61 protein-coding genes and 1 pseudogene (1 of these 62 running past the window's edge) are annotated in these 56,624 nt (G+C 43.5%); 39 read left to right on the top strand and 23 right to left on the bottom strand.

What is annotated here, in order from left to right:
- Positions 1-6,528, bottom strand: partial view of an SNF2-related protein gene (locus tag L3V37_RS17895; protein ID WP_237306706.1) — the 5' portion only. Its footprint begins 192 nt before the window's first position; the window shows 6,528 of its 6,720 coding nt (coding positions 1-6,528); the start codon lies at positions 6,526-6,528; its stop codon lies beyond the left edge, outside the window.
- A 381-nt stretch (positions 6,529-6,909) separates the two neighbouring features.
- On the opposite strand from L3V37_RS17895, the gene L3V37_RS17890 reads away from it, so the two are divergent.
- Both L3V37_RS17890 and L3V37_RS17885 read left to right on the top strand, forming a co-directional pair.
- Complete coding sequence (locus L3V37_RS17890) at positions 6,910-8,583, top strand: portal protein (RefSeq protein WP_237306705.1); 1,674 nt, start codon at positions 6,910-6,912, stop codon at positions 8,581-8,583.
- Between the two features lie 13 nt (positions 8,584-8,596).
- Positions 8,597-9,550 carry a hypothetical protein gene (locus tag L3V37_RS17885; RefSeq protein ID WP_237306704.1) on the top strand — a complete coding sequence of 318 codons (954 nt, stop codon included), beginning with the start codon at positions 8,597-8,599 and terminating at the stop codon, positions 9,548-9,550.
- A 90-nt stretch (positions 9,551-9,640) separates the two neighbouring features.
- On the opposite strand, the gene L3V37_RS17880 is transcribed toward L3V37_RS17885, so the two are convergent.
- Positions 9,641-9,994 (bottom strand): hypothetical protein, encoded by a 354-nt coding sequence (locus L3V37_RS17880; RefSeq protein WP_237306703.1) that lies wholly within the window; start codon positions 9,992-9,994, stop codon positions 9,641-9,643.
- Positions 9,995-10,543: 549 nt separating this feature from the next.
- On the opposite strand from L3V37_RS17880, the gene L3V37_RS17875 reads away from it, so the two are divergent.
- Complete coding sequence (locus tag L3V37_RS17875) at positions 10,544-11,461, top strand: hypothetical protein (protein ID WP_237306702.1); 918 nt, start codon at positions 10,544-10,546, stop codon at positions 11,459-11,461.
- An 89-nt stretch (positions 11,462-11,550) separates the two neighbouring features.
- Positions 11,551-12,627: a replication initiation protein gene (locus L3V37_RS17870; RefSeq protein WP_054577229.1), complete on the top strand. Its 1,077-nt coding sequence runs from the start codon at positions 11,551-11,553 to the stop codon at positions 12,625-12,627.
- A 1,791-nt stretch (positions 12,628-14,418) separates the two neighbouring features.
- Here L3V37_RS17870 and L3V37_RS17865 read toward each other — a convergent pair.
- Positions 14,419-14,652: a hypothetical protein gene (locus tag L3V37_RS17865; protein WP_237306701.1), complete on the bottom strand. Its 234-nt coding sequence runs from the start codon at positions 14,650-14,652 to the stop codon at positions 14,419-14,421.
- A 138-nt stretch (positions 14,653-14,790) separates the two neighbouring features.
- Here L3V37_RS17865 and L3V37_RS17860 point away from each other — a divergent pair, with 138 nt between their 5' ends.
- The 14 genes from L3V37_RS17860 (at position 14,791) to L3V37_RS17795 (ending at position 20,809) form a co-directional block, all read left to right on the top strand.
- On the top strand, positions 14,791-15,222 hold the full coding sequence (locus tag L3V37_RS17860) for a hypothetical protein (RefSeq protein WP_237306700.1): 432 nt from the start codon (positions 14,791-14,793) through the stop codon (positions 15,220-15,222).
- Complete coding sequence (locus L3V37_RS17855; protein WP_017634072.1) at positions 15,197-15,499, top strand: helix-turn-helix domain-containing protein; 303 nt, start codon at positions 15,197-15,199, stop codon at positions 15,497-15,499. The genes L3V37_RS17860 and L3V37_RS17855 overlap by 26 nt, the downstream gene beginning before the upstream one ends.
- Before the next feature lie 3 nt (positions 15,500-15,502).
- Positions 15,503-15,994 carry a single-stranded DNA-binding protein gene (locus L3V37_RS17850; RefSeq protein ID WP_237306699.1) on the top strand — a complete coding sequence of 164 codons (492 nt, stop codon included), beginning with the start codon at positions 15,503-15,505 and terminating at the stop codon, positions 15,992-15,994.
- A 4-nt stretch (positions 15,995-15,998) separates the two neighbouring features.
- Positions 15,999-16,298, top strand: a complete 300-nt coding sequence (locus L3V37_RS17845; protein WP_170890848.1) for a hypothetical protein — start codon at positions 15,999-16,001, stop codon at positions 16,296-16,298.
- Positions 16,299-16,519: 221 nt separating this feature from the next.
- Positions 16,520-16,768 (top strand): hypothetical protein, encoded by a 249-nt coding sequence (locus L3V37_RS17840; protein WP_212755496.1) that lies wholly within the window; start codon positions 16,520-16,522, stop codon positions 16,766-16,768.
- 2 nt (positions 16,769-16,770) lie between these two features.
- Entirely contained in the window at positions 16,771-17,499 is a 729-nt protein-coding gene (locus L3V37_RS17835; RefSeq protein WP_237306698.1) for a VRR-NUC domain-containing protein, read from the top strand.
- 26 nt (positions 17,500-17,525) lie between these two features.
- On the top strand, positions 17,526-18,224 hold the full coding sequence (locus tag L3V37_RS17830) for a hypothetical protein (protein ID WP_017634077.1): 699 nt from the start codon (positions 17,526-17,528) through the stop codon (positions 18,222-18,224).
- Between the two features lie 119 nt (positions 18,225-18,343).
- The gene (locus tag L3V37_RS17825; RefSeq protein WP_017634078.1) at positions 18,344-18,613 is read left to right on the top strand and encodes a hypothetical protein; all 270 of its coding nucleotides are present in this window, start codon (positions 18,344-18,346) and stop codon (positions 18,611-18,613) included.
- Positions 18,592-18,915, top strand: a complete 324-nt coding sequence (locus tag L3V37_RS17820) for an HU family DNA-binding protein (RefSeq protein ID WP_052484255.1) — start codon at positions 18,592-18,594, stop codon at positions 18,913-18,915. The genes L3V37_RS17825 and L3V37_RS17820 overlap by 22 nt, the downstream gene beginning before the upstream one ends.
- Positions 18,915-19,211 (top strand): HU family DNA-binding protein, encoded by a 297-nt coding sequence (locus tag L3V37_RS17815; RefSeq protein ID WP_237306697.1) that lies wholly within the window; start codon positions 18,915-18,917, stop codon positions 19,209-19,211. The genes L3V37_RS17820 and L3V37_RS17815 overlap by 1 nt, the downstream gene beginning before the upstream one ends.
- On the top strand, positions 19,204-19,446 hold the full coding sequence (locus L3V37_RS17810; protein WP_237306696.1) for a hypothetical protein: 243 nt from the start codon (positions 19,204-19,206) through the stop codon (positions 19,444-19,446). The genes L3V37_RS17815 and L3V37_RS17810 overlap by 8 nt, the downstream gene beginning before the upstream one ends.
- The gene (locus L3V37_RS17805; protein WP_025558929.1) at positions 19,424-20,062 is read left to right on the top strand and encodes a DNA N-6-adenine-methyltransferase; all 639 of its coding nucleotides are present in this window, start codon (positions 19,424-19,426) and stop codon (positions 20,060-20,062) included. The genes L3V37_RS17810 and L3V37_RS17805 overlap by 23 nt, the downstream gene beginning before the upstream one ends.
- Before the next feature lie 14 nt (positions 20,063-20,076).
- Complete coding sequence (locus tag L3V37_RS17800; RefSeq protein WP_169628922.1) at positions 20,077-20,562, top strand: hypothetical protein; 486 nt, start codon at positions 20,077-20,079, stop codon at positions 20,560-20,562.
- Positions 20,555-20,809 (top strand): hypothetical protein, encoded by a 255-nt coding sequence (locus L3V37_RS17795; protein ID WP_237306695.1) that lies wholly within the window; start codon positions 20,555-20,557, stop codon positions 20,807-20,809. The genes L3V37_RS17800 and L3V37_RS17795 overlap by 8 nt, the downstream gene beginning before the upstream one ends.
- Positions 20,810-21,036: 227 nt before the next feature.
- Here the strand turns inward: L3V37_RS17795 and L3V37_RS17790 are convergent, their stop codons facing one another.
- Entirely contained in the window at positions 21,037-21,378 is a 342-nt protein-coding gene (locus tag L3V37_RS17790; RefSeq protein WP_237306694.1) for a hypothetical protein, read from the bottom strand.
- Between the two features lie 98 nt (positions 21,379-21,476).
- On the opposite strand from L3V37_RS17790, the gene L3V37_RS17785 reads away from it, so the two are divergent.
- Positions 21,477-21,836 carry a hypothetical protein gene (locus L3V37_RS17785; protein WP_237306693.1) on the top strand — a complete coding sequence of 120 codons (360 nt, stop codon included), beginning with the start codon at positions 21,477-21,479 and terminating at the stop codon, positions 21,834-21,836.
- A 296-nt stretch (positions 21,837-22,132) separates the two neighbouring features.
- On the opposite strand, the gene L3V37_RS17780 is transcribed toward L3V37_RS17785, so the two are convergent.
- Together L3V37_RS17780 and L3V37_RS17775 are read right to left on the bottom strand one after the other, a co-directional pair.
- Positions 22,133-22,804 (bottom strand): metal-dependent hydrolase, encoded by a 672-nt coding sequence (locus tag L3V37_RS17780; RefSeq protein WP_237306692.1) that lies wholly within the window; start codon positions 22,802-22,804, stop codon positions 22,133-22,135.
- The gene (locus tag L3V37_RS17775; RefSeq protein WP_213868149.1) at positions 22,801-23,196 is read right to left on the bottom strand and encodes a hypothetical protein; all 396 of its coding nucleotides are present in this window, start codon (positions 23,194-23,196) and stop codon (positions 22,801-22,803) included. Before L3V37_RS17775 ends, L3V37_RS17780 begins: the two co-directional genes overlap by 4 nt.
- Before the next feature lie 309 nt (positions 23,197-23,505).
- Here L3V37_RS17775 and L3V37_RS17770 point away from each other — a divergent pair, with 309 nt between their 5' ends.
- Positions 23,506-24,900, top strand: a complete 1,395-nt coding sequence (locus L3V37_RS17770; protein WP_237306691.1) for a hypothetical protein — start codon at positions 23,506-23,508, stop codon at positions 24,898-24,900.
- Positions 24,893-26,389, top strand: coding sequence for a terminase (locus L3V37_RS17765; RefSeq protein ID WP_237306690.1), 1,497 nt, complete (start codon positions 24,893-24,895; stop codon positions 26,387-26,389). The genes L3V37_RS17770 and L3V37_RS17765 overlap by 8 nt, the downstream gene beginning before the upstream one ends.
- A 108-nt stretch (positions 26,390-26,497) precedes the next feature.
- Here the strand turns inward: L3V37_RS17765 and L3V37_RS17760 are convergent, their stop codons facing one another.
- Positions 26,498-27,385, bottom strand: coding sequence for a hypothetical protein (locus L3V37_RS17760; RefSeq protein ID WP_237306689.1), 888 nt, complete (start codon positions 27,383-27,385; stop codon positions 26,498-26,500).
- A 1,044-nt stretch (positions 27,386-28,429) separates the two neighbouring features.
- Between L3V37_RS17760 and L3V37_RS17755 the strand changes: the two genes are divergently transcribed.
- The 3 genes from L3V37_RS17755 to L3V37_RS17745 all read left to right on the top strand — a co-directional run bounded on the left by L3V37_RS17755 (position 28,430) and on the right by L3V37_RS17745 (position 30,349).
- Positions 28,430-28,888, top strand: coding sequence for a hypothetical protein (locus tag L3V37_RS17755; RefSeq protein ID WP_053307331.1), 459 nt, complete (start codon positions 28,430-28,432; stop codon positions 28,886-28,888).
- Positions 28,888-29,517 carry a tyrosine-type recombinase/integrase gene (locus tag L3V37_RS17750; protein WP_053307330.1) on the top strand — a complete coding sequence of 210 codons (630 nt, stop codon included), beginning with the start codon at positions 28,888-28,890 and terminating at the stop codon, positions 29,515-29,517. The genes L3V37_RS17755 and L3V37_RS17750 overlap by 1 nt, the downstream gene beginning before the upstream one ends.
- A 310-nt stretch (positions 29,518-29,827) precedes the next feature.
- Positions 29,828-30,349: a hypothetical protein gene (locus L3V37_RS17745; RefSeq protein ID WP_017634092.1), complete on the top strand. Its 522-nt coding sequence runs from the start codon at positions 29,828-29,830 to the stop codon at positions 30,347-30,349.
- Between the two features lie 234 nt (positions 30,350-30,583).
- Here L3V37_RS17745 and L3V37_RS17740 read toward each other — a convergent pair whose 3' ends face one another.
- Positions 30,584-31,966 carry an HlyD family type I secretion periplasmic adaptor subunit gene (locus L3V37_RS17740; protein ID WP_171343334.1) on the bottom strand — a complete coding sequence of 461 codons (1,383 nt, stop codon included), beginning with the start codon at positions 31,964-31,966 and terminating at the stop codon, positions 30,584-30,586.
- Positions 31,967-32,430: 464 nt separating this feature from the next.
- Here L3V37_RS17740 and L3V37_RS17735 point away from each other — a divergent pair, with 464 nt between their 5' ends.
- Positions 32,431-32,640, top strand: a complete 210-nt coding sequence (locus L3V37_RS17735) for a cold-shock protein (protein ID WP_017634094.1) — start codon at positions 32,431-32,433, stop codon at positions 32,638-32,640.
- Between the two features lie 206 nt (positions 32,641-32,846).
- Entirely contained in the window at positions 32,847-32,996 is a 150-nt protein-coding gene (locus tag L3V37_RS17730) for a hypothetical protein (protein WP_017634095.1), read from the top strand.
- A gap of 604 nt (positions 32,997-33,600) precedes the next feature.
- On the opposite strand, the gene L3V37_RS17725 is transcribed toward L3V37_RS17730, so the two are convergent.
- The 3 genes and pseudogenes from L3V37_RS17725 to L3V37_RS17715 all read right to left on the bottom strand — a co-directional run bounded on the left by L3V37_RS17725 (position 33,601) and on the right by L3V37_RS17715 (position 35,190).
- Positions 33,601-33,918, bottom strand: coding sequence for a DNA-binding protein (locus L3V37_RS17725; RefSeq protein WP_053307329.1), 318 nt, complete (start codon positions 33,916-33,918; stop codon positions 33,601-33,603).
- 75 nt (positions 33,919-33,993) lie between these two features.
- The gene (locus L3V37_RS17720; protein WP_017634097.1) at positions 33,994-34,563 is read right to left on the bottom strand and encodes an AlpA family transcriptional regulator; all 570 of its coding nucleotides are present in this window, start codon (positions 34,561-34,563) and stop codon (positions 33,994-33,996) included.
- 412 nt (positions 34,564-34,975) lie between these two features.
- Positions 34,976-35,190: pseudogene (locus tag L3V37_RS17715) on the bottom strand (Txe/YoeB family addiction module toxin).
- Between the two features lie 520 nt (positions 35,191-35,710).
- Here L3V37_RS17715 and L3V37_RS17710 point away from each other — a divergent pair.
- Positions 35,711-37,399 carry a hypothetical protein gene (locus tag L3V37_RS17710; RefSeq protein ID WP_213867179.1) on the top strand — a complete coding sequence of 563 codons (1,689 nt, stop codon included), beginning with the start codon at positions 35,711-35,713 and terminating at the stop codon, positions 37,397-37,399.
- A 12-nt stretch (positions 37,400-37,411) separates the two neighbouring features.
- Entirely contained in the window at positions 37,412-38,977 is a 1,566-nt protein-coding gene (locus L3V37_RS17705; protein ID WP_213867178.1) for a hypothetical protein, read from the top strand.
- A 540-nt stretch (positions 38,978-39,517) separates the two neighbouring features.
- On the opposite strand, the gene L3V37_RS17700 is transcribed toward L3V37_RS17705, so the two are convergent.
- Positions 39,518-39,886, bottom strand: coding sequence for a hypothetical protein (locus L3V37_RS17700; protein WP_213867177.1), 369 nt, complete (start codon positions 39,884-39,886; stop codon positions 39,518-39,520).
- A gap of 540 nt (positions 39,887-40,426) precedes the next feature.
- Between L3V37_RS17700 and L3V37_RS17695 the strand changes: the two genes are divergently transcribed.
- The 6 genes from L3V37_RS17695 (at position 40,427) to L3V37_RS17670 (ending at position 44,554) form a co-directional block, all read left to right on the top strand.
- Positions 40,427-40,624 (top strand): hypothetical protein, encoded by a 198-nt coding sequence (locus L3V37_RS17695; RefSeq protein WP_237306688.1) that lies wholly within the window; start codon positions 40,427-40,429, stop codon positions 40,622-40,624.
- A 231-nt stretch (positions 40,625-40,855) separates the two neighbouring features.
- A complete protein-coding gene (locus L3V37_RS17690) occupies positions 40,856-41,389 on the top strand; it encodes a PadR family transcriptional regulator (RefSeq protein ID WP_017634104.1) in 534 nt (177 codons plus the stop codon).
- Positions 41,390-41,941: 552 nt separating this feature from the next.
- Entirely contained in the window at positions 41,942-42,574 is a 633-nt protein-coding gene (locus tag L3V37_RS17685; RefSeq protein WP_171343411.1) for a hypothetical protein, read from the top strand.
- On the top strand, positions 42,567-42,890 hold the full coding sequence (locus tag L3V37_RS17680) for a baseplate protein (RefSeq protein WP_171343412.1): 324 nt from the start codon (positions 42,567-42,569) through the stop codon (positions 42,888-42,890). Before L3V37_RS17685 ends, L3V37_RS17680 begins: the two co-directional genes overlap by 8 nt.
- A 3-nt stretch (positions 42,891-42,893) precedes the next feature.
- The gene (locus tag L3V37_RS17675; RefSeq protein ID WP_171343413.1) at positions 42,894-44,045 is read left to right on the top strand and encodes a phage tail protein; all 1,152 of its coding nucleotides are present in this window, start codon (positions 42,894-42,896) and stop codon (positions 44,043-44,045) included.
- Positions 44,042-44,554 carry a hypothetical protein gene (locus tag L3V37_RS17670; protein WP_017634110.1) on the top strand — a complete coding sequence of 171 codons (513 nt, stop codon included), beginning with the start codon at positions 44,042-44,044 and terminating at the stop codon, positions 44,552-44,554. Before L3V37_RS17675 ends, L3V37_RS17670 begins: the two co-directional genes overlap by 4 nt.
- Positions 44,555-44,634: 80 nt before the next feature.
- Here L3V37_RS17670 and L3V37_RS17665 read toward each other — a convergent pair whose 3' ends face one another.
- Entirely contained in the window at positions 44,635-46,134 is a 1,500-nt protein-coding gene (locus L3V37_RS17665) for a bifunctional diguanylate cyclase/phosphodiesterase (protein WP_017634111.1), read from the bottom strand.
- A 410-nt stretch (positions 46,135-46,544) separates the two neighbouring features.
- Between L3V37_RS17665 and L3V37_RS17660 the strand changes: the two genes are divergently transcribed.
- Positions 46,545-48,107, top strand: coding sequence for a sensor domain-containing diguanylate cyclase (locus L3V37_RS17660; protein ID WP_025998574.1), 1,563 nt, complete (start codon positions 46,545-46,547; stop codon positions 48,105-48,107).
- A gap of 461 nt (positions 48,108-48,568) precedes the next feature.
- Here L3V37_RS17660 and L3V37_RS17655 read toward each other — a convergent pair whose 3' ends face one another.
- From L3V37_RS17655 to L3V37_RS17630, 5 genes are all read right to left on the bottom strand, one after another.
- Complete coding sequence (locus L3V37_RS17655; RefSeq protein WP_031812801.1) at positions 48,569-48,865, bottom strand: YkgJ family cysteine cluster protein; 297 nt, start codon at positions 48,863-48,865, stop codon at positions 48,569-48,571.
- Positions 48,866-49,090: 225 nt separating this feature from the next.
- Entirely contained in the window at positions 49,091-49,543 is a 453-nt protein-coding gene (locus L3V37_RS17650; RefSeq protein WP_054579183.1) for a GIY-YIG nuclease family protein, read from the bottom strand.
- Positions 49,544-49,657: 114 nt separating this feature from the next.
- On the bottom strand, positions 49,658-50,092 hold the full coding sequence (locus L3V37_RS17645; protein WP_017634115.1) for a hypothetical protein: 435 nt from the start codon (positions 50,090-50,092) through the stop codon (positions 49,658-49,660).
- Positions 50,093-50,311: 219 nt separating this feature from the next.
- The gene (locus L3V37_RS17635) at positions 50,312-50,614 is read right to left on the bottom strand and encodes a type II toxin-antitoxin system RelE/ParE family toxin (RefSeq protein ID WP_182033403.1); all 303 of its coding nucleotides are present in this window, start codon (positions 50,612-50,614) and stop codon (positions 50,312-50,314) included.
- Positions 50,602-50,859: a type II toxin-antitoxin system Phd/YefM family antitoxin gene (locus tag L3V37_RS17630; RefSeq protein WP_017634117.1), complete on the bottom strand. Its 258-nt coding sequence runs from the start codon at positions 50,857-50,859 to the stop codon at positions 50,602-50,604. Before L3V37_RS17630 ends, L3V37_RS17635 begins: the two co-directional genes overlap by 13 nt.
- Before the next feature lie 245 nt (positions 50,860-51,104).
- Here L3V37_RS17630 and L3V37_RS17620 point away from each other — a divergent pair, with 245 nt between their 5' ends.
- Together L3V37_RS17620 and L3V37_RS17615 are read left to right on the top strand one after the other, a co-directional pair.
- Positions 51,105-51,389 (top strand): type II toxin-antitoxin system RelB/DinJ family antitoxin, encoded by a 285-nt coding sequence (locus L3V37_RS17620; RefSeq protein ID WP_136976191.1) that lies wholly within the window; start codon positions 51,105-51,107, stop codon positions 51,387-51,389.
- A gap of 4 nt (positions 51,390-51,393) precedes the next feature.
- Positions 51,394-51,663 carry a type II toxin-antitoxin system RelE/ParE family toxin gene (locus tag L3V37_RS17615; protein ID WP_193837865.1) on the top strand — a complete coding sequence of 90 codons (270 nt, stop codon included), beginning with the start codon at positions 51,394-51,396 and terminating at the stop codon, positions 51,661-51,663.
- Positions 51,664-51,821: 158 nt separating this feature from the next.
- On the opposite strand, the gene L3V37_RS17610 is transcribed toward L3V37_RS17615, so the two are convergent.
- From L3V37_RS17610 to L3V37_RS17600, 3 genes are all read right to left on the bottom strand, one after another.
- Complete coding sequence (locus tag L3V37_RS17610) at positions 51,822-52,091, bottom strand: Txe/YoeB family addiction module toxin (RefSeq protein WP_005464459.1); 270 nt, start codon at positions 52,089-52,091, stop codon at positions 51,822-51,824.
- Positions 52,084-52,338, bottom strand: a complete 255-nt coding sequence (locus tag L3V37_RS17605) for a type II toxin-antitoxin system Phd/YefM family antitoxin (RefSeq protein ID WP_017634119.1) — start codon at positions 52,336-52,338, stop codon at positions 52,084-52,086. Before L3V37_RS17605 ends, L3V37_RS17610 begins: the two co-directional genes overlap by 8 nt.
- Positions 52,339-52,530: 192 nt before the next feature.
- Positions 52,531-52,926, bottom strand: a complete 396-nt coding sequence (locus tag L3V37_RS17600) for a DUF3465 domain-containing protein (protein ID WP_017634120.1) — start codon at positions 52,924-52,926, stop codon at positions 52,531-52,533.
- Positions 52,927-53,082: 156 nt separating this feature from the next.
- Here L3V37_RS17600 and L3V37_RS17595 point away from each other — a divergent pair, with 156 nt between their 5' ends.
- Both L3V37_RS17595 and L3V37_RS24235 read left to right on the top strand, forming a co-directional pair.
- The gene (locus L3V37_RS17595; RefSeq protein WP_346014764.1) at positions 53,083-53,901 is read left to right on the top strand and encodes an IS4 family transposase; all 819 of its coding nucleotides are present in this window, start codon (positions 53,083-53,085) and stop codon (positions 53,899-53,901) included.
- Complete coding sequence (locus tag L3V37_RS24235) at positions 53,783-54,274, top strand: transposase (RefSeq protein WP_346014765.1); 492 nt, start codon at positions 53,783-53,785, stop codon at positions 54,272-54,274. Before L3V37_RS17595 ends, L3V37_RS24235 begins: the two co-directional genes overlap by 119 nt.
- Before the next feature lie 127 nt (positions 54,275-54,401).
- On the opposite strand, the gene L3V37_RS17585 is transcribed toward L3V37_RS24235, so the two are convergent.
- Both L3V37_RS17585 and L3V37_RS17575 read right to left on the bottom strand, forming a co-directional pair.
- The gene (locus L3V37_RS17585) at positions 54,402-55,328 is read right to left on the bottom strand and encodes a hypothetical protein (protein WP_213892761.1); all 927 of its coding nucleotides are present in this window, start codon (positions 55,326-55,328) and stop codon (positions 54,402-54,404) included.
- A gap of 164 nt (positions 55,329-55,492) precedes the next feature.
- On the bottom strand, positions 55,493-56,407 hold the full coding sequence (locus tag L3V37_RS17575; RefSeq protein WP_213892759.1) for a hypothetical protein: 915 nt from the start codon (positions 56,405-56,407) through the stop codon (positions 55,493-55,495).
- Between the last annotated feature and the right edge of the window lie 217 nt (positions 56,408-56,624).

Below are 56,624 nucleotides of genomic sequence, written 5' to 3'. Positions count from 1 at the left end.
ATTGTTGTCCATCAAACCAATGCGCTCGTATGGCTCTACAACAATCTCTTTTCGGTTGCGACCGCGCTTAGGCTTCCAGCTAATTGGTGAAGTCACCATTTTAACGTCGATGCCAATGCCTGACATTAGTTCGCTAAACTTCTCGATGCTCTCTACGTTAATGGCAGAGATATTATCGATTTTCACTTTCTGCGTTTCGGCCACTTTAACCTCGGCCTTTTCCGGCTTATCCGCATTTAGGTACTTCTCGATAAATTCCTCACGCTGTGCGCTGCGGTAAGTGAATAGCGAACCATACGCACCTTTCATGCGATTCAATGACCAGTCATCCGAGAAGATTAGGCCATCACCGGATAGGAACTCACGTTCGCCAATAGCGTGTAGGTCGGCACATACCTTAAGCATGGTTTCTTGTGAGTTTTCGCCGTAAATCGCATCGACCTTTTTCAGTAGGTGAGTATCGGTCGTTGGTTTGTATTGCGTCATCCAGTACGCGATCTGTGATAGACGTTTCGCACGGTCAGGGTCGTTAGCCACCAGCTTAGTGAAGTCAGCGAATAGCTTATCTTCCAACTCTGTGCGGTATTCGCTCGAACGTTCGGTCAGAATATCGGTGTAACGAGTGTACTCACGAGCCGATAGGCGGCGCGCTTCGTGTGCGTTGGTGTAACCTGTCCATTTCAAATTGCTTAGATGGTTATCTAGCTCTTTAAGGAAAGTGATAGACGTTTTGTAAGTCGTCTCTGCTTTCAGTAACGCTTCTTGATAAAGCTCAGGGTATTTTTCCTCAAATGCTTTGATCTCAAGTGTCACCAGTTCAACAACTTCCTGTTCGCTCACTTGGTTGCCGTTTTCCATCGCCTGTTTGTCCCAATCGCTACCGATAAAGAAACTTAGAATGTCGTGTTCCAACATCACGCGACCTTTATCTTCCAATTGCTTGGTCACTTGGTCGAGTAGGGCTTTCGCGGTCGCTTTATCGCTCGCATCTGGATAAATCAGCGTTTGGTCTGGTTCAACATCCAATCCCCAAGGCGTAGAGAATGAGCCGTCAGCATTACGCACCAAACAACGGCGGCTATTTCCGTAGGCTTTCATTTTCTTCTCTGCGACCAGCTCAAAGAACGTCTCACGGTCAAACGTATGAGCGACTTCACTTAGTGGTACACCTTGGAGCGCTTTTGCTTCTAGTGCTGCTCTATCCTGATTCACTGGCGCAATTTCAATGATGCGCTCAACAGGTAGATCGACGTAGTTGCGTGACGCAGGTTCGCCGTCCATTTCAGTAATAAAGCCATCCACCGTGCCAGATTTACGGTCGAAGTTGGTGATCATGATTGTTGCTTTTGAATCGTACTCGGCGCTCCAAGAACGGCTCTTAACTTCGGCTTTGTAGGTGTAGCCATTACGCACAATCACACCGTTGCGAACAATGTATAACTCTGGATGAGTTAGGAAGTCAGGGTAATCCTTTAACACACCGTCATTGATGGCCAGCTCCATTGCTGGTTTCAGTTTCTTAATGGTGTCGCTCGCCTTATCGCGGTTTTTGATCGCTGCCTCAAAGGTTTTGATTTGGCTTTCTAGGGCAAACAGTCTGCCCTTGGTGCGTTGGTAGTTTTTGTGCTGCCAACTGCCGCGCTTCTCGCCCTCTGCACGTAGGCGATCTTCTTCCACCTCTTTGCGTAGCGGCTCTAACTTCTCGCGTAGTTCGGCCAGCTCGCCCTCAACCGCACTCACATCCAAAGCAAGCATTTGGGTGGCTTTGATGTACTTGCTAACGTTGATACTTGCTAGTCGGCGTTCCTCTAATTTTCGCTTGCGCTCAGCTTGACGCTTAGCCGCTTCGATACGGGCTTTCGCTTCTTCTGGATTCGCTGCCAGCATGATTGCAGTTTCGTCGGCTGCGTCTGCATCGGCGTTCGCAATGTACTTGTCATCACCTTTGAACATTGTCTCAATCCAAGTGGCTTTGCGTTGGATTGTGGCCAAGCGGAAATCATCGAATGAGCCTTTCGACGTGTAGTAGTGAACGTTCACGCTGTTTTGTTTAGAGCCAACACGCGCGCCACGGCCATTACGCTGTGTGATACTCATTGGAGTCCAAGGTAGCGTTAAGTGGTGAATATCGGTTGTGCCATGATGCAAGTTGATGCCGACTTCGCCTTTTTTATTGAGGATCATGAATTTGTATTTCGAGGTGTTGTAAGCATTGGCCATTGCTTCCAAACCCGCTTCCTCATCGTCCTCAGTCGCTTTAGAGCCTTTCTTACCCGCAACGGTATCGCTGTTCAAAATACCGATTTCAGACAGCTTACAACCAACAAAATCCGCAATGATTCGCGCGACTTTCTTGTGCTGTGTTTTTTCTTCGGTGAAGACAAGCTGCTTACCGCCAGCCAGATAAATCTCGCGCGCGTTCTCAAGGAACTTGGCGTACTTAGGGGAGACAGGGTGCGTAAATTTCAACTTGGCCTTGTCACAAATGTTTGTGAATCGGTCATCAAGTTGCTGGTGGAGCTGAACCACGCAGTGATCGCCCTCGACCTTAACGCTCTTATCAACCTTAACTTGGATTTTGCTTAGCTTAACCGTGCCGTCTGGTGCCACATCCTCAAAAGCGACCGTGACGGTATTTGGTAGCTTAGCTACTGCCGCCTCAACCTCTTTTTTGTTGTCCTTGGCGAATCGGTAGGTAACACGCTCATAGTACAAATCAAGGTCTGTACTTACCTTGTCCATTTTACGGATTAGGCCGAAAACCGTGTCGTTAGGGTATTGCTCGACAATCTCTTGGTTTTCGTCTTTGTCTGGATTACTGATTGCGTCAGCGCGCTGGCGTAGTTCCTCATATAGCGCTTCCTGTTCGCTATTCATTTGGACAACGCTTTGCTGGCTAATCAGGTCAGGAATGTGAACGTTGGCACCAACGGATTTAGCATCCTCGATCGTCATGTAGCGGTTAACGATGTTTCGAAGTGCGTCTAGGTTTTGGAATCCGAGTAGGGCTTCACGCTGTTCAACTTCGCCCGAAATCTTAGTAACCAGCGCTTCGCCAGTCTTACCAAACATGCGGATAAAGTCGTCGCTGTCAAAGATCCCCATCTTGGCAAACGTGTCTGCCGGAATGATGTGGGACAGCATATTGAACATATCAACAGGGCTGTTTACGGTTGGCGTAGCTGTTAGGAAGTAAACGCCTCGACCGTCATTGCGAGCCTTAATGACGTTGTTCTTAAGCTGCATATCGATAGCGCGATCGGCTTGCGCTTGGCTAGGCAAGAATGCCAGATTGTTTCGGTATGAGCCGCCCTTGTACGAGTTGCGGAAATCATGCGCCTCATCGACCATCACCGAATCGAATAACAAGTCCTCAAAGTACGGTAGTTCTTCGTTTTTGGCCGTACCATCGTCAGCATATTTCGCTTCAAAGCGCGCGTTCTTCGCTTGATCTGTGTGGCTTTCCGCTTCCTTAACTAGCTTGCTTGAACCAGCAATCAAACCAGCATCGCGCATTTCAAGCACGTTGGCCGAAATCGTGTCCGGCTTCAATGGAATGCGGTTGTACACGTCTTTTGTCATTACCACGATGCGAGCGGTTGACTGTGTAAGCTGGTGGAGCTGTTCTGCTACGCGCTTGCCGTTTGTGTCTACGGTCAGTTTGGCGCGCAAGATAGGATCGCCTTTCTTGTCTAACTTCGGTTCGCCCGTTTCATCTAATACCGGTTCCCGAATGATTTTTCCGTCATCGTCTTTGTGAACTTCAAGGCCGATAAATACCTTGTCAGATAGATTGCTTTCACCAAAGAACAGGTCGGACTCATAGAACCAGTTCTCTAACACGGATTTAGGAACAACGATGGCCACACGGTTGGCGCGTTTGGTTTCTAGGTTGTGCTGCACGAGGCCAAGGCCAGTGAGCGTTTTACCCAAGCCAGTACCAAAGGCAATAATGCCGTTACCGTCTGCACTGTGACGGCGAATCGTTGAGTTTTGGTAAGGTAGGAACTCAATCGCACCAGATACGCCATTTAGCGTTAGTGGTGAGTCATCAAACTCCGGCTTAATCCAACCGTTAAACGTATTGTTGTAAACCTGTTCCAAGTATTCTGAATGGTCAGATGATGCAATCCATGTAGAAAACTCATCATCGAGGCGGCGCATTTGTTCACGGATAAGTGATTTATCTTCGTTCTTACTACCGCCACGAACCGCACCATAGTTGATGTACGATTCAATTTGACGCTCAAATCGCTCATCGCTGTTCGCTGCTTTACCTTTCACGCCATTACGAGTTAGGCCATCAATCCATTCGCCATCACGCCAACGGTAGCCAGTAAGGTATTGGCCGGATTCGCTTTGTACGAAATCCTCAAAGCCGTCCTTATCCTCGGTAAAGTCGCCCAAGATAAATTCCGTGTAGCCACGGTCATGCAGGAACTCAAGCATGATGTTTTTAGGAATCCACTTATCGGTAAGCTTCATCTTCACATCGGCAATCGAGATCTTGTTTCGCTTAGATTCGATGGCTTGAATTTGGCGCATGATGTTAGCTTTCACGGTATCGCTGGTGGTCGATACTAATTGTGCGGTCAGCTGATCCATACGCTTACCGACTAGGCCAGTCGTCGCTTTATGGAATGCCGTCACCGTGCCGTCAGGGTTTACGGCTACCTCATCCATGTTCGCTAAGTAATCAAGCAACTGTTCATCGCTCATCGCATCTATACCGCTTGCGGTGTAATACTTGCGAACGTCATCCAGTGTCAGTGTGGTTATGCCTAGTTCACGGTCGCATAGATGGAACACGTCACCAATGCGAGACGAACTGTATTGAACGGTCAGCTCACGCTTAAGGTCGCCTTTGAGTAGGTCAGATAGTTTGCCCTTAGAATCGATCGATGAGTGGTAGTAATTCCATGCAGAGACGTACTTCTCGCTTAAGTTGCTTAGCGCTTTCTTCGATACCTTAGAGCCGCCCATTAGTGCGTTCAGCTCTAACACTTCGCCGCTTAACTTCACGCGATATTGTTCGGTCTGGAAGTCCTCCGCGCCCATTGCCATGTTGGCCAAGTCGCTATTGGATGTCGTTCGGCTACCAGCAACCAGCGTTGCAAGTGTTTGAACTTTCATGCCAAGTAGAATGCCTTTGTAAGCGTGTTCTTGGCTTGCTTTTGGCAGCTTGGCAATCTCGCGCATTAGGGCTTTAAAGTCGTCATGACACAAGTAACCGTAATCTTCGAAAAGCTTGAGCGCTTGGCTGGCCGATAGCTTAAGCATCGATTCAGTAGAGTAGGTGATAGAACCGATCTCATCGGTGTTATCTACGCCATAGGTCGCCTTACTGATAACGCCTGTTTTCGCATTGCTTTCAGATAGCTCCCATTCGCCATCAATCATTTCGTACTGCTGGCCATTGCGGAAAATCGTGTCTCCATCGGAGTATTTCGCGCTCACTGGCTCGCTAACCGCTTCATCGAGTAACATCCAATCAATGCGACTGTCAAAGCGGCGCATTAACGACTCTTTAATATCATCGTTAGAACGGTTGCCACGCTTCACGACTTTGTGCGCAAACTTACCTACGCCCTCAACAGTCTGTTCGCCGTTGATGAATTTCTTACCCTCGCGCTCGAACCACTTACCTTTGAGCCAAGTGTCCCAAAGTACGTTAGATTCAATCAGCGTGTCGCGGTCGGCGCTATCAATCAGTGCTTTCGCTTGGTCGCTGTGTTTGCGCCAGATAACAAGGTCAGTCACTACGCCCGTATCAGCGAACGTGCCCGTTGGTAGTCGGTGCGCGCCCAAAAACTCCGCTTTAAGCGCGAGTTGCGTACGCCACTTCTCAAGGTTTTTCGCATCACAAATACGAGTTGGCAGCACTAGGGCAATCAAGCCACCAGCTTTCGCTTTATCGATAGAACGAGAAACGAAATACTGATCAGCGTACTTAATGTCTTTGTACGCTTTGTCTTTCATCGCGCTAGCGTCTCGAACACCATAAGGCGGGTTGCCGATCACTAGGTCAAAGTCGCCAATGCCAGGATTAGTTGCTACCGCTTCGAATGCCGATTGGATTACATGGTCTTCGGGGTGAAGAATTTGGTTGATGGCCGCTGAGGTCTGATCCATTTCTACGGATGTAGTCAGGGTGCCTTTAGGTTTGGTTTCGCTAAATACGCCCACGCCCGAACTTGGTTCAAGTACGCTACCGCCAGTAAAGCCATAGGAACGAACTGAATCCCAAGTCGCGCTCGCCAGCCATTTAGGCGTGTAGTATTCGTTGGTGGAGCCACCGATGCCGCCAAAACCTGTGTAGTCGCGCAGAGCTGCTTTATCTTCGGGTGAAACGTTGGAGTAGTCGCCGTTGTACTTGGCGAGAATATCTTTGGCTAGTTGGTTAGCCTTAAGGCGCTGGTGGCCTTTTGGAGTGTCGCTAATATCGACAGCGAGCAAGGCTTCAAACTGGCGTACCAGTTCATCGATTGTTGTCGCCTGTTCAATACTGCGGGTTAAATCAGTGTTCATTGAACGTGCCTTTTATTCTTTGGATAAAAGCCAAAAAAAAAGTCGAGCTTTCGCCCGACTTTTTCCTTTCCTATTCCCCATCCCAAAAAAACGCCACTATCAATATCAATTTAAGTTAATGAATAATCTAAAATATCTAAGGAAGTAGATTTTTAGGGACGAGAGAATTATTCCGAACACGGCTGTTACCATCAAGAATAAAAATTAGTGTTTTTGGTGAGTAACCAAGATTCAAAGGCAAGCAATTGAACTTTGACTAAAAAAAATCAACGCATAGAAAATCAATGATTTATTAGCGTATTGGTCACATTGACGCGATGCGCTATCATCCAAGATCATCCCCATCCCTGTAAAAAGCGCCTCAAATCACCGAGGTCGCACATGTCGCAAAACAAGGCATCAATTGGGCTAGCGGCAGCTTTAAAACAAGCGTTCCCTTTCTTTAACGAGAATGACGATAAAGAGAGTGGGATAAGTTTTGAATCTGGCGCTGGATACACGGGATCGCCATTCCACGATCGCGAACACCAATTAGATGAAAGCAACGGCGCTCTGACCAATGACGGTCGAAAAAGCTCAGACCGCTTTTTTCTGCACAAGCTGCCGAAAGATCGCTTCATGCTATATCCGATACTCAAGGAAATGGCCGAGGACAGCACGATTGATGCCGCGCTCAATCTGCACCTTGGTCACGCTCTTTCGGTATCAAACGACAATGGCATGGCTGTGTATCTTCATCCAACCGATGAGAAGTACGCCGAGTACGTAGGTCGTCTTAACCGAGAGCTGCTAACTCCAATCAACGAAAACCTAATGAACTGGACGTATTCAACGCTGGTTTATGGGGTTAACTATGTTCGCCCATACACGAAAGAGGGCGTGGGTATTACTCACTTTGAGGCCAACTACTACACGTTGCCAAACCAAATTCGTGAGTACGAACGTTCGGGCGAGCTAGCGGGATTTACTGCGGAATATCTACAAACCCGAGCGAACGGCGAACAGGTACGCCTTGCCGAGCCTTGGGCGCTTATCCCACTAAAAATGCCAATCTGGCGACCAGATATGGATATACCGCCAGTTAACTACACTGGCCAGCGCTACTCACTTTATGACGATGCGTATTCACGCATGCCAATCGAGACGCAGAACTACGGCACATCCATTCTTCTGACCTGTTTTGAGGCTTGGTCGATGCTTCGCCAGTCCATTGCAGCGCTCGGCGCAAGTCGTGTGAATGCTTCACTTATCGATCGCATGGTAGCGGTAAACACTGACGGCTTAGATGCGGCCGGAGCTGCGGATTACATCAACATGGTCGCTGACCAGATGAAGCAAGACCGTCAAGAGGTGGTAGACCGTTCCCGCAAGCTAGGTTTCATTCCAACCGTTATCAACACGCTATTGCCATTTATGGGCGGCGCTAAAGGTGGCTTGCAGATCGATACCTTTACCACTGACCCGAATATCTCCCACATCGAAGACATTATGTTTCACCTTAAACGCTTAGCCGGAACGCTTGGCGTAGACCCATCCATGCTTGGGTTTGGTGATCTTCTTTCTGGTGGACTAGGCGAGGGCGGCTTCTTCCGCACATCGATTCAATCTGCACTACGCGCCAACCAAATCCGCGCAGCCGTGGTGGCGTTCGTTAAGCGCGCTATCGATATTCACACCATCTACCGAGACGGCAAGGTGTGGAACGATAACGATATGCCATTCGAGATCCGCTTTAACTCTCTCAATACCGCTATTGAGCAAGAGAAAGCCGATGCAATGGAATCTCAAGCGAACTACGCAACCATGCTGGCCACCGTGCTTGACCTTATCGAGCAATCCCCAATCGGCAAGTCTCCGAAACTCAAAAACCATCTTTACACGTCCGTTGTTGGCCTCGATTCCGAGCTGGCCAATGAAGTCATTTCCGAGCTCGCGGCTCAAGTGGCCAAGAACGACAAAATGATGGAATCCATTGGCATGACTGACCAAAGCGAAGCGGAACGATTCGTTAGAGACGTAGTTCTCGACCTACTAACCGAAATCCAAAGCCATTAATGGAGAAAAGCAAGTGACAGCAAAAGCACTTAAACAAGTATCCGACCGTTTCAGCCTATTCAATGACGGTCGCAAGCTTAGCGCCAACAAGCGCAATTACATCATCAAAGCCGTGCAAGCGATGATCAACAGCCCACGAACTCAAGAGCTACTACGACTAGGCGAAGCGTATGGTTACTATGGCCATCAATCCCGCCAACGCGCTAATAAGCTCTCAATCGGTGAAACTGAGGTGATCATGATTAATGGTCGTCCGGTTGTGGTAGAAAACGTGCCATCTAACCGCACAGTCTCTATCACCTGTTCAGATGACGGTATTGTTGAACACACTCAAGAGTTTTTAGATACCGATACAGGCCGTATCGCTTTAGGTTTGCACAATAGCCGTGCTGGTGGTTGGAGTTGGGCGACTGGTGGCCAAGATACACGCGAGGCATCGATCACGACTTCATATCACGGTATGGACTACGTGTTGCAGCCGAACTATATCAGCCTAAACCATCCGGCCATGATGATGGAAAGCGCGAACAGAGAGCAAATGATCCTCGAATCGCTACAGGAACAAGGTTTTGATGAGGAATCAGCACGTAATATCTACGCAAACATGACTCAACAGACCAATATTGAGCTTGTTGGTGATCTTACTAACCAGCTTATGTACCTAGAAAGCTTGAATGCAGAGTTGCGTGAAAAGGTAGAGCAAAACGCTAAGGCAACCTCGATGCTGCTTGATGTTGTGGACTCTTTACCTATTTATGTAACCGATGCGCAGCGCAAAGCGATCGCCAACATGGCCACCAAGGAAGATCATCAAGTGGTGCGAGCTATGTTTGAGTCGCTAGGTTCCCGAAAAATGGCAACTTTACCGACAAATAGCTACGTTCCAGTAGAGCAAAAAGTGAGTGTTGCGCCTCAAATTAAACAGCAATTCGTCAACTTCGGATCTTCATCACGAAAATTCCAATAAGTTGATCAATTAAAAAGCACCACCAGCGATTAGTAATTAAGTACAAAAACACTCAATTAAATCGAAAACGCTGGTGGCCAATTCGGAATTTTATAAATCACTAGGCGCGACAGGACGCAAGTAGAGTTTATCTTTCTTGAAGTGCGTTGGTCGCCAGTCCCAACCAGCGATAGATACGCTATCTCGCGCGCCAGCAATATACGACACTGAGCGCAACACATTGACACCCTTATCAAAGTTAATCGCCTTATCGGCCTTTAGAACGAGTCTACCGTCTTTTTTGCTATGCAAACCAAAGGTGCAACCTGAGATTGTTACTAACAAATCCAACGGTAGCGCTGGGGCGTTCTTTTTCGGGAACTGTCGGCGCTTAAATTGTTGTTTTAATTGGTTAACTTGAGTTTCTAATTGCTGTTCAGCACTTGGTGGGGGAGTAAATTTCATCACAGAGTTATCCACAAAATTCGATGCGTTCGGAATATTAACACGTCCAAAAGGAGTTTAAATAGATAAAATTTTTGGTAAACTCTAGCGCCAGATGGTAACGCACCTTGTTCGGAATCGCTTTGATACAGAGACTTGTTTGATCAACCATTTACGATCAATAATAGGGGAGTTTTTCTGTAATTAGATCATGGCGATACCGTGATAGAGAGAAAGTGATTCGATTTCGGGCAACAGAAAATAAAAAAGCCCGCTTTGGCGAGCGGGCTTTCTTACTGAAATCGAGCTTTAAGCGGCTAACTTAAAGCGTCACGACAAACGAACTTAAGGAAAGTCATTATGCCGTAATGAATTAGACCGAAGCCTAATCAGGCGAGACATTTAGTTGGCGACTAATGCCTCAAATGGTTAGTAATTAGTTTAACAGTTTAGATTGAGCATCAATCTCAGCGAACGTTAACACAAATTACACCACACTAAAGCAGGTGTAAGTATAACGTTCAAAGAGATCGGTGGCAAATTTTTACGCCTTTTTTTTGAGCAAATTTTATGCAAAACACACCGCTTTTACTGCATCCTTGCTACTGGAAGTCAGGATTCAGAACCCAAGCCTCCAATATCAAAGCCAATAAACCGTCGGCACAACGTAAACTTGCTTGCCTACTAGAAACTATCTCAAGCCATATTCTTAAGCATGGCCATACCTGCTTTGCATCAACTACTCGATTGGTACAGGTCTACAACGAGAACTGCGATCGCTATGGTTGTCGTCCAACCACTTTTGACACTCTCAAAAAACAACTGAAAACAGCAGAAGACTTGAACTTAATTGTCCGAGAACAGAAGCCAAACAATGCAACAGGTCAGAATCTACGTCACATCACTCTATGCGTAGACGCCATCCAAGAAATGTTCGCTGGCGCATACAAATACGCGCTACAAGCTGCACAAAAGCGTTTTAATAGACAAAAACGGCACTCAGGGGGGGCTTCTGTGGAAAAACCTCTTGAGGCCAGTGCTGACAAGGCTTGCGAGCAATCAGACAAAAACAAAAATGGCACTATAAATACAAAAGATCTCTCTACAGAGAGTAAAAATAAAATTAATAACGGTATCCCGTCTGATTCTTGGTTTTTGAAGATCTTCAAACGTGACGCTGACGAAGTAAAACAACTTCAACTAGCAGCTAAGCAAGGCCGCCTATCAGCTAATGGAGCTCGTCGTGTTATCAAGCTGTACAACAAGCACCAACAGCCTTTAGCGCCTAAGTTCGTGTCATACCTTAAGTTTGTGATTGCTAGCTGGCACAACAAGGCTGCAAGCGCCATGAAAGCTAGCGTGAACAAGGTTCGTGATACAGCCACCATGTTAGCAGAGTACATGAACACCATTTCCGAGAAAGAGTCTCAAGGCTTAGTTGAATACTATCGTGACGCAGTCGGGCGAGTACAAGTCAGGTATCTGTAATCACTGCTTGATGTGAGTATTTCTATACATGCGTGACCTAAAATGTGTCATAATTACCTAAATCTTGTTATTTATGGATGTGCATTTGCATGAGTGATGAAGAATATTTCTACCCTGCGGTAAGCGATAACCTCCCGAAACATATCAAAAAAGGCCACCAACTGGTCTTTAGTCGTCAAGATCTATCCGCTAGGGAAGCAGATATGTTTGCGTTGATGATTGCACATATGAAACCAAGTGATTGGGAGCAGAAAACACCACACTATGAGTTTACTTCACATCAATTATCAGAGTGGCTAGGTGTTGAGTCTAAACATATCGGTAGCAACTTAAGTCCAGTAGCGAACCGCCTAGCTAGTCGAAAAATCGGGATAAAGGTGGAAACCCCGAAAGGTGATATTGAATTCGACTATAGACCTCTTTTTAAACATATCGCTTATAAACACGGCATACTTACGATGGTTCCTAACGATATGCTAAAACCTGAGTATATTGAATATAATCAAGGATTTGCTCTGATTAATACTCGCAATTTCTTTGAGGTAAAGAAGGAGTATTCTAAGCGCTTGTACGAACTGCTTAGTCGCTTCAAAGACAAGGGCTTTGAAATGCATGCGCAAAAGCTTAGTGAACTGAAAGGAATATTTGGGCTTTTGGACGAATCAGGGAAGCTGAAAAAAGATAAAAGTTCCTTCAAAAACAACAGCGTATTTATGAAACGTTGTATCAGGGAAAGCATTAAAGAACTTTCTGAACACCCTCAGATTAGCAAAGAGCTTCTATTTTTAGAAAGCAGCCAAGGTGATAAGGGTTTTGAGGTTGTAAAGAAAGGTAGAACCATTACTGGAATCAAGTTTCTCTTCCGGTGGGTTAAACTAGGTTCAATTGATGAACTAAATCAACACGATGCTCTTAAGACAATTCGACAACTTGAATTGAAAAGGCTTCAAAACCAAGTCAGACTCACCGAGTCTGAACTAGAATCACTTGCCATCGCGTACCGCTATGTGGGTAAAGAAGACCACGCTCTTAAAGTTGAAGCTAGCTTGTCAAAGCGACACTCAGAAAAAGAGCAACAAAAGCATGATGATGGAATGCATGAATTAGAGTCGTTAATGGAAAAGATAGATACCCTTTCAGAACTAACCGATACACACGATTACTGATAGCTAACAAGTTTTAGGTCATGGGCTCGATAGATGACATTTTCTAGGTTGAAATGAGCTATGTGACACATTTTAGGTATATGGGAGGGAATTCGACGTGATCATTGACTCGAAAGTAGAAAAAACCGGACAAGACTCCTATACAACCATCTCACACACCTAAAATATGTCATTTAAGAACAGAAACACCTAAAACCTGTTATCCAATCACCTGATATATGATCACTTTCACCTAGATTATGTAGCACTAAAGCCTATAAGAAGATCACAAACACCTAATAAATGATCAATTAAACCTAGATCTTGTTACTTAAAGACCTAAAAAAAGATCTTTAATCGAGTTAAATCGCATTAAAATCAATACGTTACAGTTCCTATAGATCTTATAGTTCTATAGTTTCCATAGATTGATATAGTTAAATATAGATCTTTATAGCGTATGTGGATAACTGGAAAATCAAAGATTTACACAGTTTCCCACATACACAACAAGTTTTTGTTGTTTAGATGAGTTAATGATCCTAGCTATAGACAACGGCATGCTACAACGAATAGCGACCGCATTTGTGTGAGTTCTTGACAAAAACACGAATTGACAGGAAATATTAATTATTGGATAGTTGTAAGTGTGCTCTAGAAGCAACAATGTACTTCTAGAGCAGCAGCGTTGGTTAACCGAATAGTGCTTGCACTATAACGGCGACGAGATTGATTATCGCTATAATCAGTTCAATTAAATTTACCATTTGTTCCCCTGATAAGGCTCATGGTGAAAGACAACGCACAAGGGTTTTTGATGGTGGCCGCCATCGTTTACCCGCATACACGAAGTGAAGCTTTCTAGCTGCTTCGAGCTTGGTTGGTGATTACATAATTACCTCCTAATTAATTAAAGGTTGGGTTCTTCGAATCCAGCCTTTTTTTATATTCTTCACACAATCAAGGTTATTAGGGAACGTTTTGTTCCAAGTCTTGCAGTGCCTAGTATTCCAGACTTTTTGCTAATTTTGCAAACGCCCAAACGAGTTGGTTATCTCTTTCAGGTTAAGGCGTATGAAAACTCCCAAGTCCTTATGTCCCATTGTGATCAGATAATTCCCCTTTCATAAAGAAACGCTTTGAAAAATATTCATTTCTCTACATGAATCGGGATATGAGCAAGATTTTTATCCAATAATTCATGTTCATTTTCCCTTTCTGCTTGATGCTAACCTCAAAAGAAAGTTGCCGCTTCCAGCAGATGGGTTAGCGCATTCAATATATTGCTGTTAACTCATCTTATCCTGTTAAAAACAAAAATGCTTCCCCGTACAACTTAAGTGGTTAAGCTTCCTATCATTTTGGTTAGTTTTTGCCCACTAATTTCTAATTAGCCTAAGTGTTGGCAGTATTAAACTCAACTATTTGACGTCGATAAGATGCTAAACGATCTGGAGTCATGGTCACGTAAGGCATCTGTTTTTTACTATACCGTTATTTAATGATTACGGAACCTAACGGACGAGGTTTCTTGATGAACCAATTCAAACTAGCTTTCGCGATTGATGCTTTTTCAATCCTTCATCTATATTTATAACGCGACAGTATTATTGTTTTGTTTGGTTGGTATTGTTTATTTTTGTTGCTATTTTGTGTTTTCTGTTATTCCGAATGGGAGATTATTTATCTATGATTTGTAACTTTATATATACATTAAATTTTTTAGTATTCGGATTAGATATTGGATAAAAAAAGCTTCTAGTTTCCCCGAAGCTTTCCATTACTCTTATCCCGATAGCTAAACGTATCCGTTTATGCGTAGTGGGTTTTATCATCATCCACTTTGAAAAGAGAAGCATTTAACTTGATCAGTAGCTTATATACTAGGATTCTCCACTTTTTACACAAGTCATTTAGGTTGTTCTGACCGCTCTTAATTGCATTGGCCAAAGCGAAGTCTAAGACGCCGTTCAAGGTGTTGGTCATGTACTCCTTAACGTCTGCTCGGATTTGGTTGTGAACTTTTTTACTGTTGTTCTCTGACATTTTCTGATTCCTTATATGATTCAGATTGCCTATTTTCTGAGATAAAAATACATCGTTTCGGTTTTGTATTAGAGCTTTTTGAATTGTTTTTTAATCGGGTTTATACTGCATCAAAAATATACTTGTTCGGAATTATTAATGGGTGAGAGGATTTCTGAAATTAAGCGATCTCAACTGGAACACCGGCAAAGAGAGCGAGACGAAAGCTCACCATCAATCCTGGATACATTCGAGGGCATAGAGCCTACGGACGAACGCGAAGCTCTGGCGAACCAGTTACAAGATGCCGATGTGACATTGGACGACAAACCGGATCGCTGCCCGACTTGCAATGGCACAGGTTACACCAAGTCGTTATTTAGCAAGTGGGAGTGCTGTAGCTGTTTTGGGACTGGTTACGACCTTTCCGATCCGGTTGCCGTTATCAAGTGGCAAAAGCTCTGCCTCGATTGGTCAAAGAATCGGTTATATGAATATCGCGTTGCATTGATTAAGGGGACTACAACCGAGGAAGAACGACTAGCAAGTGAAGTGGAGAGCTTCTATGAAAATGCGAGACGCAAAGACTAAACAGGCCGCTCGAATCCAATCGCTTGAGTATAGACAGCAACGTGCAGCGCGAATCAAGCGAGCGAGACGGCATGCAGATTTAACCATACTCGAAATGAGCAGGTTAATCGGGTTATCACCAGACACTTATCGAAAAATCGAGAATGGCGAAGTGAACCCAAGGGTGCAAAACCTAGAACTGATAGCGGTCTACACAAGTACAGACGTGGGTTATTTGTTCTTTGGTGATGCGATTTCTAACAGAGACGAAGCGGTAAAGAGAGATACCGGAGAATAACGAATGGCTTCAAGAGGCATTAACAAGGTCATTCTGGTTGGTAACTTGGGGTCAGATCCCGAAATCCGATACCTGCCAAATGGCGGCGCAGTAGCGAATATCACGATCGCTACATCCGAAACTTGGCGCGATAAAGCGACAGGGGAGAACCGAGAAAAAACCGAGTGGCATCGAGTGGTGTTGTTCGGCAAGTTGGCCGAAGTAGCGGGGGAGTTCCTACGCAAAGGGTCACAAGTTTACATCGAGGGTCAATTGCAGACTCGCAAATGGAAAGACCAGCAAGGCCAAGACCGTTACAGCACAGAGGTAGTAGTTCAAGGCTTTAATGGCGTGATGCAAATGCTTGGCAATAACCGAGCTGGTGGCCAGCAGCAACAAGGCGGTTGGGGTCAGCATCAACAGCAGTACAGCGAACCGCCAATGGACTTTGACGATGACATACCGTTCCAAAACGAGTTTCGTCATTACAAGATGTTGAGTTACGTGGCGGCTTAAGACGATGAGCAAACAAAACGTAGCGTTAGCAAACCAAGACGACTTACTGATTGTACTGCGTCGAATGACCACTAAAGCGCTTATGGAAATGCGCGAAGCGACAGGCGAAACGGACTTTACTGACACGCCGAATGCTTTCTATTTCAGTAACCGCGCAATAGCGGCAGAGGTAAACGGGTGTTCGGGTCATGTGGCCAATCTAATCCAAGACAGCGATCTCGACTACGTTCACAGAGGTAGCGAAATACTGGTTTGGTTGGATGACTTAGAAGAACGCCTAGAGCGCTTTGCTAACCAAGAATAAAACACTTTAACCCTATTCCCTTATCCCAATTTTTGAGTAGTAGAGAAATTGCCCGATGAGCGATGTTTTTACTGTAGAGCTTCCTTGGTGCGCCAGCTATCCAAGATGACTCAACCTATTGGGACGTGCTTGGAACGCTATGGAAAGCGCAAGGCTCGCACCAACATCAAGGTGTGTGGTCATCCCTGTTTACGTGTCCGAGACGCAACAAGCACAAGGTTATGAAGTCGTCAGAGCGCAAGGCGTTCGCCAAGCTACCCAAGGTGATCACGGCCTACCGAGCTATCAATGACGAATCCGAAATCGAAACCGCACTTTGTTGGACGCTATCTGAGGACATTGCTAAGCGTGTTTTCTCGCAAGGTGGCCGCCGCAAAGTGGTAGCTAAGCAATTCACCAAGGACGAGGTATTTGCCTACTTTAACCGCCGTAAGGAGCAAGAGATTTTAGTTACACAAGGGCTTATCTAGTTATGGCCAAGGCACCACGATTCGATCACTCTTTCCTCGCAAACCAAGTCGCTAAGCGCAAGAAGTGGAAAAGCAAAGGCGTGAAAGCTGGCCACGGCGGCGACTTCAATATCGATGCAGCACTTAACGAGATTAACCGTTCTGTTAATCACATCATCAATCCGGTATCGATAAACGTCCCTAATACCGCGCTGGTGGATAAGTCGGAACTGCCATCTTGGCTCATTCGTATTCTTGAGAAAGACAATGACGTTGCGCGCGCTGCGACACAGAAGAAAGTGGAGCTGGATTCACCACACAAAACGCGCCTTGCACAAGGGATTAAGCGTCCGAAAGAGTTTAACGACACGAAGCTGGCCGAACACTGGTTACAGGTTCGTTTGTTCTACACGTTAGAGACGCAGTACAAGGACATTTACCCGCTGGTTTTCTCAATTCCTAATGGTGGCTACCGAACGCCTAAAGCGGCCTCGATGATGAGCTATGAGGGACAAAAGAAAGGTGTACCGGACATATTCTTTCCTATCCCGAGAGGGGTATATCACGGCTTCTTTTTGGAGGTAAAAACGGAAAAAGGCCGTCCAAGCAAGGAGCAACAGGAAAAGATAAAAATGTTCCAAGAATTAGGGTATTACGTGGTTGTGGCCAAGGGATTTGATGAGTGCATTTATCAAATTAATAGCTATCTCCAATTGCCAACATTTGATAACAAAACTAGACTAGCCGCATAAGTATATAAAAAGGGCTTAGTTATCTCATGTTAGCGAGTGAATATCACAGCATTGGCCAAAAGCCAGTTGATTTAGACGTGTTAGAAGCAACAAAGGTAGTCCGTAACTTCCTATGCGATTACCTTTACTATGACAAGTTGTTGCTAAGCTATGCTCCCGCAGGGGAATTTGGTAGCGCTCAAGCGTATCGCTGGCTTACTGGTGGTCATATTTGTGACTACGATGCTACTGGCGACACAATTGCACCAAGAGAGAAGATCAACTATCGAGTCATTAGAATGCTATTCGATGCTGGTCTAATCAAAGTAAAAACCAACATCCGAACGCCACATACTCGCTGCGTTATCTTTGAATGGGTTCGAGACATTAAGAAATATCGTCGTGAAATCCTCCGTACTAAAATCTTTGGCGAGAATGTTTACCTCACTAGCGCAATGATTGATGCTACAGCGGCGCAATATGGTCTGACCGTGACGTTTGTCGGTGCGAGAGGTGTCTTTGAGATATTGGATGGTAATGGCAACTCAATCCCGAACGGCCAAGCCAAGAACACCTACATATTCATGAATAGTGTTGGTGAGCCAGTAGGCCGACTACGTGATATGTCCTATTGGGAATGGGAACAATACTTGTACGACACAGCGACACGCGCCAAGCTGCGCAAAACGCCTCTCAAAGTTCGTGATGGCATGCGCAGCCACTTTTCGGAGTTCAAACGAGCTTAACGCCAATCCTTGATCATCTTTCCACAAATGCCGCCTATATGGGCGGTATTTTTTTGTATTAAAAACAGAAATCGTGTTCGGAATATTTACGGCGTGTTCGGAATGGTTATAATCGTCTCATGGCAGGACGCAAACCCAAGAAAAACGCCTTAACCCCTCAGCAACGCTGGAATCGTCATCTTGCCAAGATGGCTAGGTTTGACATTAAACGTCAATACTATCGCGCCAGCGCGACACAACGAGAGCAAATTAGGCGACTCCAAATAGAACTTGGCTGTAGCAGTCGAGAAGAACTGGTTCTTTACGCCATCAATCTTCTAGGCCAACAGCACGGAATTTATCTGAAAGATATTCAAGAGGACTTAGCGTGTCTAAACAAAAAGCCGTAGGTAAGCACGAACTGATCTCAGCAATGAAAAAAGAAACGGGCGCATTACGTGAAGAATGCGAGCTGGTTTTTGATGCCTTTATCGAAGAAATCTCAACTCAAACCATGATTGAGGGCAATGCTGTATTGCTTAGTGGTTTCGGTACGTTCGCACCTCGCCTTAAGAAAGCGCGAGCTGGCCGTAATCCAAAAACGGGAGCACCAGCGATTGTAGCTGCGCGAGACAAGCTGACTTTTAGTGCATCGGATGTATTCCGCGATGAGCTGGCAAACAAGGTAAACGAGATCAAGGGAGCACATTAATGAGCACACGCTTAAACCGAACTGACATTGAAAGAAACATTTCTAAACGCGTTGGCTTAAAGCTTACTGGTGATGATGCAGAGCTGGTGGGCGATTGTCTGGATGCAATGATCAATCACATTCTGGTTGAGATTGCGAAAGGTCGTGAGGTGCAAATTCGAGGCTTTGGCCGTTTCCGTCACATAGAGCGTGAACGCACAACCATTAATCCGGCGACGAAAGAGCGCTTAGGTGTCAAAACCGAGCACAGCGTATTGTTCTCTGCTTACAAGGGCATGGTACGCGTCCATGAATGATAGCAAGGCAATTGGGCTGCGTGTCTTTATCGGCTCTGTTCGGCTACTGGCCATAACCATTGTGTTAGCGCTGGTGGCTGTTATCGGTATTGGCACATACAGCTTTTATGGATTGGTGGTCTATCCAAAGATAGAGCGAGTGAAGATTGATTTGGACGCAGAACGCATCGAGCGCATTACTGTCGCGGCCAAGAGTGGGGAGAAGTCAGAGAATGGCGCACCTAGTCAAAAGTAAGACCGTCGAGGGCGCAAAGAACAAATGGGCGACTCGTTGGGACTGTTTCTTTGATGCTCAATTCCTCTTTCGACGTGATACCGGAAAAGAGTTTGTTTTAGATGTGGCCGCCGAGCCACAAACCGCCAAGGTGAACCGCTTCTACGTGGCTCCTGACTGGATTAACGAACAGCCGAGTGGATTCCCAAGCCTTAAGCCAAAACACAAGGCAGCTCAGCTCCTAAACCCTGTTTGTGTTGGGTTCGATGGCCTACAAGGCGAATGGGAAGATGGCTGGTGGTGTAATCCCCCGTTTGACCTTAAGTTTGAGTTTCTGGAAAAGGCGCTAGAACAAGCCAGGAAAGGTCGTGACGGCATGATGCTGTTACCACATGAAGAACTCACAACGTGGTGGCTGGACTTGGTTGAGGGCTACGCCACGATGATTTACAAGCCGGATGGTCGTTACCCGTTCTATGAGACAGATGGACACACCAAAAAGCAAGGTGTGAACTTCGGCAGTGCATTAGTGCTCTTTACCGAGAAAGGTCTACAAACACCATCCATGCGCTTTAACCGTAAGGTAGGCAGAACGCACCTTACTGGTATCTATGAGCAAATCGCTAAAGTGGCTTAAGGGAGTGAGCTACTATGAGTGTTCAATATCAGGGTCAATCGATGAGCGTGTACCGTCTCGCTCAGTTAACTGGCTATCCAATGACTTCCCTTTATCGCGCGTATCACAAAGGACTACGAACCGGAGAGGAACTACTGGCCGAGGCTACCAAGCACCTTGTGACCTACCAAGGCAAGGTAATGACCGCAAGACAGCTATGCGCCGCTACCGATACCAGTTACCGCAGAGTGCTAAGACGCCTTAAGGCTGGTGTACCCGCTGAAAAGGCCGTAAAGGACAACGTAGACCGCCGAGGAAAGAACTGCGCATCCAAGTTATCCCCTAGTGAAGTTCTACGCATCTACGAGCTGTTATTCACTAAACAGGTATGCCAACACACGCTAGCCGAGGAATATGGCGTTCACCAGTCCACGATTAGCGACATATGGAGACATAAACGTTGGGGATGGCTTACTGCTCCGCTTCGATACCAGTTAGAGGGGAAAGCAAGCAATGAGTAAGACAGGAAAGACAAGAGCCTATGTATTCACGCTTAAGGTGAAGAAAGCGCGCCTAGTGACGGTGCTTAGATTTAAACACCAATGGTTAGCCTACATGGCCATTAAGCATCTGAAAAAGCGATTCTGGTTTGCTGACCTACAGTTTAGGCAAATTACGCCTCTTAACGCGCTGTGGTACTTCTTTCTGATAAAGATTGGCTATTACGAAACGCTCAAGAAAGCTACCAGTCAAAAGCGACAGAAATGATCTTTTAATGGGTGAAAAATAACAAAATGAAACGCAAACAAATGTTGCGATGTGTTCGGAATGAGTTTAGTATTATTCCCATAGGACAGTGACGGATACGACTTCCTATACGGTGCGCTTGTTTAATAAGGTTGTGCAAGCGTTGTAGGGTAAAACCTACAGGCTCCCAAAGAGGGCAAAGGGTTGATCTTCGAAAGAGGGTCAGCCCTTTGTTCTTAGTTGTGGGCTTAATCTTCTTCGTCGTCGTCGAGCTCTTCACATTTCTCGCCAAAGCCCTTATCAAACGCGCTACGCAATTCGTCAGTAAAACCGCCCTCATTCTCAAAAATCTCATCAAGAATGTGGTCATCTATTTCTTCGATATCGATATTGTATTGCCAAGAAAGTTCCCCTAACACATTAGCGGCAACTATAGCGCTCCCGCCTTGCATGCTCATGACATTCATTGCGTAACCAGCCATATAGCCAATGGTGTAGCTATGGGGTCTTTGGCTCATCAGAAAACCAGACATAGGTTTCTCGTCGCCAAATCCGTTATTTTTGCCTCGTTCATAATGATCATTATCCATGCCAACTCCTTAATCTTTCGAATGAAATGAAAGATGATACTATCAGTTGTGGAGTGTGGCTCCAATCGATAACAACAAATAAACTTACGACTGAGAAAATGATAACAACCAAACAAACTCTACTTGGGCTACTAGCACTAGCAGATCCCTTTGGCGCGCTAGCCTCAACAACGGCATGCGTCAATGAGAGTGACTTTCCTTACTCTGGTAACAACGTAAAAGCCATAAGCATCAATGCAGAGACAAAGGACATTGCTGTTAAGACTCAGATTCGAGGCGAGACATATACGCACGACTACAAGCTAACCAAGCTCTCTGACATGAACAAAGATGGTCAATACGTGACGCTGGTAAAACAACCAAAGGGCAGTACGTTAATGTTTGCCAGTGTCGTTGATAAGGATGGAACAGACATACTTACATCGGTTCGTCGCTTTGAGGGATTAATCTGCCATTAATGGTTAAAAAACACTTGAATTGATAATTCCGAACGGATAAATTTATTTATACGCGAGTCACATAGTTGCCATTGTGACGACCGTGTTTTCCTTTAAAAATCTTAGACAACTGTGCTCAAGCGCCTTTGGTTATTCCATTGGCGATTTTTTCTTGATTTTTCGAGGTAAGTATCAATATAATTGCCTTGTTTTCGTGTGAAGCGTACAGCTTCGGCGAGTGATTCAAAGAAGGTTTGCAAAAGAGAGTTAAAGAGCTGGTAGAAATACTGGCTCTTTTTTATGTGTCGCGTTTCAACCTATTGAAAAGGCGTTTTGAGTGTCCTATATTTACCTCGCTCGCAAGAAAATGGACGTGGATACTCCAAAATATAGATGGCCAATTGATTGGTTATTGAATTACCTGTTATTGACAACTCCTCAAAATCAAAAGGCCACGGTAAAACGTGGCCTTTTTTATGTAAAAATGCCATTTTTAACAAGTCTATTCGGAATGTCAAAGGCCGTAAAAAGCCAACTAAAGTACATGCTACCGAGAAAATGAATACGCATGTGATTCGCTGGTGGCTTCCCGAGGCGAATAGATTCAAACAGTACCTATCAAGCGGGGTAAAAATCGGCACTGGTTGGCGGTTTAGCACATCCCCAAGCCAATGCGACACACAACCGCATCCAAATCCACACAGAATCGCACCTAGAATCGTGCTGGTGGCTTTTAACGCCTCAATGAGTACGAATGTATCCCCTATTGCCAAATGATAGCCATAAGCCGTTACAGCGAGCCATATCGAAAGGATGTGGGTGTAAGTTCGGTGCGGGATTCTGTCAAATTCAAGCCAGTCCGGTGCGCTCGAACCGCTTAAGCAACCAAGAAATGCCAGGATTGAATGCAGTGGTGTTGTGTCTGCCATTAAGGCGAGAGGAACGGGCGCAAAGCACAGTGCGCCCCAAGCGTGTCCAGTTCGGTTCATTCAGCTTCGCATCGAGCGCAATAGGCATAGACGATAGCACTCATCGCTATGGTTCGATTGCGGTAGTTGGTGGCCAATTTCTCAAACGTCTTTGCAACTTCGGGGTCAATCCAAGGACTGATTTGGCGTGTCCCTACTAGGTCACCCTCGATTACTTCGGGGTGCTTTTCTGGTAGTTGGTTTGGATCTGTGTTGTTGATGGCCAACTGATACAGCTCGGTCAGGGTAATCCCGTTCTGTTCGCATTGTTCGCATGCTTTTGCGTGAGCAAGGCGTGAAATTCGCACTTGAAGTAGCGCTAATCCCTTTTCCCGTTGGCGGGTTCTAAACATGGCTTGTCGTGCTTTGGTTTTGGCTTTGTGTCTGAATTTGATGCGCTCGGGTGCTTTCAAGGGGGTATTCCTTTCGTCACGTAGCGCGTTGTCTTGGGCATGGGGGAAAGGTGGCTAGTGAGATAACGCAGCCAATTACTATATCGTGCCGCAGAATCAATTGTACATGAGTAGCGTTACTCACTAGCTGGCCATGATTATAAGCAGAAAATCGTTACTGTAAATACTATTTAATGTCGCGTTATTAAATTTTGTCTTTAAAACCTTATTGACAATCAAATGATTGTTTTAACAAGTATAGTTCGTATTGTTGTTACCTGTTTAAACTATGTATTATTCCGAACGTAACAAAATTAATGGGGTTTAACCGTGTCCGGCAAGATTGACTATCAGGCTCACCAACAGCAGTTTTGGGAGCAGTTAGAGAAGCAGCCGACTTTGACGCTGGCCGAGTATTGCGAAGCCAACGGATTGAAGTACGGCACCGCTAAGCGATATATAAAACGGCCAGCCAAAACGGGCGGCAAGTTCCAACCGTCCGTTATGCCAAAAATCAAAGCGAAAAAGACCAGTCAGGGCAATGACTGGTATTCCCTTTTGAAAGAATTTCTCGTGCGTGGCGCCCAAAATCCAACGCTTACGATGGCCGCTTTTGCGAAAGATAAAGGGGTGAACGGTGCGACATTGCGCCGCCAGTTCAATTCCATGCGATCGCTGCCCGAGTTTGATCGATTATTTGATCTTTACGATGAGCAATTAGCGAAATTTCAAGAAGCGAAAAACGACAAGAAGAAAAAAAGGACTGATAAATCAAAGTCCAAAGAAGCGGGGGCAACTGCGCAAGCGCAAAGTGCGCAAGGCGATCGCGCGAAAACAGGGGGTATTGGATCACTGCGCAAGCCGCGATCAGTTGAGGGACTTTCGCAGTATTCCAGTGCTCAAGTGGGTCGCCCTGTTGTGCATGGTGGTTATGCCCGTAGTGCGGGTATTACTGGCGAAATCATGGATATTCTCATGGATACCGATCCGCTTTCGGTTTGCAACGAACTGATTATTGCCCGTTCGCAGTATTACCGAATGAATGAGACGTTAGCTAAACGCCTTAAAGAGATCGATGAAATGGAGGAAAGCGGAGACATTCCGCTCGATGACGAAAACCAGCCAGTAGATATAAACGCCATGCGTGACCGTCTCATCTTTGGCTATGGCACCAGATTGCGTGAACTGGAATTGAGTATTTCCACGATGGCCAAACAAGAGGCCAAGCGCTACATCGATTTGCGTAAACAGGAATACGCTGAATTGATGATGCCACACTTACTGCCAGCGGAAGAAACCAGCCTAGTAATAGAAATGCTTTCTCTGCGCACTAAGAACAACTGGACAGCCTTAGAGACGTGTCAGCAAATCGAGAAGTTAGGCGCACGTCCACCAGCAACGCTATTGCATGAAGCTAAGGTAGAACTAGCGAACCTAGAGCCAGAAGTAGACGACACTGGTATCAGTGAGCAAGAGCTGGATGAGCTGTTTGATGACTACACGTTAGAGCAGATTGAGCAGCAAGATAACTGGCTACCTGCGCGCAAAGAAGAAGTAAACCGACGAATCAAAGAAGCCGAAGACCTAGAGAACGGCGTAGAACCTACCCTATCCCCATCCCAAATACAAAACGAAGCCGCTAAAGAGCAAGCCTATGATGACCTCGATAACGAGGGAGTGTCGGGGTTTGACGATGTAGACAGCTTCGAGGTACTTGGTGGCTAGACGAATAAAGAGCGTAACACAAGATCCCCGTTACCCTGCCCTAGTTAAGCGGTATCGCTATGACTGGAAACGCCTCGCTGTTGAGCTAGTCGGTAAGAAGCCGAGCTGGCAGCAGCGCAAAATCATTGATAGTGCTCAGCGTATTGGTGCGCGAACGACTGTCAGCTCTGGCCACGGTACAGGCAAGTCAGACATGACCAGTATCATGATCATTGCTTTCATGCTCTGCTTCCCCAATGCGCGTGTTGTGCTGGTGGCGAACAACGCGAGACAGGTACAAATCGGTGTATGGAAGTACCTAAAATCCAACTGGAACACGCTCTTACAAAAGCATGGTTGGTTGCAGCAATACTTCACCATTACCGAGACAGCCTTTTTTGAAAACTCAGCAAAAGGTATCTGGCAAACCAGTGCTAAATCGTGCCGTATTGGTAACGAGGAAGCGCTAGCGGGTGAACACGCTAAACACTTGTTTGTTATTGTCGATGAGGCGTCAGGCGTCTCTGACAAGGCTTTTGGTGTATTAGCGGGTGCATTGACCGAGAAAGACAACCGAATGCTGTTATTGAGCCAGCCAACGCGCCCTAGCGGCTATTTCTACGATACGCATCACCGATTAGCCGAGCCTAGTGGTCGATGGCGAGCCATCCGGCTTAACTCCGAGGAATCGCCGTTCGTAACCGTGGAATTTATCCTCGATAAGCGATTGGAGTATGGCGGTCGAGAGGCACCGGAATACCTGATTAAAGTACGTGGGGAGTTCCCAAGTTCCATTGCTGGTATGCTGCTTAGTCGGGATGCGCTGGACAAAAGCGCAAGGCTCAACCTCGATATGCCCGATGGTTGGGGTTGGGCTGCGCTGGTGGACGTGGGTAATGGTCGTGACCGCTCGATACTCAATATCTGCAAGGTTTGGGGTCAACGCATGGAGCGCATCGTTCAGAGCGTGAAATTGCTTGAACAACCAAGCACGGTCGATCCGGTTCGGTTCGCTGACATTATCCATGCAGAGTGTAGTGAGGACTTGTACCCAAACATCACGATAGCAGTGGATAGTGACGGTGTAGGTTATGACACGGCGACTTGCTTAGAACGCTACGGACGGCGCGTACAGCGCATTCGTTGGGGTAAGAAGATGCACTCCACCAGCGATAAGCAGCGTTTCTTTAACCAGCGTGCGTATGCCAATGTTATGGCTCGGGATGCGATAAACCAAGGCCGCATGCAGATAGATAAGAACGTCAAGACGGCAGAACAAGGCAGTAAAATACCTTGTGCAATCAACGAGTCAGGCCAATGGGTAATGATGCCAAAACCGATGATGAAAGAGAAAATGAACATCCCATCACCTGACCGTTGGGATACATACTGTTTTTCTCAATTGGTAGATTATGTGCCGCACGAAATGGAAGTAACAGAGAGCATGCTAGAGTCTCGCAGTTCCGTAGAACAATGGGTACTGGAAGCGCTTGAATCGGACGATGCTTAATTCCGTTGGTGCCAACATATAAAAGTAATATGAAAAGGTGGCGATACCGTTAAATATCGCCACCAAATCACCAATCAAAGCGGAACAACAATAATATAGCTTAAAACCTTAGTTCACTAATCCATCGAACTGCGAACGTGCTTTGCTTTCGTTCTTGCTTCTAAGCTCTTTTCTGGCTTCACGAATAGCGTCAACTTCGTTTTCTATATACATATTAGCGTTAGGGTACAGTACCGACTTAAAAGCATTCGCTTCATCGAATATCGAACGTCCCTCAGTGGTGTTGTTCGTGATTAGCACATCGTGATCTTTACAAGAGCGATGCCTAATTAGAACAAGGCCACCAGCGTTAACGTGAACCTTTTTAGCTACGCGAGAAATGCCACCATTGTTGCCATCATAGGTATGGATGATAGCTACAATGTCATTGTGTTCTTGACCGCGCTTTCTAAACTCAACGTCTGCATTGTCTTTGAAGTATTTCAATTCATTCAATGCAGTGTTTTTATTGTTAGTGAGCTGTTCTTTCTCATCTTCTGGAAGATCGTAGGAGAGTTTACGGTCGAGGTCGCGTAGGTATGCTTCAAGTCTTTTGGCTAGACGTGCGCCAGTGACTTTCTGGCTGCTAGCTGCTTTATTAATTGTGATGTTAACGCGACGGACGTTCTCAATTACGGTCGTCTCTTTAAATGAGTTAGATGAGCTGTTGAAGTATTGAGGTGCGCGCTCTAAAAGCTCTTTATTGGCTGATTTCGCGGCCTCAATATACTCAAGTAAACGAGTGGTTGGATTACCACGTTTTACTACAGCTACGATGCGATCATTGAATAGTCCACTATCTTCCTTGCCATCTATTTGTTCGGAAAAAGTCGCGCGGTGCTTCAAGGCACGTTTTAGGCGCGCATCTGCCGTTTGTTTGTTTGCAAGTAATTGATTAAGTGTTTCTATATCAATAGCTTTTAAATCTTTAATTTCAGTATTTTTTTTATTAATCATGGTGAACGGTTGCTCCAAATTACATTGGAGGATAAAGGTTACACTCCATCCCTGAGCGTATGCGAGTAACGAAAAACCCTACCTTTATCCTTGATGTGTAGCATACCGTTTTTGTGTTCGGAATTAAATAAAAAACGAACAGAAGAACGTTATAAGTGTTGCTTTTTAAGCGGAGAAGTGATCTCGAACGAAGTTTAATACGTCATCACGATTAATGGATGAATTGCATAGTGCGTTCGGATGTGATTGGATAAGATGCATCATGCAAATGTCGGTCGCGTCATCGAGGAACGAGCTGCTAAATACATCTAGGGACAGGTCACATTTGTCTAGTATTTCGATTGGAATTAATTGATTCAACGTGCAGTGCATATCTATATCTCTTAAGCCAATTGACTGGATAGTCAATACGTATATAGCTCTGATTTGGAAAGAGTTTAGGGGATTCTCGCCAGCCGAGCTGATGTTCGCGGAGTATTATGAGACTGTGATCTTTGATTGTCTAGATATGCAAAATAATGCAAACATATCGTTACTAGCAGTTAGGTTTTGAGAACGTGACCTATACCGCATAATAATTGAGGATATGCATATTTGTTCGTTTCGCGTGACGACGTAACACCGTCATTATATTTCCAAAGACGGGTAATTGTCGTGGCGAGTTTCAAAAAACCTCTTTTAGTTTCAGTTCTAGACAGAACTGAAACTAACTTATCCAATGTTTTGTCGCTGGTCATCGACGCAAAAGGCCATAAAATCAAATAAAAACAATAACTTATCAAATATCTAAGATTGCTTTCTAATCCTGGCATTTTGTGTGAATGAACCTAAATATTCCATAGGAATATTGATAAAAAATGACTTCTTGCTGGTGGTGTTTTGAGCACTATTGCGTTATTTGTCAAAAGTTGATTAGTCGGTCACTTCTGAAACCCTTCGTGCTTTTAATGTAAGTATTCCGAACATAGTTGAAAAATATATTCCTTTGGAATATATTGTATTCCGAGCAAACACTGGCATTTTGCCAAAAAAGGATCAGCAAAAATGTTTAAAAAAAATGAATTGGTGTCGCTTTCGGATGAGTGGGCGAGTAAACGCAGTGCCATCCAAGAGCGCCACCACGACCTTATTCTTATCTCTTTGGATGAGCTAATTAATGAATGTGGAGGCCAAGAACAAGCCGCCGCCGTCATTCGCAATTTCTACGGTTTCCCTTGTGTGCAAGGCACGATCAGCAAGGCTCGAAAAGGTAATAATGCGCTAAAGATTCGCTCTCAACTTCGCTTTGCCATAAACACAATTAAAGAAGCTCAAAGCATCCAAGCACAAACCAAGATGATCAACCACTTTGGCCGCTTACCTGTTCACCACGACTTCGTGCGTGTCGATGGCGAACTAGGCTTATTCTTGGGATTTAGCTTGTTATCTCGAACCCTACAAATTCAAGTGTTCGTTGGTGGCGAGTTTAAAACGGTTAATGCTAATCACGTGGAGTTGATCTAATGGCTGCTTTCCCTGCGCGTGACTTAGACGAGTTGGAAAAAATAATCCGTTTAATGGATGACATTAACCCACTTATCTCTATGATGATTGAAATGGAGGTTCGTACAGGTTTACGTTATTGCGACATTTCGAAGCTAAAATTCAGCGATGTGATGATAAATGGTGTGATCCGGTCTTCATTTAACATTGTTCAATCAAAAGGTTTTAAAGGCCGTATGGCCCGAGGTAAGAGCGAAAAAGCCGCTAAAGAGGCCGCTCGAATCACCATTCACGTTAATGCCGAACTGGAAGAACTGATTAAACGTATCTACTTACACAATGGCCATAATGAGTTGATGTTTCAATCTAATCACCACTTGGCCAAAAAGGGCAATGCGATCAGCATCCAGTATATCAACCGAGCGTATAAGCGCATAGCAATGGAGTTGAGATTGCCATATCAGCTATCAACACACTCGATGCGAAAAATGTACGCCATGCTCCTGCTTGAAAAGAAAGCCTCTTTGAAAGTGATTAAGGACGCGCTTGGTCACTCTAGTGTTGCCGTGACTGACCACTACTTAAGAACGTTCCACGACGAAGCGAAAGAGTACACAACAGGCATTTCATTAAAACCAAAGGCAGAATAGAGGGAGGGGAAATTATGTGTAAGGCTCTAATGAACGCGAACTTACGAGTAAACGAATTTAAGCTTCGACAACAGGAACTTTCCCGAACCTCAATTCCGAATGATCTTAAACCAAAGGTAAGAGAATTAATGAAAAAAGGGTTCAGCAAAAAGGCAATCAAGCTGGTGCTTGGTTGCAGTTATGACGACCTAAAGACTATCAATCTGTCGCATTAATTAGGAATATAAGAAAACATAGTTACACTGTAACGTTATCCATTTGGCCAAGAAAGGGTAACAATGGCCAGCCAAATCCAACCGAAAGGAATTACATGTTTTGTTTATTTGAGGGTTATAGAGTGTCAGAGTGTCGTAACGCTTATGCTTATTTCGTATCTAACACAGGCTATCGATTCATCACCAAGAAGAAGACCTGTTATGCCGTTAGTGTGCCTAAGCCGGAAGGGGGCTATATTCGTCGCTCTGTCGGGTTTGTTCGCATTGGTGAAAAGAAAGGTCTACGCAAGGCAACCAAAATACGCAACCAAATCGGCAAGGAACTATGGGGGCGTTGTTGGGATCGCGTTCGTAAGCAATTCAACTTGCTGGCGCGCTTGCCGAAAAGTCTTGAACCACGGTTAACTACCATCGATGGTAAGCAATACTACGTAGCGCGGTACACCAAGTATGATGAGAACAACCAGAAGCATGAGCATTCCATTAAGGTAAGTGTGAACGCTTATGGGAAATTGGCGGCATGGACGATTGCTAAGAGAAAGTTACTCAAGGCTCACAGCGATGTAATGGACGTATTATTACACATTGAAAAAGTTAGTAGTGTACGGTTAAAGTAATATTCTATTCATTTATAATAATTCCGAACACTAGTTCCTAATATACTAATATTCATTAGTTAGTGACAATGCGATGAGGGGGCCCATAGAGACATATATGAAAGTACGTATTCTCGGTCAAATGTTTGCGGCTACTGTAATTGTGCAACTTAGGCTTTATAAGTCCAATTTCATAAGAAGTTAAACATCTTCAATGGTAACGGGTATCACGATTTGTGAAAACAGTGTAAGTTATTAATCTGTTGTGTTTTTTGTATTTAGAATTGGCCCCATTAAGTATTCTAAAATGGTCCTCTTTCCGGTTATTATGTCAACTGATGTTGTCATTCCTGGAATGATTGGTAGATCTTTATCACCGAGATTAGTTTTATCAGTACGTATACGTACTACATAAAAGTCGTTACCTTCTTCATCCTGGATTGTGTCTGCACTAATGTGTTCTAACTCCCCTTTTAAACCACCGTACTTACTAAAATCATAAGCGGTAAGCTTGACAATAACAGGTAGCTCAGGACGTAAAAATGCAATATCTTTTGGTGCTATTTTTGCCTCTATCAGTAGAGCGTCTTCGGTTGGCACAATTTCAACGATATCCATACCTGGTTGAATAACTCCACCAACTGTATTTATGCTCAACGTTTTAATTTTTCCCGTTACTGGTGAGTAAACCACGGTTCTATTGACTTTATCTTCTAAGTTAACTGTAGACTTTACCAAAGAAGATAGTTGATCTTGGGTGCTATTAAGTTTTTCTTGTTGTTCAGATCGGAATTGTAGCGCGACCTCTATTCGTTTAAGCATGAACTCTTGAATTAATGACTCTAATACGGGAATTTTAAGCTTGCTAGATGTCATTTCACGCCTGCTATCATTGGCTTGTCGTTGTAATTTAAGTAATTCAATGCGTGGAACTATACCTTCGTCAGCTAGAGGTTTGGTAATATCCAGTTCCTTTTTTGCATATTGATAACTCCTACGTAAGTTTTCTACTCGTGCTTTTATTTCAATCAAATCCTGTTGTTTCTGTATGACTTGCTGATCAATCACTGATAGCTGGTTGCGTATATTATTTAAGTTTTCTAGATACTCAGCTTTTTGACGTAGGATTAGTTCAGGTTGAGTTTCTTCTAAAAATGATGGGAACATTAGCTGGTCATAGTTTAGTGTGACATTTTGTCGCCAATCTTTAATGTCAAAGTCATTGTTAACTTGAACGCTATTTATCGAGGCTGTCAATTGTAATACAGATGCACTCAAGTTAGCGACTTGTTGTTCATGCTCACGAAAATCTGAACGAAAGAGCGTGTCATCGATGAGAATTAATGGTTGACCTTTTTCGACTAATTGACCTTCTTTTACTAAAATTTCTTTAATTAACCCGCCTTCCAAGTTTTGTATAACTTGAACCTGTGAGGAAGGAATGACTTTCCCTAAACCGACAATGACTTTATCTATCTCAGAAAAAGATGCCCAACCAACCATCACAATTGAAAGACTCACCATTATCCAGAGCAACAAACGAGCACTCCTAGGACTTGTTAGGAGTAAGGCTGCGACCTTGTCATTAACAAACTCTAACTCTTCATCGTTAAGTTTGTTGTAGTTCTTTTGTTTCATGTTTGCGCTCATTTATAATAATTTAGTTTTAGTATACCAACTTTAACACCTTGAAGACTGAAACGACCTAATATGAAAAAATCAGTACGATAGACCGAGTACAGAAAACGGCCTTTTAACTCATATAGGTTGCTCTATGATTATAGTAGGATGATAAGGAACAATGCTCCTCTTGGGTGTCAAAATGTTGCTTAAAGCATTCTATAGCGGCTCATATGGCGCGCTTTCGGGGTCTGTAACGTGCATTATTAGTATAAAAATAGAAAATAAAGCTATCTTTAATTTTTGAAACGTGTATAGTTGATTTTGCTCTGACGAAGAGTTGTTTGAAGATAAAAAATATAAAGTAAGTTTTCCAGTGTCATCCCTAGCAAGTTTTTCTCTGTATCTCCCTTAATTCTATATCCTTAAAATAATACTTATGTTCAGTGCACCTTAATTTTAATTTATATAAGGGGCATAATATGTCTAATCAAGTAATTGGTACAGTAAAGTGGTTTAATGAAGCTAAAGGCTTCGGTTTCATTTCTCAAAATAACGGCGACGACCTATTCGTTCACTTCCGCAACATCGTTGGGGATGGATTTAAAAAACTTATTGAAGGCGACAAGGTTTCTTTTACCGTAGGTAAAGGTCCTAAAGGGCTTCAAGCAGAAAATGTAACGACGTTGTAATAGTCTTACAAAACTTAGCTTCCTTATCGCTTGTAATCCAGTGGTAAGGAAGTAGTAGCTCTGATCAATAGTTGTTTCAGATAAAAAAGTATAAAGTCAGTTTTCCCAGCGTCATCCTTAATAAGTTTCTCTGTAAGCTCCCTTCATTCTATATCATAAAATAACGCATGTTCAGTACACCCTAATCATTAAGTAAGGGGCATTGTATGTCTAATAAAATCATTGATTTAATAAATGTATCTAATAATAAAAAAATCAGTAAAAAGAAAAAATCAAATAGTCAAAAATCAAAAATTGACCTACTTCAAAGAATAACAAGTGGCCAAAGTGGTGTGGTTTTGGAGGTTTTATTTTGAAGAATAATGGTAGAAAGAAAATTTGGTTTAAATTAAGAAATAAAAATAAAATTTTTGAAAGCCAAACTCATAATTAATTTTTCTTAACGTATTTTATCTTATCAATAATAACTATTGACTCTGGAGTGGTACGTTAACGAACATCGCCAGTTTTTGAGCCATTTGCTCATCAACAAGACCATTCTAATAGCTCAATCCAAACACCATTGAAAGGCGAAATAGCTCGGTGAAGTAGTCTGCTACCTCACTACATTAACCAAATGTCAGGTAACGGATTAAGCTTTACCCGTAGTGCCTTGTGGACACCGGTAAAGAACACAGTAAAACGTTGATAACTGACTCATTGTCCGACTAATCCTAATCTTCTTGAGCAGTTTGTTCCATTTCTTGGACGAGACTGAACTTGTCCATTACTTTCTCTAAACGCTCTGTCGAAAACCTTGCTCAGATCATCAATCTTGTCGCGCCGTTTTTTCTTGTAGGCGATGTCGCAGCCGGTAATTGGCGGGTTAGTTTCTGTTCTGTAAGAAGTGAAACTAAATTGACTAGATTCCTGACGGGGCACTATTTCAGTAATTCGGCCCAACCGAACTACTGGAATAAGTTATTTAATGTTGATACCTAATCGAACTGATATGCCTAGAACGTTGGCCAGCCCGATAAGTGACGATAAAGAAGGGTTGTCGCGCGGGTGTAAGGTGTTGTCCATACCCTTAACTTGTGAAACAACTGCTAAGGCATCGGCGATTATCGCTGGTTCACCAGTGCTTGCTGCTTCATCAATATAGGCTTGGATAGTCTGTTGATCGGTTAAGTAATCGGATGGGTTAAACTCTTTGATCGCATTAGATGGCTTGCAAAGCGAGTCTGCATTCATGTTGTCTTGAAACTTAGCCACTATTGAAAAATCATAGTCTTTCAATTATTGATCCTCCTTTTAAGCAATTACGATACGCATAAAGAAGCTACCAGCTATACGCTGATGGCAGCTGAGACTTTATGACTTTATGGGAATTATTAGGTTAGTTTGGATATTGATGAATAGGTTTGCGTACTTATCGCTATTCTTCATCAATCTGGTCTCTAGATGATGGTTAATTACATCCATCAGACGAGCGCGTTCTACTAGCTCCATTGCTACCTTGTTTTTTTTGTATAGCCAATCTGCTATGTCGCTAAGTCTCCAAAGAGGATCTTTCTTTGAAGCCTTTCGTACTGGCACAGGGAAGCCACCGCCGCCAAATGTACCCTTTTTGTATTTTGCTAGTGTGCTCTTCTTAACCCCGGTGAACTCCGCAGCTTCGCCCAAACTCACAAGGTCGCCCTCAATCGAGATAACTTGTAAATCGTAGCCCTCGACCGATTCTACGTCCTTAATTGCTTGTGTAACCGCTTGAACGAACGTTCCTGCCTCTCGTTCAAATTCGATATACAGCATTTCATCAACAGACATTACCACAGCGTCAGAACAAGCGCCCTCGTATAGTTTGCGTGACACATCAAGTAGATCGTTGTCGTTCGTGATATTGATGTTGCCGATGTTTAAGGTGAACTCATAAATGCTCATTGAACTCTCTCTGCACTCCATTTATGTGTACAATTGTGCCTATACTATACTATCAATTTGGCACAAAAAAGCCACTGTGCTGGTGGCTTAATGGTTAACTGTTCTCTCTCTTCTCAACGCAGCGATAAACGGCCATAGTAATTTCCCAACCGTTTGTAATCGTACTTTCATTGACGTAATCCTTGTCTTACTTGGCGCAATGCGTGGTAAATTCGCTTAGCATGGCCTTGTAATTGGTCATTGACGAATCATAGTTAACCTGTACATAGTCCTCATTTGCAATATCGATGTTATAAGATTGTCCCTAAACAGCGACACAACCAAACAGTAACGACGGTAGTAGACAAGCAATTTTCCGCATTTCTTTTGGTACCTATTATTTTGATGTTTCTATTTTTGATGTTTAGATTGCCTAATAATGATAGCGGCATGAAATAATGGTTATCGCCTGATTATCCACGGCATAGATCAACCTGTTCGTATCATCAATACGGCGCGACCAAAATCCTGACAGGTTCTCCTTTCGTGACTCAGGCTTCCCTATCCCCTCAAAAGGGAACGTTTAACGTCATTAATCAACCTATTGATGCGCTTTAGGGTGTTTTTGTCTTGCTTTTGCCAGTGCAAACTACATCAGTCCAAGTAAAGCGCTTAGGTCACTTCGTAAGATCAACATTAGGTGGCGAACGTCATGAATGTCTCGAGCCAATTTTCAGTATTTTTCGTATTCTTGGACCTGGCCAGAAGCAACACCATCATCGCTTCCAAATGTGATTTTAAACGTCACGTAATACTGTGAGAGAGTAATAAAGATTCATACTACACAGTGGCAGCGATCACATAGGTATGCTGCTATTTCTAAAATGTTTATGCCCAAGGTGTGCTGACGGGATGTGTAACACAGAAATGCCTCGAAATGAGCTAGAGTAGGGTTGAACTTTGTTGTAATCATCGTAATTTTGATTACCTTTCCTTATCTAACTATGTGGGCAAATCCACTATACATTGCTCATATTACGCGCCACGTGGGATCGTGATGCGCTTAACATGTTTTATAGAAAAGTTCTTGTTTAACAGACTGTTAACCATATTTCTAGGCCTATTCTGATATGTTGGTACTTTCTCAGTCTTCTAGGAATAATAGAAAATGTCAGTCGATGTAAATGGATTTATTAAGTCTCAGCTCAAACAAGCTGTTCTTCATAAGCGCCTTGCTATCGCCCCTTTCACCGATGAAAAGCTTGAAAAGAAGTTGGATAATGCCATTGCTAGCTACAAGCTAGATCTCGATCCTAATCTGGTCGTAGCGTTGTTCGACATGACTGTGTTCAACAATGGGAAAGATGGCTTTCTTGTTACGGGTGAATCTTTGTATGTGAAAGGGCCATTTGAAGCGGCTCAGTGTATCAAGTTCGAGTCAATGCACTCTGCCGAATATGTACAGAAAACCGTAACGAAAAAAGATAAAACCAAAGAAATCGGGTACTTACTCATCACTTATGGGGATGATGAGGAGCTCATGATCGACTGGAGTGATCTAAAAGGGCACTACCAGGGACTTGCTGATTTTCTTACGCAGTTAATCTCGGAGTTTGAGGACTTTGAAGAGCAAGAGCAGGTCGTGCTGTTATCAGATATGAGTGAAACGGTTAAGGCCGCATACTGTAAAGTCGCTATCAATCTCGCCTTTGCTAATGACAATGAGATTGATGCGAAGGAAACCGCAGAGATTTTGTCCTTGATTACTCGTGTTGAGCTCAACCCTGAGAAGCGCTTAGATGTTCGTTCGTACATGTTGGATCATCAAAACACCATCAGCGCTGATGAGCTATTGAGCACTATCAAAGCAGAGATCTCCGACACGCAATATGAAGCGCTTTGCCTGACGTTGATGAAAGACCTCATTGGTATATTTGCCTTCGGAGGACAAGGAACTGTTGACGAAGCAAAAAACAGCCCTCACCTTCAAGAGCTAAAAACGAAGCTCGGGATATCTGACGAAAAACTCGATGTTATGGTCGAAGCCGTCAAAAATGACCAGCTAATTTTAGATGATCACATCGACGACAGTATGCTTGAGCAGAAAACGAAGCAGTTAGCTCAAAGCGTTGCCGCTGTTGGTGCTCCGATTGCTGCTGTATATATGTCGGGGTCGGTTATGGGTTTGTCGGCTGCAGGTTTAACCTCCGGCTTGTCAGCTCTTGGCGTTGGTGGTGTTCTCGGTTTTTCAAGCATGGTAACGGGCATTGGTGCTGCGGTTTTGATTGGCGTGGGTGCCTATCACGGCATGAAGAAACTTACGGGTGCAGACAAACTGGACAAGCACAAACATCGCGCTTTTTTGCTTACCAAAGCCGTTCAACACACTCAAAAGACCATTTCAGTTTTAATGGAAGACATCAATTTTGTTACTGAGAAAATGAATGAGCTAATCAGTAAGTCACTGAATCAGAATGAGGTAATCCACAAGTTAGCAGCGAAGCAGCAGCAGCTAACCATGCTTATCAAGTCGGGTAAGCACCTTGAGAACAAGAGCAATGAATATCAAGCCAGTGAACTTCGGTCAAAATGTCCCATCGAGCTAGATAAAGCTAGTTTTCTCGAGCTTACATCAGAGCCATCAAAGAAAAAGCTTCAAGAGCCCGTGCTGTCTCATTACGAGTGTGAAGAGGGAGCTGAAGAGGGTGTTCTGACGCTTAAGCAAGGAATTTCAGTGAAGGCACTAGAGCAATTAGCACAGATATTTGAAGCTATTGGCTACTTCGATATGAGCAATATGCTCGGTGCAAAATCTAAGGCCTTGGGCAAAGCTGCTTTAGGCAAGCTGCGTAGCTAACAGGAGCCTAATGTGCCGAAAGATAAGGATATTCTCGAGCAGAACATAAAGACGCTAACTGCAGCAAACCATCAGTTATCTAACGCTCAAGCGCATCTTGTTGATATGCGCTCATCGTTGGAACTGGTTGATGACTTGCTCTGTGAGGGTGATGATTTGCTGAGTGGATTGATTGATAACGCGGACGAGCTCTTAAGTTGGTGTGGCACAGAACCAAGCGAGGGGCTTGATACCAACCATGTTGATATGGATGCATTTCTTGTTGGGATAGAAGTGGAGTTGACAGCGAGCATTGGGACACTGCAAACCCTAGATTTTGTTGAAGTTGATAGTTGTACTTCTGAAGAAGAATATATGAGGCAACTCGATGCCTATATAGAGAGAAACCTGATACAGGTAGACTATCAAGGGTTGCGATGTGTGATGTCTCAGCAGCAGTTAGCAGAGGCGCAACGCGAGTTTCGAGACTCGTTTTTCTCAAAGCCTGCGCAATGCGATTCCATGGACTACATGATAGCGGGGACTTGCGGGGCTATTGCGGGTTTAGTCGATGTGTTATTCGTTGGTACTCCCACTACAGGCCCACTTACCAAAGTTGCCGATAACGTTGCTGAGGGTGCAGTTGAGAAGTTTGCTTCAATGCTTGGTTGGCAGGGGCCAAGAGGTGATGCCAACAGAACGAGTAGTGCAATAGGATTCTTAGAGCGCAAGTTTAAAGTTAACTACGATCAAGCAACTACCAATGGAGAGAGAAACGGCACTGGTGGCAAGGTTAAGAACCTGTCCACTAAGAACCATCATCTAAAAAGCCTCAGTCATAGCCCCGATATTGTCGGGCTGTTTTTTTCAATTCTGAATCAGTTCACGAATACCTCCTCATTTGTTAGTGAAGGCCAGATAATCACTATCGAAACGGAAGAGTTTGAGCTGGTAGGGCATAACTTTGTTGCAAAGATATTCGCCGGTGTTGCTAATTGGTTTGGGCACATCATGTCAGACGTTTCTGGCTCTTCTGGTATAGATCGTAAGCAAGCTGACTATGGGCGAGGCTCGGGTGTGCCGGTGCCTTTCTACAACCTCACGCAGTTAATGAACTTCGGTGCTTTTGAAGTGAAAACAGGCAACGTTAAGAAAGGCAAAGAGGTTATCAACAAGCAAACCCTAGCAATTGTGTTTAGCAAGGTGTTTGAGCAGGGATACGATCTTAGACACGGTGCTGCAATGGCTATACCAGTGCTTATCTCCGAGTTACTCACTCGGTTAAGCTGGGCTGTCAATCAACATGTGTTGCATAATAAGCCTTGGAAGGAGTGTATACCAAAGGGCTCAACCCCTGAACTTCGCCGCATGTTGTTGGTAAGCCATGGAACACTTTGTACCATTGACGCAGCAGATGCCGCATTGCGCTCAGGCGGCTTAATTGTGGAGTTCTTTTTGAGGACCAACCTGGTAGCTTGGATCCGATTTGGGCATTTGGCCTTAAAAGAGCTTCAGATAGTCCTGTTTGATGCTCAAGATAATGATGCGATTGATAAAGCCATTGAAGAAGATTGTAAGCGGCTGCTTCTCGGAGCCTAAGTGCGAATTGGGTTCAACTCTATGAACACTATTACTAGATTTGGCTTCGAAGCATGCTTGCGTCAACAGCTTGTTCTGATTTTGGATACAGCCCGAGAGTTGTTTGATCTATGCTACTGGGAGTTTGGCCAGTTAACCTGAGGCATTTGAAATGCCTCAGGTTATCAGTTAAATGCTAATTTAGCGAAAGCTGTAGCTTATTTTGTCCAAAAGTGATTTACAATCGTTCTTCGTATCTAGCTTTGTGAAATAACATCTAAACAAGGTGCTTTGCTTTCATCCACTTAAATCGCGCCATAACTGCTTGATAGCGAACAGGCCACTCCATAGCCACTTGGAGATTGAGGGCGTAGAAAGTGCGTAAATCTCTAGGGGTGATAAGCTCAAACAAAGTCATATTTATTTAACTTGATCTCCTTTTGATATTTCTATCACCGTTGGCGTTCATCTTTAAGACAACGTCGTGTATCCTGGCAAACTACGAATTAATTCGGAAATTTGCCTTAATAAATTCGTCCAATGGGTAGATCGTCAGCATCGTTAAAACTGTTCTGCATACTGCTTTGTCATCTTCAAAAGGTGGCTGATATTGCGTAGCTGTTGGTCGCGAGTTGCTTGCGTTTGATCATCATCCAAAACCAATGACTGATTGGTGACATCACAATCAATGCCCTCTTTCTCGATCAAGTAAACCGTATCAGCTAGATAAGTTAAAAATTGATATTGGGAATCAATATCTGTGTAGCTTTCTTTGGCTTTGTAAGTAATCTCATCAAAATAAGCACAGAGTGAACCCCAAAACTTAACACTGCTACTTGCTGTCGCTTTCATCTCACAAATATGACCAACACGTAGCTTGATGTCAGTGAAAAATCGCTTTATCTGGTGGGCGTATGTGCCTCTCTGCATTAGCACTATACCAGGGTTAATTAATGGGTTTTACCGAAAAATTTATGAATTAAATTCATTTCTTAAACGGCTCCGATTGAGCGTAATCTAATCCCACCCCAGGATTATGGTAATCCTTTTTATTCCGAACATGAAAATTTATATCAATGTATATTTTTTTGATATTAAGGGCTAAATTAGTTATTGCATATATTATTTTTGATATGGTAGTCTCACCAACCCATTCCGAACACACTTAATTCTTTGTAGAAAATGACCGTAAAAACGTTCAATGCCAGCAAAGGCACTATTGTCCTGTCTAACCACGGAGCAACGGTGTCGATGGCCATTAACCGCGCCGCTGTCGCGGTAGCGAACGTGTGTGTGAGTTAGGTGTTAGGGAGTGTAGATGAGGAGAAAGCCTTTATTGAGGACGCAGACGAAAAAGCGATACGAAATGAAATGCCTCGCTTTTCCATGTGTGCAGATGTGGTTAGACAACTAGACAAGGCACTGACCAATGGCAGTTCCAAAAACCAATAGAGCCTAATCATAGAGCTAATGGAAGCGCTACCACTAGATGGAACGGTCTACGAAATGGCACAACAAGTAGAGCTTATCCCGCACGATGAAATCTACATTGGATTTTTCGAGACTACCATCATTGACCGCATGCAAGGGCTAGGAATTATCACGTTATTAGGGGGCATGATGATGAGCGCCAAGCCGTCAAACTCAATGAGCGTGATGATTTTCTAGCAAGTTGGTCGGCGGGAGTTAATGAGGCTCGCAATGGCTCAGATCTGCATTATGCAGACTACAACAACAAATATGCGTTTACTGCCGGATACGAGCATTGGCATAACCGCAACAAAAAGGCGTTAAAGGGAAGACTTACGCATTACTCAACAAGTAGAGAGTATTTATGTCATGGATTTATTGACGAGGATACGGGTGAAATTTGGCATCAATAACAAAAGGTAACTAACTATGAATTTGGGTAATCTACTTCTAGCAATTCTTGAGCAGAGAACACAAACAGGCTATGACCTAACAAACCGAACAATGCCTGAATCAGGCGCATGGCAAGCCAGCCACCAGCAAGTGTACCGCGAACTCGGTCGCATGACGGAAAAGGGGTTAGTGTCTCACGAAATTGAAGCGCAAGACGGTAAACCAGATCGCAAAAAATACAGCATAACTCAAGGCGGCGAACGTGTTCTGAACCTTTTACGCAACGAATCTACATGCGATATCCTGTCTATCATTCGTAGTCCGGCATCAGTGATGCTGGAAATCGGCAGCGAGACTTACTTCAAGTCGTACATTGAAAAACTCAATCAAGAAATCACTCAACTCAAAGAGAAGTTGAACGCGCACCAGAAAGAGAAAGGTGTGTTCTGTGACAACTTCACACTGCATGTAGAACGCGACATTGATGTGCGCAAAGCAGAGCTTAAGTTTGCCGAACGTTCACTATCTATGATCACTTCCTCAAACATTGCTACGGAGAATGCTGCGTGAAACCTCGCAAAGCCGTTTATCTTTTAGTTGACTCGCCAGCGCTTAAACGAGCCAAAGAGTGTTTAACTCGAAATCAGCCTTGGGACTACGAGGGTAAGCTCATGAAGATCGTCAGCTTGGGGTAACGGATGCGTAACGATGAAGGCAAGCCATGCCATGCCATCGGGTTTTGATTGAGAGTTACTTTTGATAGGTACAAAAAAACCGCGAATAAACGCGGTTTTTTTGCGGCTGGCCTTAGCAAACAGTTCGAATCAGCAAATTCGAGTTACCAGCCTTTTCATGTTCCACCAGCAAATGTGAAACAAGAGCAAGCAAATAGTAGGTGTTTTTAATGGCTTTGACAATAGCAGAGAAACTTCAAAGACAACGAGAGAAGCAAAAACAATCAATGGAACGTCGCATGCGTATGTATTACCCTTGTGTTATTATCACCACAATATTCCGAGCATTAATTAATATAAATACTATTAATAGGGCTAAAAAGCTTGGTTGATGGTGTTAAAATTACCAAGACTCCTCATCTTAAAAAGCGCACTTAGAGGTCACAACATGGCACGAATGCGCATAGCTGTACTTACTCTATCATCTGGCCAGCCACGGCTTATGCTTGCTGGTGTGAATGATGGTCAACTCCATATCATCGAATGCCAGCAATTAGAGCGTTCATTGATGAGTCTTAAGCTGACTTTGCCCGAGAAGTTAGAAAAGCTCAAAAAAAACGGTTTTATTGTGCTGGTGGACGAGGTTACTCCCTACTTTTCGAAGTATGGGCGCACCGTTCGCTTGTTCGAACTGGACGCAAAAGGCAGACCGATCATTGTGTCGGCAATGGAAGCCTATAACTATCTCACATCCCTAAATGCTATCACCTACCCTCCTAACGCTGGTGGTCGCTTCGAAGTGTCGCCGTCCATCGTAGAAGAAGTGCGGGGAACGGATGGTAAACCCACGTACAACATTGACTGGTCAGAACTACGTCCTGATACCTACGCGCTCATGTTTGTGGTCTATGCAGCTACACAAGATAGTATTGGCGACACGGTAACACTTAAGAGCTTGTTTGGCTTGTTACGCAAGCCTAAGAAAGAGCCAGAAATGGCCTCGCGCGCAATGGGATTATTCAAGGCCAAAACGGGGCTAATCGCAGACGGTAATTATCGAATGGGAGGTGCTAATGAGTAAGTTATCCCGCCTCTCAACAGAGAACATCGAGGACGACATTCTACGGGCGCATTTCTTTGCGAAAGTCATGGAATACGTCAACCGTTCGGGCAATACCGAGCTGTTTGAGTACACCATTCGACTTGATGAAACCTACCGTGCCGATCTGGCCTCTTATCGTGCCTATGGCACGGTTGAGCTTGATTGGCTAGTGAGTCTGGTTTGTGACGTAGATGACCCAATGAATCCGCTACCCGTTGGCCAAACTATCAAGCTGCCACCAGCAGCGTGGGTACGCCGCTCTATGCGTCAATTCATGGACGAAATGGGGCTGTAACCTATGCCGAAGAAGTTTGTAGCGGAAAAACGGGATAACGGCTCATTTGCCAGCCTTGGCCTCAATGAAAAGCAGTTCAACCAGCTATTCAACAAAATTGAACAGGCGCAAAAGAGGAACCGCCGCAATGCTAAGCGAACACTGACCGCCTCAACGCTAGCCAAGCCAACTAATACAGCATTAAAGGCGCTAGGCGAAAAGGCTAAAGGGCAACGGTTTACCAAAGAAGACCTAATCAAGTTCGACAAGGCTCGCCAGCGACACAAAGAGGTCTATGACAGCAAGACAGCGGGTATTACCTATGCCTTTTTGGTGAAGAACTCGCGTCAAATGGACGTAGACCGTGCTAACAACCGTGTCGATGACGGTACGGGCATTCACAAGGCCACGTTGATCGGTATTAAGAACAATGTCGCGCTTATTCGTGTCCGAGCCTCAAGCGTGTCTAGGCATGAAGAACACCGAGTAAAGGTGCGTTTTGAGCAGTGGGATGAACTACTACACGAATCGCCTAATGGGGATTACAACCAAGCGGTGCAACTGGCGTGTGCTGGCCGTATTTCCTTTGATTGCGACTGCGGACGTCACCAGTATTGGTATCGATACTTGGCCACTATGGGTAACTACTGTATAGCACCGCCTAAAGAGTTTGCATTCCCGAAAATCCGAAACCCTGAATTGTCCGGTGTGGCATGTAAACACGTTCTCAAGGCGGCAACCATGCTGCAATCGCTGGCATGGCAACGCATCTTGGCCAACCAAATGAAACAGCAAGCGCGCCGTGTTGGTTTTGGCTCAGATAACAAAACGTACTTGCTCAACGAGAACGAGAAGAAAGCTGCCGCACGTAACCGTAAAACGGTGGTGGATAAGGCCGCCGCTACGCGCGAACACGCGAAGTATCTACGCGCTCAGAAAGCAGTGGAAAAACAGATCGCCAAACAGAAACGGGAAAGCGAAACCATCAAGCGCCAAGCGCGCAAACTGCGTAAGGAGTCCAACGAGAAGAAAGGTTATATCGATATGATTAAGGTCGGCTTCCAGAACTTCCATGACGGCTACAAGCTGCAAGGAAAGACTAAGAGTGAAGCTCTGACCAACTTCGCAAAAATGATGAACGTAACACCAAGCAGATTAGAGAGAATCATCAAATGAGTGACGCAGTTAAACCTGTAGTAAGAAAGGCTCGATACCAAGGCCATGTGCCCTTTAACCGTGTTTTAAGGGATGATTGGATTAAGGCCATCAAACTATCACCTGATCACTTTGAAGCGTCCCTGTATCGTCCTATTGAGCCAGAACTGGAACCAACGGATGATAATTACCAAAGCGAGTCAGTGCTAGAGCTAGAAACCAACCAAGACACGCTTACTTATCGTGAGCCAGAGCTGGTGGCTTTATTAGCTTGTCCAGATGAGCAAGAGAACTTTTTCATGATGGACGATGGCGACGAAAACCTTGGCGAGTCCTTAGAGCCGCTAATGCTGCGTATTGCTTCGCACCATGTTCCTGTTGGTAGTGTACTGGAATGGGATGAAGAAAACGCCGAGGGATTACGAACCGTGTGGTGGTACGTACATAAAGCCGTTGGCTATGGCACAGCGAATGTGGGCGTGATTTATATCTGCATACCAATGCGTGATTTTAACAAATTACTTAAGTAGAAAATTCACCACATAATGCAGCACCATCTTTAATGGCTAGGGTGCTCCCTGCGAAAGAGCAGAGAGGGGAATACAACATCTTAATACATAACATTTGCGATGTTATTTAATTTTCTATCCAATAAAGCAATGGGGATTGGACGACTTAAATAGAACCCTTGAACTAGCTCACAATCTAACTCTTCTAGAACACACAACTGTTCAAGGGTCTCTACCCCTTCAGCAACGACTTGAATACCAAATCCCTTTGCGATGTTGACTATGCCGGAAGTGATCGCTCTTGAGCGATAATCAATAGCGATGTTTTTAATGAAGCTTCGATCTATTTTTATTTCATCGACATCCAACTTATTGAATATTGCAAATGAGGTATAGCCAACACCGAAGTCATCAATAGAGAACCTCACACCAGATTTCTTGAGTTCCTTGACTAAACTTGCGCATTGTTCAACATCGTTTAACGTTGCTGTCTCTGTTATTTCTAAGCAGAGGTATTGTGCAAAATCAAGGTCTTTTTTTAAGTAATTTTCGATACGATGCATATCTTCAATGCTATTTAGCTCAGTAGCAGAAAGGTTCACTGATACCTCTTGAATGGCTCGTCCTAGAAGCTGCGTTTCTCTAAGTTGCTTTGATGCTTGCTTGAGGACTAGTTCTGTTAGAGCACTGCAGAGATTGTTCTCTTCTGCCAGTGTGATAAATACTGCAGGAGATATATCTCCATATTCGGGGTGTTTCCATCGAGAGAGCACTTCAACTCCAGCGACTCTCTTATCTTTAAGGCAATACTTTGGTTGAAATACAATCTGTATTTGGCCTTCTCGTATTGCGTTACGTAAGTCTGAAGTCATCTGTTGTCTCTGGAGCTCATGTTTAGCGAGCTCTTTGTCGTGGTAGCGGATAGTGTTTTTCGTGATCTTTGCTTGAGCAAGTGCATATTTAGCTGACGACATGAGCTGCTTTACACTTTCCCCATCAAATGGATAAAGCGCAACACCGATGGAGCATGTCAAATCAATACCATGACGTTTTGAGTTCTGCTTAAACTGCCTTTGAATAAGTGCTAAGTGCATATCAACTTGACTTTCGCTTTCCATACGAATCAAACAAGCAAATCCATCAGAATGCACCCTTGAAGAGAAAAGTGGAGAAACGGTAGAAGAGTTAATCGATTGTGCGATATCTTTTAGAAACAGATTACTCTTTACAAAACCGATTCGGTCGGAAACGGGCTTAAAATTGTCTATATCGAGAAGAAATAAAACATAATGTTCATCCTTTTTTGTATTACGAAACTTTTGTTCCAAATAGCGAAAAAAGACGTAGGGGCTATGTAAACCGGTTACATAGTCAATGTCATTGGCTCGTTCAATATACCTGTTGTTCTTTTTTATCAGCCCCCATAGCAAGAAAGAGGTGATCACAACAAATAGCATTCCTTTTAGTGACTGAACCGAGGTGTATACTTGTTGATTGTTAGATAGGAGCTCTACCGCTTTGTCTGAGAACAATACCCACATTGACGCGAATGCAAAGTAGGACAAAACGAGCTTAGCGGAGCTGAGAAAGTTTTTTTTCATATAAACCACAAAATACACGTGTACTGCCCAAGGTTAAGAGCATACTTAAATAAGTAAACTATCACCACATTGCATATCAAGCTAGCAATATATCAATTAGATTTTCAAAACAACATATTAAACACATGCTTTTACGGATTAAGTTGACGTTTCGTCGTAACAAGAACCTCTAATTGCCCCCATCCTAATATTGTTCAGGTCTAGAGCTTAGTTGCTGTATGTTTACCATCTATGTTGCTTATATGAGTTTCAAGAAATATATAAGATAATAAGGAAGTTGCATATCAAACATGGCTGAACTGTCAAATCTGTTCAAACTGGATTTAATCGATTTACAGTTACGAGTAGAATCACTTTTAATAGACCAATGGATGACTTAATTTATGGAATACCTGGGTGAATCAAAGCGGCTGAGAGATAAGTTAAATTTAAGACAACTGATACTATTTTTAAGCATCTTTAGTATGATGGTCACCCTTCTAAACGCTTTTTACTCCATATATCATGTTCAACGTGAACTAACTGTCACTAACACCATTGAATCCAATCGTGTTTATGCTGAAAAAATGGCCAGAATGACGGACACTTTCATTGAATCAGCACTATCACAATTGGAGTACAGCGCACTTATGCTTAGAAGCAAGGTGCGAGATACAGATGAGTTGCAACAAGAAGTGGATCGGTTGAGGCTCCAAACCAATGCCTTTAACTCTGTAGTCATCGTCAATGCGAAGGGAATTATTGTTGCCGTTTCACCTGAAGCAATACAAGTGAAAGGTGTCCAATTAACAAGTGAAAGTTCGCTACAATCATTGAAAGCTAAGTCTCCAATCGTGACTGATCCCTTCGTATCTCCTGCAGGTAATTATCTGATAAGTATTTCCCACCCTATTTTCTCCGAACAAAAAGAGTATTTAGGATATGTCAGTGGCTCTATTTATCTCGATAAGAAGAACATGTTAATGAGCATACTTGGGCAACATAGCTATAGAGATGGGTCATACCTCTACGTTGTGGATAAGAATCAGACATTGATCTATCACCCTGATCGGCAAAGAGTGGGAGAAGTCATTGTTAATAATGACGCGATAAATGATGTTATTCAGGGAAATAAAGGTGGTAAAGCCATCATTAACTCCAAGGGTATTGATATGCTTACTGGGTACGCACCAGTTAATGCTTCAGGTTGGGGGATAGTTGCACAGAAATCAGAAGGCTTAACTTTTTCTGTACTTAACGACCAAATGTGGGATGTGCTTGTAGAAACTTTTCCAATTGGAGCCATCACGCTTTTAGTTATTTGGATATCTGCGGCTTTTATCTCAAAACCGTTGTGGCAGCTAGCTAATGTAGTCAAAAGCTTTGAAAACCGTACTTCTGCTATACGAGACTTAAATGAAGTTAAACCTTGGTATTTTGAAGCTTCACATCTAAAGTGTTCATTTCTCAGCGCATTCAACATTGTATCCAACACCATTGACCAACTGCATATCGATACTTTAACGGATTCAATGACTGGGCTGTTAAACCGTCGAGGTTTAGATAAAGCCATTGATAACTTGCGTATACAAAACACTCCATTTTCTGTACTCGCTCTGGATGTTGACTATTTCAAAAAAGTCAATGATACCTTTGGCCATGATGCCGGTGATGCCTTACTTGTCAGTGTGGCAAATATTATCAAGGCTCAGGCGAGAGAGATGGATATTGTCTGCCGCTCTGGCGGAGAGGAGTTTATGGTCTTTTTAGTTAAAACTGACATACGTCAAGCTGAATACGTTGCTGAGAGAATCCGAAAAGCCATTGATTCAAACGAGTTTGATGTTGTAGGTCACGTGACTATTTCTATCGGCATGTCTCAATGGTTTGCAGAAAGAGAACCGATCAACGCTATTCTTAAAGGTGCTGATGATGCGCTTTACCAGGCAAAACATAACGGTAGAAATAGAACTGAGGTGCATAAGGTCAACTGACTCGATCAATTTAATGTGTCATTTACTTTAGGTTCGTTGTAACTTAATTCAGACTTAGCGAACATATAAAGTTCACAACTTCAAGATACCTTTACTCTTAAAATTCAAGTGTATTAGGTTGAGCTGTCTCATAAGAATTTTTTTGTCAAGTCAAGCAAGCGAAACTTGTTACCAAGCTTCGTCTATCTCGTAATCCAGCATGTAAGTAGTCTCGATGTAAAAAACATAATCTTTTACAGGTTAGCTCATTTCTCGTTCCTCAAGTTGCGAGTAGTAAGAAATGCTATCTGCTTCTAAAGCTTTATTTTACTGGATTGAGCTCGAACCCAATTTTAAGAGTAAGTAACGTAATATTGCAGCACCTTAATTATAAACATCAAACGCATAATGAAATTGCCGCGTGAGCCGAATCATTCTTGAGCGATTGATTTTACGAACAAAACAAACCTTAGCAATATGATTTATATGAACTTATCTCGCTCATCCAAACATTCATCTGAAGCCATTTCAAACTCGCGACATATCCAAGGACGATTTTCATAAATTTTGCACATTAAACTGTCTCTATCTAAAGCAGCACACCAACCATCACTTAGACGCAGCATTGACTCACTACCATACTGATCACGTTTTATATACTGTTCTGGGACTCCCGTATCAGAAATGATCATTACCTCCAGTCGGCAACAGCATGCTTTACAGTTAGAGCAAGATATTTTTGAGGGATAAGTCGGTGTAGAAAAGGTGGGTATGTTCATAAGTAGCTACATTTTGGTTAATTACACATAATACCGTAATTTAGTACAAACTACTTACTTCTGATGTTCGCTATCTTGTGGATCATAATGCCCTGTTAAGGTATCAACGACGCTAATACCTTAGTTAAACAATTGTGCCATAAACACTAAACTGGCTTGGGGTGAAAGCGCCAAGCGTTACGAAGCCATCTCGAACAGTTTGTTAGCAGATTTATCAAAGCGATCCTATTTATTGTTTCCACCTTGCTTACCAAAAGCAGGCTTCAAATCATATGATATTGCATCTTCAATGAGCTGAAGGATCTCTATTGGAACATCATATTCAAGAATTCGAACCTCATAATTACCATCGAACCATTTATACATGTGTAATGAGTACGTTTTGTCAGGACAATAAATCAGATGTTGTCTTAACCTTTTTCGTAAACCAGTAGTTGAGGAACCGACATATAGAACATGTGATGGGGTATTTACTTTGCTACATGCTTTAAGCTTTTTCCGCTTAAAATCTACGAATGATTCAAACGTACTATCTGCGCATCCGCCAACCTCTTTGATGATATAAATCCCTTTATCAAGGTCTGGAATTTCATTAAAGCTAGAAACCCTAAAATCAGATTTAGGTTTGGCTGCTTTAGCTGTTTCACAGGTTCTAATTAATCTATCCAAGTATTCCATTACTGTCGTTTCTATCCTATTCTGCTAACGCCCTGTTGAGATGATGAGGTGCACGTACACCACCTTAAACACTAATTGCAACGCCACGCGTTGCGAATTTCTCTTAAATAGTTGTTATGTGCGTACTGTTTGTAGCAATTGCTCTGATAGTTCAGAAAATTGTTCAATTAACCAAGTTGAGCCATCATTCATATTGCACTCAAACTCATCTATAAGTGTTAACTCTCGGGAATTTAGGTCTTGCTTAGCTACATTTTCAATTGGGTAATGCTCTATATCCCAGCCCCTTTTTTGAGCATTAGCTAACACAAGGTGAACGTATCGGTATTTCAAGTTACCTTGTGATTGAAGAGAGCCATCTCTTTTTAACACCGGTCGTCGAGACTTTCCTTCGAGAATCTTTACCACGTTAGATTTGTACTCATTCAGTCTCGCTTTATTCGAAGCTTTACCAATATAACGAAACTCCTTTTGTTCAGCAGAGATCTTAATGAAATACAGATATGGTTGAGTGAGATCGATTTGCTTAGGATTTGTCCAATTAAACATTAAATCAGTCCTTGATAGTTTATTGTTGCCGACACCAAGATTAACAGACATGCTCATCTAAAGTTTGAGACTTTCGCCAAAACACATAACGCCTTGTTAAGGTGTGAGGCACGCAATACCTAAGCTTCCCATACCACCTTAACCACTGAAACAAACGCATAGTTAAAATGCCATGCGTTGCGAATCCCTCTTGAGCAGTTAGCCGCTCATTCCCAAAGGTTATTGCTTGCTCAATAGGAACTTACGTAAGTCTCTCTCAGCACGTATAACAAACAGAATAAATACTTTATCGCCGTCTTGTTTATAGAAAATACGGCATGGATTAACTACAACTTCACGATAACTTAGATGTGCTAGTTCAGGCGGAATGCGACCCGATTCAGGGAAAGCCTCTAAGCGCTCGACTTTAGAAAAGATCGCTTGAACCAATTGTTTTGCAGCTACGATATTTTCAAGTGCGATATATTCAGCGATATCATTGAGGTCAGATAACGCTGGCTCAGTCCAGATTATTTCAGCCATTTTGACATTTTGTCCTTGGCGTCATCGTGACTCACCACTTTACCGTCAGCTAATGCACGTTCACCTCGTGCAATCCCCTCCAGAATCGCCAAGCGATTTTGCATAAACTCGTAATCATCAACATCAACCAGATATGCCGATGGCTTACCATGTTCAGTAATTAACACTGGTTCTTTGGTGTCGTGGAGATCGGCGAGGATTTTAGTTGCTTGACGTTTAAGTGATGTAACTAGTTCTACTTTCATGAGAGCGGCTCCAAAGGAATACTAAAGTGATACTATTCTATCACTTTTAGTATAGCAAGCTCCATGACGGCTAACGCCGCGTTAAGTAGTGAGCAACGTAATACCGAAGCTTCCGCAAGCCACCTTAATCACTAAACTCAACGCATAGTGAAAATGCCACGCGTTGCGAATCCCTCTTGAACAGTTAGTTGCCCATCGTAAAGGCTAGCGCTAACATTTGTACACACACCAAAAAGGAATACATCATGGACACTAGAATTCAATTTCGTGTTGATGAAGAAACAAAACGCCTAGCTCAACAAATGGCTGAGAGCCAAGGTCGCACACTAAGTGATGCTTGCCGTGAACTTACTGAGCAACTCGCTGAACAACAAAGAAAAACATTATCTCACGATGCGTGGCTAACTGAACAAGTAAACCTAGCATTTGAGAAGTTTGACTCAGGAAAATCCGTTTTTGTTGAGCACCAAAATGCTCAATCTCGAATGGAAGAACGCAAAGCCAGAATTCGTAATCGAGGTAAGCAGTGATTTTATGGGAAGAGAGTCACTTAATGATCGTGAAAAGATCTTTGAGTTTATCTATGACTTTAACCCTGATGCGGCAGAAAAAACTGACAACCCCATTGAAGCAAAGGTAGAAAACTTGCTAGAGCAGTCTCTTATGGGTGTACAGCGAGACGGTGTTCGTGGACGATTACTTATAATTCCTGAGATTTCGATGATCGTCTCCTATTGGATCGAAGGCGACATTATCCGAATCATGCGCGTACTCCACCAGAAACAAAAATTTCCTATGGATTGATTGCTTCCTCTGAGGAACTAACACCCTGTTAAGGTTTGAGCAACGCAATACCGATGCCAAAGAAACCACCTTAATCACAAAACCAACGCATAGCAAAAATGCCACGCGTGCCGAATCACTCTTAAATGTTTGTTAGATGCCAGATCGCTAAACCTGATTTAGTAGTGGTAACGACACGAAATTATCGTTATCGCTTGATCATCGACTGCGTAAACAAGCCTATTAGTGTCATCAATACGGCGAGACCAAAAACCAGATAAGTTCTCTTTTAACGGCTCTGGTTTGCCGATGCCCTCAAATGGAGAGCGTTTAACATCATTGATGAGTTTATTGATGCGCTTGAGTGTTTTCTTGTCTTGAGTTTGCCAATACAGGTAGTCATCCCAAGCGTCATCAGTCCACGACAGTAAACGTTGACTACTACTCATCAATTAACTCTTGTGCTGTTGTTTTACCGGCACGGTACTGTGCAATCGAACGATTTAGGTGTTCAGCGTTTTGAGGAGAGCGTAGTAAGTGAACTGTCTCCATAAGGCTATTGTAGTAGTCTAAAGACATAACCACTGCATCTTCAGAATCACGGCGTGTAATAACTGTTGTATCAGCATCATTAACTACACCGTCTAAAACAGCTTTAAGACTATTTCTAGCTTCAGTAAAAGATACGATTCTCATAAGAACCTCCACATGTACGTTTTATGGAACAAGTATAGTCTTCACCACTCTACTTGTACAGTAAATTGAACATGCGATATTGATAAGGAAACTAACGCCGCATTAAGGTGTGAGCGGCGCTTGGCTATACTTGAGCGAAGCGAAACTGGCAAGCGTTGCGAATCACTCTTGAATGCTTTGTTATGTGAATTTTTACTCGTACGTCTTACCTTTGTGCTTTAACCAACCGTGCGGGTGTCTATTGTTTGGGTCATGGTGTGTCCAGTGCATAACACCACCTTTTTTATTCCATTCATATTCACCGTAAAACTGAACTCGATCGCCCACTTTTAGGTTTGGAATTCTAGGAGCTAAATCAATATTGTGAGCAACAAGTAAGGTCTGTTTACTGTCCAACTTTAAAATAAACTTTTGATGCCTACTTCCTTCGTTGTCATCACGTAGCAAGCGACTTACTGTGCCTGAGCCTTGAACTTGAACATCACTTTGATGATTATCATATGCTGTTTTTAACTGATGATCATTAGCTTGAGCACCAATCGAGGCTAGACAAAAGAGAGCTATAAATATAGCGATAAACTTCTTCATATAGTCAATTTCTCCAATTCACATAACGCCCTGTTCTTACGAATCCCCTCATAATTTCTATATAAAACAATGAGTAGACGCACATCGCTCATTCTGATCTAATGAATTTCGCCAAAAACACACCTGATTAAATGGATTTAATAGGGAGCCCTAACGATGCGCGACATTCAAATTCTACAGCAAACGATTGAGAATCAATGCCCTGAAATTCACAAAAAACGACTTAGATCTCTGATACTTGCAACCAAAACGGTTCTGGATGGCTCTGATCTAACACTCACTAAAATTGGAAGAGCTCTCGACACTGATACCACCGTGAAACATGCCATCAAGCGTATCGACCGACTACTTGGTAATCGCAATCTACACCGTGAAAAAGAGTCCATATATAAATGGCATGCCTCCTTTATTACCCGTGCTAATCCTTTTCCCGTGGTCCTGGTTGATTGGTCTGATGTTCGAGAGCAACTGCGCTATATAACATTACGCGCTTCGGTATCTGTTAAAGGACGCGCCGTCACGCTTTATGAGCAGGCATTTGAGTACAAAAACTATAACTCACCGAAGAGCCATCAGCACTTTCTCGATAAGCTTCAGTCTTTGCTCCCAGAAGGTTGCACATCTATCATTGTCTCCGACGCAGGCTTTAGAAATACTTGGTTTCGGCAAGTCGCCAACAAAGGTTGGTTCTGGCTTGGACGTGTACGTGGCGAAGTCTCGATTAAATGTGGTGAACACTCTTGGCAATGGAATAAAGCGTTTTACCCTCAAGCAACAGATAAGCCGCAGTTTTTAGGGGAAAGCCAACTGGCTAAACGCTCACCGCTTAAGTGCTTTGCTTACTTATACAAGAGTCATCCCAAAGGCAGAAAAGCCCATCGACACAGCCGAACGTGCCAAAAACACTCGGCAGGAAAAGTGTTCCACAAAGGAGCCTTGGCTTCTGGTCACGAACATCCCCAATCATGTACTTAACAGCATTAGAGTAACCCGTTTGTACGCCAAAAGAATGCAAATTGAAGAGTCATTCCGAGATCTAAAAAGCCCAGCCTACGGGTTGGCGCTCCGTCATAATCGAACACGTTGCACCAAACGCATTGATATCTTATTGCTTATGGCATTGATGGCCGAAATCATCATGTGGTGGAATGGCTTAATCGCCATGCAGGCCAATTGGCATTACGACTTCCAAGCCAACACCATCAAGCATCGTCGGGTGCTCTCAATTCCTAGGCTTGGTAAGGAAGTACGTTGTCATCGGAGGTACCGAATACAAGAGTCCCAATATCACTGGGCAATGGTGGAATATCAGCGCCTAACGCATACCTGTGGGTTGGGAGAATTATGAGGGGATCCGCCAGCGCCCTGTTAAGGTGTGAGCAACGCAATACTGAAGCGCCCGCACAACACCTTAAACACAAAACGCAACACATAGTAAAAATGCCACGCGTTGCGAGTCACTCTTAAACAGTTTGTTATATGCGTTTTTTAGCTTCAATGATATCAGCAACATACAGGTTACTACTATTATTTGCCACATTCGTTTTCTCGCTAAAGAAACCTTTGATAATACGAAACTTTCTTTCAGTACTATGGACAGAACCAATATTGGGTAACCAAGGCTTCATAAGAGTTAAAGTTGCTTCCATTAAGTTAGAAATTTCGTCAGCAGCTTTGTTTTTTAAAACGTAACGATTTAATAGAAGTTCACGATCTGACTGTTCAAAGTACCCGCTATCGTAAACAACAAAGCGAGATTCATGTGCAGTCGTTTTTATGAGTAGTAACTTGTCATCATTTTCAGGGTTAAGTGTTCTACCATCGACAACCTTAAACTCGATGCCCTTTTCAGCGCACAACGTAAAATTACTAGGCTCACGATAAATACGCTCCAATGATTGCAAATTATTGGATATTTTTAGCAGATTTACTGAATCCAAATGCGATGAGAACTTGAGAAACACAGCATCACCACTAATTTCATCAAACAAATTGCGTACTTCATTTGTTAGCTTGAATATCTGAAATCCCAAGTAGCTTTGATTTGCTACATGATTTTTTAATTCACGTTGCTCAAGTTTTACTATCCCTAAGATATTATCGAGAGTATTTGTGTCAAGGTTGTACCCATATATGACTTTTTTAATGAAATACAGGTAGTTAAAAATGCACCCTGCCAATTGACGCTTTATATGCTCATGAATATAACCCTGCTCTTTTCTGAGCACCTGCTGACGAATAACGTCATAAAAAAGATAAGCTACAAAGAAAAATACGCCGTTGGATGCCACTGAAGTTAGGACAGAGCTGAAATCTTCACTTTTCACAAACTCAGCACCAAGAAAGCACAGAACAGTCGCTACACCCAAACTCAAATATGGTAAAAATCTAAGCCAATACATTCATCTCGATTCCTAATATTGATGCCAAAGCATATAACGCCCTGTTAAGGTGTGAGCAACGCAATGCCGATGCCACCGCATACCACCTTAACCACTGACCGCAACGCATAGTAAAAATGCCACGCGTTGCGAATCACTCTTAAACAGTTTGTTATACGTAATCTTTATACGTGGCTTGTTACTTTCTCTAGATAAGGCTCTAACTTTCTAGGTACAACAGCATAGGAACCCCATTCATCTAACATTACATATGGTTTTTTGCTTTCGTCCCATTTAACTGAACCGAAAAACATAACGTAACGCCCTATACTATCAGCACCAAAACTTCGACGTTCATCAAGTTCATTTTTTGTATAGATGTACATGAACTTGCTACCATGACATTGTATTTTTGTGCGATTACTAAAGGTTTGGTAGTGAAAACCTTTCATTTTACCGTAAAAGAGCTGCGGCTCCTCGCTGATATCTCTGCGCAACATTTGCGTATTGTACAGCAAGTCCTTTAACGGCAAGGTAACTTGTTTGCCTGGCAAAGAGAAACCGACATTCAACAAAGAATCTAAGTTCCAGCAAATATATTGCACTGTTTCTATGTTTGAACCTACCTTTACCTTATTTCCATTGTGGCGAGGGATCGCCTCTTCGGTTATTTCACCTTCAGGGTCGTGATTAATGCCATTATAAGTGATTTTTTTATCACCTTTCATATACTCTTCAGGAGGTAGTTTTGCCCATTCTTTAACGCGTTTGAACTGACCATCTTCCTCTGTCTCACTTGTCAGTTCGTCATTGACATAGTTAAAGCCATCTTGCTGAGTAGTGTGATACGCGCATGGAATGTGCTTAAAGCTTGGGAGGTGTCGGAAGTGTGCTGTTTTAGCATTTTTAGACACGTTCTTTTTCGAAGGGTTTCTAGATAAAGGAGTAAAACACTTGGGGCAAAAGATGGAACCATGCATGTATTGTTCGTATTCTTCAGGTGTAACTTCAGAAGCTCCTATTTTTAAGAGCCTTTCGTCTATCCCGTAAGTCCATTTAGGGTTATAAATCGCATAAGTAATACTATAGTTGCCCATCACAACATCACTCATAAACTAAAGTTATTAGAACTTACCACCAATAAGCAACTTGTTGAATTAAAAATAACAATTATTGAGACTTGCGATTACGTATAACGCGCAGTTAAGGGGTGAGCAACGCAATACTGAAGCCGCCACATACCGCCTTAATCACTTAAACCAACGCATAGTGAAAATGCCACGCGTTGTGAATCCCTCTTGAACAGTTTGTTAGGCT

This window comes from Vibrio sp. D54 (genome assembly GCF_021728075.1).
In the GTDB taxonomy this organism is placed as follows: Bacteria; Pseudomonadota; Gammaproteobacteria; order Enterobacterales; family Vibrionaceae; genus Vibrio; species Vibrio alginolyticus.
The sequence above is the reverse complement of the archived record's forward strand: the minus strand, read 5'-3'. Positions and strand labels throughout refer to the sequence as shown.

Bases quoted from the DNA above. Each gene is read 5' to 3' on its own strand.
- L3V37_RS17825 (WP_017634078.1), top strand. From the start codon at position 18,344: ATGGCAGGACGCAAACCCAAGAAAAACGCCTTAACCCCTCAGCAACGC.
- L3V37_RS17710 (WP_213867179.1), top strand. From the start codon at position 35,711: ATGTCAGTCGATGTAAATGGATTTATTAAGTCTCAGCTCAAACAAGCT.
- L3V37_RS17600 (WP_017634120.1), bottom strand. From the start codon at position 52,926: ATGAAGAAGTTTATCGCTATATTTATAGCTCTCTTTTGTCTAGCCTCG.
- L3V37_RS17870 (WP_054577229.1), top strand. From the start codon at position 11,551: ATGAGTGATGAAGAATATTTCTACCCTGCGGTAAGCGATAACCTCCCG.
- L3V37_RS17810 (WP_237306696.1), top strand. From the start codon at position 19,204: ATGAATGATAGCAAGGCAATTGGGCTGCGTGTCTTTATCGGCTCTGTT.
- L3V37_RS17610 (WP_005464459.1), bottom strand. From the start codon at position 52,091: ATGAGTAGTAGTCAACGTTTACTGTCGTGGACTGATGACGCTTGGGAT.
- L3V37_RS17685 (WP_171343411.1), top strand. From the start codon at position 41,942: ATGGCACGAATGCGCATAGCTGTACTTACTCTATCATCTGGCCAGCCA.
- L3V37_RS17690 (WP_017634104.1), top strand. From the start codon at position 40,856: ATGAATTTGGGTAATCTACTTCTAGCAATTCTTGAGCAGAGAACACAA.
- L3V37_RS17795 (WP_237306695.1), top strand. From the start codon at position 20,555: ATGAGTAAGACAGGAAAGACAAGAGCCTATGTATTCACGCTTAAGGTG.
- L3V37_RS17675 (WP_171343413.1), top strand. From the start codon at position 42,894: ATGCCGAAGAAGTTTGTAGCGGAAAAACGGGATAACGGCTCATTTGCC.
- L3V37_RS17785 (WP_237306693.1), top strand. From the start codon at position 21,477: ATGATAACAACCAAACAAACTCTACTTGGGCTACTAGCACTAGCAGAT.
- L3V37_RS17865 (WP_237306701.1), bottom strand. From the start codon at position 14,652: ATGTCAGAGAACAACAGTAAAAAAGTTCACAACCAAATCCGAGCAGAC.
- L3V37_RS17790 (WP_237306694.1), bottom strand. From the start codon at position 21,378: ATGGATAATGATCATTATGAACGAGGCAAAAATAACGGATTTGGCGAC.
- L3V37_RS17650 (WP_054579183.1), bottom strand. From the start codon at position 49,543: ATGGAATACTTGGATAGATTAATTAGAACCTGTGAAACAGCTAAAGCA.
- L3V37_RS17665 (WP_017634111.1), bottom strand. From the start codon at position 46,134: ATGAAAAAAAACTTTCTCAGCTCCGCTAAGCTCGTTTTGTCCTACTTT.
- L3V37_RS17835 (WP_237306698.1), top strand. From the start codon at position 16,771: ATGGCCAAGGCACCACGATTCGATCACTCTTTCCTCGCAAACCAAGTC.
- L3V37_RS17655 (WP_031812801.1), bottom strand. From the start codon at position 48,865: ATGAACATACCCACCTTTTCTACACCGACTTATCCCTCAAAAATATCT.
- L3V37_RS17860 (WP_237306700.1), top strand. From the start codon at position 14,791: ATGGGTGAGAGGATTTCTGAAATTAAGCGATCTCAACTGGAACACCGG.
- L3V37_RS17830 (WP_017634077.1), top strand. From the start codon at position 17,526: ATGTTAGCGAGTGAATATCACAGCATTGGCCAAAAGCCAGTTGATTTA.
- L3V37_RS17840 (WP_212755496.1), top strand. From the start codon at position 16,520: ATGAAGTCGTCAGAGCGCAAGGCGTTCGCCAAGCTACCCAAGGTGATC.
- L3V37_RS17750 (WP_053307330.1), top strand. From the start codon at position 28,888: ATGGCTGCTTTCCCTGCGCGTGACTTAGACGAGTTGGAAAAAATAATC.
- L3V37_RS17695 (WP_237306688.1), top strand. From the start codon at position 40,427: ATGGAAGCGCTACCACTAGATGGAACGGTCTACGAAATGGCACAACAA.
- L3V37_RS17890 (WP_237306705.1), top strand. From the start codon at position 6,910: ATGTCGCAAAACAAGGCATCAATTGGGCTAGCGGCAGCTTTAAAACAA.
- L3V37_RS17740 (WP_171343334.1), bottom strand. From the start codon at position 31,966: ATGAAACAAAAGAACTACAACAAACTTAACGATGAAGAGTTAGAGTTT.
- L3V37_RS17680 (WP_171343412.1), top strand. From the start codon at position 42,567: ATGAGTAAGTTATCCCGCCTCTCAACAGAGAACATCGAGGACGACATT.
- L3V37_RS17855 (WP_017634072.1), top strand. From the start codon at position 15,197: ATGAAAATGCGAGACGCAAAGACTAAACAGGCCGCTCGAATCCAATCG.
- L3V37_RS17745 (WP_017634092.1), top strand. From the start codon at position 29,828: ATGTTTTGTTTATTTGAGGGTTATAGAGTGTCAGAGTGTCGTAACGCT.
- L3V37_RS17595 (WP_346014764.1), top strand. From the start codon at position 53,083: ATGCGCGACATTCAAATTCTACAGCAAACGATTGAGAATCAATGCCCT.
- L3V37_RS17630 (WP_017634117.1), bottom strand. From the start codon at position 50,859: ATGAAAGTAGAACTAGTTACATCACTTAAACGTCAAGCAACTAAAATC.
- L3V37_RS17615 (WP_193837865.1), top strand. From the start codon at position 51,394: ATGGGAAGAGAGTCACTTAATGATCGTGAAAAGATCTTTGAGTTTATC.
- L3V37_RS17815 (WP_237306697.1), top strand. From the start codon at position 18,915: ATGAGCACACGCTTAAACCGAACTGACATTGAAAGAAACATTTCTAAA.
- L3V37_RS17605 (WP_017634119.1), bottom strand. From the start codon at position 52,338: ATGAGAATCGTATCTTTTACTGAAGCTAGAAATAGTCTTAAAGCTGTT.
- L3V37_RS17880 (WP_237306703.1), bottom strand. From the start codon at position 9,994: ATGAAATTTACTCCCCCACCAAGTGCTGAACAGCAATTAGAAACTCAA.
- L3V37_RS17850 (WP_237306699.1), top strand. From the start codon at position 15,503: ATGGCTTCAAGAGGCATTAACAAGGTCATTCTGGTTGGTAACTTGGGG.
- L3V37_RS17735 (WP_017634094.1), top strand. From the start codon at position 32,431: ATGTCTAATCAAGTAATTGGTACAGTAAAGTGGTTTAATGAAGCTAAA.
- L3V37_RS17585 (WP_213892761.1), bottom strand. From the start codon at position 55,328: ATGTATTGGCTTAGATTTTTACCATATTTGAGTTTGGGTGTAGCGACT.
- L3V37_RS17755 (WP_053307331.1), top strand. From the start codon at position 28,430: ATGTTTAAAAAAAATGAATTGGTGTCGCTTTCGGATGAGTGGGCGAGT.
- L3V37_RS17760 (WP_237306689.1), bottom strand. From the start codon at position 27,385: ATGATTAATAAAAAAAATACTGAAATTAAAGATTTAAAAGCTATTGAT.
- L3V37_RS17645 (WP_017634115.1), bottom strand. From the start codon at position 50,092: ATGTTTAATTGGACAAATCCTAAGCAAATCGATCTCACTCAACCATAT.
- L3V37_RS17780 (WP_237306692.1), bottom strand. From the start codon at position 22,804: ATGAACCGAACTGGACACGCTTGGGGCGCACTGTGCTTTGCGCCCGTT.
- L3V37_RS17845 (WP_170890848.1), top strand. From the start codon at position 15,999: ATGAGCAAACAAAACGTAGCGTTAGCAAACCAAGACGACTTACTGATT.
- L3V37_RS17730 (WP_017634095.1), top strand. From the start codon at position 32,847: ATGTCTAATAAAATCATTGATTTAATAAATGTATCTAATAATAAAAAA.
- L3V37_RS17635 (WP_182033403.1), bottom strand. From the start codon at position 50,614: ATGGCTGAAATAATCTGGACTGAGCCAGCGTTATCTGACCTCAATGAT.
- L3V37_RS17805 (WP_025558929.1), top strand. From the start codon at position 19,424: ATGGCGCACCTAGTCAAAAGTAAGACCGTCGAGGGCGCAAAGAACAAA.
- L3V37_RS17620 (WP_136976191.1), top strand. From the start codon at position 51,105: ATGGACACTAGAATTCAATTTCGTGTTGATGAAGAAACAAAACGCCTA.
- L3V37_RS17700 (WP_213867177.1), bottom strand. From the start codon at position 39,886: ATGCAGAGAGGCACATACGCCCACCAGATAAAGCGATTTTTCACTGAC.
- L3V37_RS17720 (WP_017634097.1), bottom strand. From the start codon at position 34,563: ATGAGCATTTATGAGTTCACCTTAAACATCGGCAACATCAATATCACG.
- L3V37_RS17670 (WP_017634110.1), top strand. From the start codon at position 44,042: ATGAGTGACGCAGTTAAACCTGTAGTAAGAAAGGCTCGATACCAAGGC.
- L3V37_RS17875 (WP_237306702.1), top strand. From the start codon at position 10,544: ATGCAAAACACACCGCTTTTACTGCATCCTTGCTACTGGAAGTCAGGA.
- L3V37_RS17800 (WP_169628922.1), top strand. From the start codon at position 20,077: ATGAGTGTTCAATATCAGGGTCAATCGATGAGCGTGTACCGTCTCGCT.